Genomic DNA, 57,671 nt, shown 5'->3' on the forward strand with positions numbered 1-57,671 from the left:
GCGCCACGACGACGGCCTGCCTCACGGTGGGGTGCTGCTCCAGCGCGGCTTCAATCTCCCCCAGCTCGATGCGCAGCCCGCGCACCTTCACCTGGAAGTCGGTGCGGCCCAGGTACTCGATGGCGCCGTCGGGCAGCCACCGGGCGAGGTCCCCCGTGCGGTACAGCCGGGCCCCGGGCGTGTCGGCGTACGCGTCCGGGATGAAGCGCTCCGCGGTCAGGTCCGGCCGGCCCAGGTAGCCACGCCCCACCTGCACGCCTCCGATGAACAGCTCCCCGGGCACCCCCTGGGGCACCGGCCGCAGCGATGCATCCAGCAGCCGGATCCACGTATTCGCCACCGGATACCCGATGGGCACCGAACGCCCGAGCGCTCCTCGGACGCACTCGTACGCGGTGACGTCCACGGCGGCCTCGGTGGGGCCATAGAGGTTGTGCAGCCGGACGCCGGGCAGCCGCGCCAGGCACCGTTCAGCCAGCTCCAGCGGCAGCGCTTCTCCGCTGCACACCACCCGCCGCAACGCCGCGCACCGCTCCAGGCCGGAGGCTTCCAGGAACGCCTGGAGCATGGACGGCACGAAGTGCGTGACGGTGATGCGCTCCCGGGCGATGAGGTCCGCCAGATAGTCCGGCTCCTGGTGTCCTCCGGGCCGCGCCACCACCAGCCGCGCGCCCGTCATCAACGGCAGGAAGAACTCCCACACGGACACGTCGAAGCTGAACGGTGTCTTCTGCAACACCGCATCGTCGGGCGACAGCGGCAGCGCCCCCTGCATCCACAGGAGCCGGTTGACGATGCCAGCGTGCGCGTTCATCGCGCCCTTCGGCCGCCCCGTGCTTCCAGAGGTGAAGATGACGTACGCCAGCGCGTCCTCGGAGCCCACCGCGGGAGGCGCGGAGGACGGCTGCCGCGCCACCTCCGCCCACTGGGAGTCCAACCGGAGCACCGGCACTCCGTCACCGGCGGGCAGCCGCGCCACCAGCCGCTCCTGGATGAGCACCACGGCGGGTCGGGCATCCTCGAACATCCACGCGAGCCGCTGCGCGGGCAGGGACGGATCCAGGGGGACGTACGCGCCTCCCGCCTTCAGCGTCGCGAGCAGCGCCACCACCAGCTCCAGCGACCGCTCCAGCATCAACCCGACGCGGACCTCCGGCCCCACGCCCATCGTCCGCAGGTGCCACGCGAGCTGGTTGGCCCGAGCCTCCAGCTGCGCATACGTGAGCGCCGCCTCTCCAGACGTGACGGCCACCGCGTCCGGCGTGCGCGCCACCTGCGCTTCCACGAGCTGATGCAGCAGCACCCCACGCGGGTACGCCTCACGGGGTCCGTTCCACGCCTGGAGCACGCGCTGCCGCTCCGCCGTATCCAGGAGGGACAGCTCCGACAGGCGCGCCTCTGGCCGGGAGACGGCGTCCTCCAGCAGGACCCGCAGGTGGCCCATCAGCCGCGCCATCGTGGCCTCGTCGAAGAGGGCGGCGCGGTACTCGGCGGTGAGGCGCAGGCCGTCCGGCTGTTCGAAGGCGAAGAGGGTCAGGTCGAACTGCGCGAAGCCGCTGTCCACGAGCTGCGCGTCGAGCGACAACCCCGGCAGCCGCACCGCCGGAAGGGGCGTGTTCTGCAGGACGAACATCACCTGGAAGAACGGCGGCACGTCCAGCTGGCGCGGAGGCTGGAGGACCTCCACCAGCTTCTCGAAGGGCACGTCCTGGTGCGCGAAGGCCTCCACCGACGTCGCCTGCACGCGGCCGATGAGCGCGCGGAACGACGGATCCCCCGCGAGAGACGTGCGCAGCGCGAGCGTGTTGACGAACAACCCGACCAGCGGCTCCAGCTCCGCGCGCGAGCGTCCCGCGACAGGCGTGCCGACCGTGAGGTCGTCCTGGCCGGAGTAGCGCAGGAGCAGCAGCTTGAAACCCGCGAGCAACACGGTGAAGAGGGTGGTGCCCTCCTGTCCCGCCAGGACCGCGAGCCGCTGCACCAGCGCGCCGGGCAGCATCGCGGACACCGTCGCGCCCCGGCTGTCCGCCTGTCCGGTGCGGGGCCGGTCCGTGGGCAGCGACAGCACGGCCCGCGCATCCAGCCGAGCACGCCACACGTCGAGCGCCGCCTCCAGCGCCTCGCCCTTCAACGCCTCGCGCTGCCACACGGAGAAGTCCGCGTACTGCAACGCCAGCACGGGCAGCACCGGCGTTCTTCCTGACGCCAGGGCCTCGTAGAGGACGCCCAGCTCGTGCACCAGCAGGCCCATGGACCAGCCGTCGGACACGGTGTGGTGCAGCGCGAGCAGCAACAGGTGTTCGTCCGGAGAGACGGCGAACAGCACGGCGCGCAGCAGCGGCCCCTGCTCCAGGTCGAACGGCGCGCGGGCCGCCTCGTGCAGCCGGCGCCAGGCCTCCTCGGCGTCCGCCACCGGCATGACGGGCAGGGGCACGTCCAACTCCGGCGCGATGCGCTGCCATGGCCGTCCGTCCTGCTCCACGAAGGTGGTGCGCAGCACCGCGTGACGGCGGACCACCTCGTTCAGGCTGCCCGCCAGTGAGGGCACGTCGAGCCGTCCCTCCAGGCGCACCGAAAAGAGCAGGTTCAGTCCGGCCTGCCCTGGCGCCAGCCGCTCCTGGAACCACATGCGCTCCTGGCCGAAAGAGGCCGGGACACGCGACGTGGGGCGGCGCTTCTCGCGCAGCAGTTCCGCCAGCCGCGCGCGCTTCTGCTCAGGGGTGGAAGCCATGGACCTGCGACTCCTTGGAGGGGGGCCTCGCGAACGCACGGGAAGGCGGTGTGACGGCTTCCCGGACTCGCGAGCGCGCGGGATAGTAGACAGTCCCTCCGACACGGCCGCAGCGATTTGCTCTCAGGGGCCTGGCTGTCAGCCCGCTCGGGCGCGCGGACGTGCGACCGGAGGGAACGGCGCGGGAATTCCGCTCCACGCCCGGTGTCTGGTGACGTGTATCAGCGGTGTTTCACCGTGGTGGCGGAACGCCCGCGCATGACGTTTCCGCTAGACTTCGGGAATGCGTGAGTCCTCCCTGATCCGCGAAGCCGTGCCCACCGATGCCGCGCGGCTCACGCAGGTGCTGCGCGACGCCTTCGAGGAATACCGGGGCCGCCTGGATCCGCCCTCCAGCGCGCACGACAAGACGGAGGCCGTGGTGAGGCGCGAGCTTTCGGACGGCGGCGCCTTCGTCGCGGAGGCGGAAGGTGTCCTCTTCGGCTGCGTGTTCTTCCACCCGAAGGCAGATCACCTGTACCTGGACCGGCTCGCGGTGCTGCCGTCGTACCGGGGCCGGGGCGTATCGCTGCGTCTCATGCAGGCGGTGGAGTCCCGCGCGCGCGAGCTGGGCCAGACGCGGGTGCGCCTGTCGGTCCGGCTCGCGCTCACGTCGCACCATGCGTGGTACGCGCGCCAGGGCTACGTCTTCCATTCCCACGGCACGCACGCGGGCTACACGTCGCCCACGTTCCTGGTGCTGGAGAAGGCGCTCTGACTCAGCCCCGAGGGGGCAGGGGGATGCGGCGGCCCTCCCGGTCGCTCTGGAGCGCGGCCTGGATGACCCGCACCGTCTCGCTCGCGCTCAGGGCCGTCACGGGCACCGGCGCCCCGTGGAGGATGGCGGCGCCGAGCTGCCGGTAGAACTGGCCGTAGTCCCCGGGCACGGTGGCGACCGTCTCTCCCGAGGCCAGCAACCGGCCATGGCGCTCCGCGGGCTCGCGGCCGAAGTCCGGATGGCCGGGACGCAGGCCCGCTTCAAGCTGTCCCTCCTGCGGATCCAGCGCGGACTTCACGTACGCATCCCGGTCCCCCTGCAACACGAAGCGGGGCCACGGGTCGTGCACCACGGAGCCGGAGTGCAGTACCACGCGCAGCGTGCCGTAGCGCAGCACCAGGTGGAACCAGTCCGTGCCCTGCGCGCCCGGACGCTGCCGGCCCAGGTCCGCGGCCACGGACTCCGGCAGGCCGAAGAGCTGCACGGCCTGGTCGACGAGGTGCGAGCCCAGGTCCCACAGCGTGCCGCCGCCGGGCACGTCCTGTTCCTTCCAGCGCGCCTTCACCTGGGGCCGGAATCGGTCGAAGTGGCTCTCCACGCTGTAGAGCGTCCCCAGCCGTCCCTGCTCCAGCAGCTGGCGCACGGTGAGGAAGTCGCCATCCCAGCGCCGGTTGTGGAACACCGTGAGGCACAGGCCCCGCTCCTTCGCGAGCGCGTCCAGCCGCAGCGCTTCGTCCGCGTCCAGCGCGAAGGGCTTCTCCACCACCACGTGCTTGCCCGCGCGCAGCGCCTGCTCCGCGAGCGACGCGTGCACGTCGTTGGGCGTGCACACCACGAGCACCTCCAGGTCCGGATCCGCGAGCAGCGACTCCACGGTGCCGGTGCGCACGCCCGGCCAGTCGCGAGCCACGGCCTCCGCGCGGCTCGAAGCCACGGCGGCCAGGGTGAACGCGGGCTCCGCGGCGATGAGGGGCCCATGGAAGCGCGAGCCGGACAGGCCATAGCCGAGGAGGCCCACCCGCAACGGGGAGCCAGGGACGCGAGCGGAGGTCATGGGCCGGGAGGCTAGCGGGAAGTGGCCCCGGTGCGGACAAACGTGAGTGCCTGTCCCTGCCGCCTTCTCGACACCGGCGCGCCAGGCAGGCCGCCAGAAGTTCGTGATCAAGTGCTGCGACCCGAAGTTCCGCGCGAGGACGCACGTCTTCCCTCTTCTGGAGCGCCGCGGTGGGCTGCGACGTGGCGCTGGAGCGGACGCCAAGGTGGATCCGGGGTCATGGGCAGAGGCGCTCAGCCGGGAGCGCCTTCGCCAAACCTGTCCGACAGTCGGACAGGTTCGTGCCGCCTGGGGCCCAGGCCGCCCCGTCCCGGCAACCAACGAGGACGGTGGACCCGCGCGTCCATGTCAGACCCCTCTGGTTGGATGGGCGAAGGTAGGGCGAGGAGGAGGACGGTGATGGTGAGGGTGGGACTCGTGGCGTACGTGGAGGAGCAACTCGAGCGAGAGATTTCTCTCGGGAGGCTGCCGAGGAACGGCCAGATTGGCTCGGAGCAGGTGCTGGCGCGTCGCTATGGGGTGAGCCGGAGCACCGTGCGAGAGGCGCTGCGGCGGCTGGCGGCGCGGGGACTGGTGGTGCAGCACCCCGGGCGTGTGACGCGTGCGGTGGCGCTGGATGAGTCACTGACGCTGGAGAACCTGGGCCTGGCGCTGCATGACGAGCGCTCCGAGGAGTGCCGGCGGCTCCTGGAGGGCTTCTTCAGCCTCAAGCGGCAGGTGCTGGTGGAACTCCTGGCGGACTGCTGTGCGAGTGCCTCCGAGCGGGACGTGAGCCTGCTGGAGGACGCCTGCTACAGGCTCTCGGACGCGGCGCACTGGAACCCCGGGGCGCGGTGCGCGCAGTTGGAATTCGAGTTGCTGCGACTGGCGGCCCAGGCGGCGTCACGTCCAGGGCACCTGCTCCTCATTCAGTCATTGCAACGGGCCCTGAGAGGCAACGCGGCCCGGCTGCTGTCCTTCATGGGCGGCGAATCCCTGCGCCAGTGGGCCCTGTGCGCGATGCATGCCCTGAGCGAGCGCGACGCGCAGGCACTTCAGCACCAGCTGCCTACGCTGATGAAGGCGTGCGATGAGCGCGTGCTGGACGCCTTCGCCCCCGTCCCCCAGGAGCATGCGTCTCCTGCGGAGCACCGCGCCCAGGAGGGCCTCCTCGGTGCCCCCACGCCAGCCCTCCAGCAGGACGAGGCGCTGGAGTCTCACTCTTGCACCGAGGAGCGTGGCCTCGGCCTCCTCGCGCGCACCGCTGAAGAAACCCAGGCACTTGGGGTTGCTCCTTGGCCCCATGCGCAGGCCCTCCCCGTGGAGCCGGACCGCGAGGTACCGCGTCTTCCAACCACCATGGGAGTCACCTCCAACGAGCCCGGGGGAGCGTGCGCTGGAGAAGGTGGGTCAGGCGCGTCCTTGGGCAACCCATCCGACTGTCGGACAGGTTGGGACGGTTCGTCGATGGAGGATGGCTTCCAGTCCGAGGCTTCATCCACGGGCCTCCGTGGACAAAACAACGGAGTGGAGTTCAAGGAGCGCGGACCGCTGCACGGCCCCCAGGGCCCCGTGGGCCGGTGGGCTGCGCGCCTCTGGCGCTTCATTGCCCATTTCCTGGGGCCCCCTGCTTCGTGAGCGGCGACAGCCCTTCGCGTCCACGGGTGTCCATGAAGCCGTCGTACGTCCTCCGTGAGGGAGAGCGCCCGTGGCGATTGCCTCGGACGCATCCGCCCGAGCCAGGCTGCCGCGCCGGATTTGGCAACGAACTTCTGGCCACCTCTTTAAAGTCCACGCCATGGACACCGTGCCCCTCATCGACGTCCGAGCCCTTGTCGACGCCTCGTCGAGCCCCCAGGCCCGCAGGGAGGTCGCCGCCCGCATGGGCGCGGCATGCCGCCACACCGGCTTCTTCTATGTCGTGGGCCATGGCGTGGACGCTGGGCTCCAGTCCCGGCTGGAAGCGCTGGCGCGGGACTTCTTCGCGCGGCCGGAGGAGGAGAAGCAGCGGGTGCGCATGGCGCTCGGGGGCAGGGCGTGGCGGGGCTTCTTCCCGGTGGGCGGGGAGCTCACGTCAGGCCGGCCGGACCGCAAGGAGGGGCTGTACTTCGGCACGGAGCTGCCGCTCACGGATCCGCGCGTGCGCGCCGGCACGCCGCTGCACGGACCGAACCTGTTCCCCCATGCGCCGGAGGCACTGGGCGGCGCGGTGCTGGAGTACATGGCGGCGCTGACGTCGCTGGGGCACGCGCTGATGTCCGGCATCGCGCTCAGCCTGGACCTGGAGGCGGACTTCTTCGCCACGCGGTACATGGCGGATCCGACGGTGCTGTTCCGCATCTTCAACTACCCGCCGGGCCCGGAGGTGGACGCGGACGGGCTGCCGGTGTGGGGCGTTGGAGAGCACACCGACTACGGCGTGCTCACCATCCTCAAGCAGGACGACGCGGGCGGGCTCCAGGTGAAGACGCGCCAGGACGGACTCACGCGCTGGGTGGACGCGCCGCCGGTGGAGGACGCGTTCGTGTGCAACATCGGCGACATGCTCGACCGGATGACGCGCGGCGTGTACCGCTCCACGCCGCACCGGGTGCTCAACCGCGCGGGCCGCGACCGGCTGTCGCTGCCGTTCTTCTTCGACCCGGACTGGACGGCGGAGGTGCGCGCCATCGACTCGCCCGCGCTGAAGGACGCGGGGGCGGACGACCACGCGGAGCGCTGGGACCGCCAGAGCGTGCACGCCTTCCGGGGCACGTACGGGGAGTATCTGCTCGGCAAGGTGGGGAAGGTGTTCCCCGACCTGCGCGCGGAAGTGCTGTAGCGCCCGCTCAGGAGTGCCGCGGCCGCCGGTCCTCGGCGGCGCCCTGCAGGGACCGCGGCGCGGTCTCCGTGGCGGCCAGGTGCGGCGGCCCCGGGTTCTGCATGGCCAGCACCAGGCACTCCCGCAGGCGCTGGCGCGCGCGGAACAGCAGGATGCGGACGTTCTCCGGCGACACCTCCAGCAGCGTGGAGACCTCCTCGCCCGGACACTCGTCCAGCAGCCGGAGGCGGATGACCGCCTGCTGCATCTGCGACAGCTGCTCGACACAGCGCACCAGGCTCACCCGCGCCTCCGCCTCCGCCACCAGCGTGTCCGCGGAAGGCAGGTCGGCGGCCACTTCGGGCAGGTCGAACTCGGTCGGCAGCGCCCGGCGCGCCAGCTTGCGCCGCTGGTTCAGCGCGGCGTGGGTCACCAGCGTGGACAGCAGGCGCTCCACCTCGCTGGAGCGGACGGACAGCGTCGCGGCCTCCGGCATCCGCAGGAACGTGACGAAGGCGTCCTGGACGCAGTCGAGCGCGTCCTCGGGCGGCAGTCCCCGGCGCCTCGCGATCGTCACCAGGCGCGCGCGGTGCTGGTGGACGAGCAGGGTGATCCAGGAGAGGAACGCGGCGCGCTCGGTGTCGGAGTCCGGGGGGATGTCATCAGGCATGGCTGCGCCATCCTAACCCCCTTCGGCGAAGGCCGCCGAAGGGGGAAGGTGGATGACGCAGGATGCCACGCGTCGCCGGCTAATCCGGGCGATGCGCCCCACGCGCGAGCGCGGTCATCAGCTCCTTCTCATTGAAGCCCAGCGGCGGGAGGGCGGACTGCCTCCCGTAGACGACCTCCCGGGAGGGGGCCAGCAGCACGGTGCCGCTCGGCTGAAGCTTGCCCCAGAGCCGAGGCTCCAGGCCCGCTTCCGCGTGCGACCCCGTGGCGCTGGTGAGCACCGGCACCGGCAGCCCCAGCCACGTCGCCAGCTCCCGCGCCTCTTCAGGCCCATCCGGGACGACCGAGATGATCTTCGCCCGGTTCGCCGTGATGTCGCCCTGGCGCTTCGCCAGCGTCTTCAAGTGGTTGCGGCACACCGGACAGGCGGCGTTGCGGAGGAAGAACACCACCGCCGCCTCGCCGCCCATGGCCTCGCCCAGCCGCGTGGGCCTGCCCGTGCCGTCCCGCAGCTCCAGGTCTGGAAAGCGGGCCCCGGGCTCGAAGGTCGCTGTCACGCGTGGATTCCGTCAATGACCGCGGAAGGCACCAGGTCCACGGGCGGGATGTCGATCTCCGTCTGGGCCAGGTGGTTGAGGTAGTTGCCGAAGGTGGTGGCGACGACCTGCGCCAGGATCTCCACCACGTCGCCGTCGCTCCAGCCCGCGGCACGCACCGCCGCCAGCTCCGCGTCCGTCACCGCGCCGCGACGCGCGGCGATCTGCCGGGAGAACTGGAGCGCCGCCTCCACCTTGGCATCCGGCGCCTTGCCGGAGCGCGCCTGGTCCAGCTCCTGGTCGGACAGGCCCGTCTTGCGGCCCAGCTGCGTGTGGTGCGACACGCAGTAGCGGCAGCCCTGCGCGTTGCCCACGGCGAGTGCGATCTGCTCCCGGATGCGCGGCGTCAGCTGCCCCTGGCCCAGCGTCCCGTGCAGCGCGAAGAACGCGCTCATCGCCGCGGGCGAATTGGCCAGCACCCGGACCGGCGGAGGCAGGTTGGCGCCCAGCTTCTCCTTGATGGGTTTGAGCGTGGCGTGTGAAGCGTCGACAAGGTTCAGACGGGACATTGAGAACTCCTGAGGCCGCATGATTGCGGCTTGCCAGTCATTAAGGTCGCGACCCCTGGCCGGCGTTACGCCGGACCTGCAGAATCTTCCTGATGATTCACAAGCTGCCGGATTTGTTGGGGATTTAAATGGCATTAATCATACAGAAAATCCCAATAAATGCCGCCCGGCGTCCGCAAGGGAAAATTGAGAGGGATGTGATTCTTTGTTGAAACGCATTTCTCGCGGTGGCATTGTCAATTGAATCCAACATTCCATTTGGGGAGGGTGAATCTTGGGGCGATTGAGGATTCATACGATTGAGAGCGCTCCGGAGCAGTCCCGTCCGGTGCTGGCCGCGGTGGAGAAGGCCGCGGGTTTCCGTTCGAACCTGCTGGGGCTCATCGCGGAGTCGCCCAGCGCGACGCAGGGCTTCGCGCAGATGGGGCCGCTGCTGGCCCAGTCCTCCCTGGGCGCCGTGGAGCGCGAGGTGGTCATCATGACCATCGGCTGGGAGAACGACTGTTCCTACTGCATGGCCTTCCACAGCTACTTGTGTCGCAAGCTCCAGGTCCCGGATGCGCTCGTGGCCGCGCTCCGGGCGGGGACGCCGCTGCCGGATCCGCGGCTGGCGGTGCTCGCGGAGTTCACCCGCACGGTGGTCCGTGAGAAGGGGTACGTGGGAGACGACCTCTGGAGCCGGTTCACGGCCCAGGGCTTCACGAGCGCCAACGCGCTCGACGTCCTCCTGGCCCTCTCCCAGCAGGTGCTGGTGAACTACGCGAACCACCTGGGCGGCGTGGAGCTGGAGCCGGCGCTGAAGGAATTCGCGTGGACCCGCCCGTCCGGGGCGGCGGCGCGCCAGGCGTAGTGCTCGGGGGCCCTGGGGCTGGCCCCCAGGGCTTCCTCCCAGACATCCGATGTTTCGCTCCCAGGCCCTTCCGCGCTGGCGCGCGAGTCCGCGTTCGCGGTGACGGTCGTGTCGTGTCTTGAGTCACTTCAGGCGCAGGCAGGGTCTGCCCTGCGCTGATGTGGAAACCAGGCCCTTGGGGAAGGGCTGTCAGGGGGAACTGCCTTGGGTGCGCCGACGAACTCTGCTCCTGTGACGGAAGCGTCCGTGCTGTCCGCGATCAGGCTCCACCTGCTGGAGGCGTTGGCGCGCCGCAACGGCCTGTCGCCGGAGCAGATCGACGCGCGCCGGCCCTTCAGCCACTACGGGCTCGACTCGCTGGGAGCGGTGGCGCTCGGCCGGGCCTTGTCGGAGCTGGCGGGACGGGAAGTCTCTCCCACGGTCTTCTGGCGTCACTCCAGCGTGGACGCGCTCCTGCGGCACCTGGCCACGGGGGACGCGGACGCCACGGCCGCCGTGGGGGCCGCCGGGCCTTCCGTGGCCCGCGACGAGCCCATCGCGGTGGTGGGCATGGCCTGCCGCCTTCCCGGCGCGCCGGACCTCACCGCGTTCTGGGAACTGCTGCGCACCGGGCGCGACGCGGTGTCGGAGGTCCCCGCCGGGCGCTGGACGGATGGGCGCCTGCAGCAGGCGGATGCCGGCGGAGGCAGCGCGCCGGTGCCGCGCCGCGCCGGGTTCCTGCAGGACATCGCGGGGTTTGATCCGCTGTTCTTCGGCATCTCCCCGCGCGAGGCGGCGGAGATGGATCCGCAGCAGCGCCTGTTCCTGGAGCTGGCGTGGGAGGCGCTCGAGGACGCGGGCATCGTCCCCCGGGAGCTGCACGCGACGGCGACGGGCGTGTTCGTCGGCGCCATCTGGCGGGACTACGCGGAGCTGGGCGGCGCGGAGCCGGGGCGCATCACGCCGCACACGGCCACCGGACAGGCGCTCAACATGATCGCCAACCGGCTGTCGTACGTGCTGGGCCTCCAGGGGCCCAGCCTCGTCATCGACACGGCGTGCTCGTCGTCGCTGGTGGCGGTCCACCTGGCCTGCCAGAGCCTGTGGGCGGGGGAGAGCACCACCGCCATCGTCGGCGGCGTCAGCGTGATGGCCTCGCCGCACACGATGGTGGCGCTGTCCCGCTTCGGCGGCCTGTCGCCGGACGGCGTGTGCAAGGCGTTCGACGCGAGCGCGGACGGCTTCGGCCGCGGGGAGGGCGGGGGCGTGGTGGTCCTCAAGCCGCTCTCCGCCGCGCTCGCCGCGGGCGACACCATCCGCTGCGTCATCCGCGCGACGGGCAGCAACAACGACGGGCCGAGCAACGGCCTCACGGCGCCCAACCCGGAGGCCCAGGAGAAGCTGCTGCGGCAGGTCCACGCGCGCTCGGGCGTGGCGCCGGGCGCGGTGGGCTACGTGGAGACGCACGGCACGGGGACGGCGCTGGGAGACCCCATCGAAGCGGGGGCGCTCGGGGCCGTGTTCGCGAAGGCGCGCGGAGAGGGCCCGCCGCTGGTCATCGGCTCGGTGAAGACCAACATCGGCCACCTGGAGGGGGCCGCGGGCATCGCCGGCTTCCTCAAGGCCTGCCTGTGCGTCGAGCAGCGCACGGTGGTGCCCAGCCTCCACTTCACGCGGCCCAACCCGCTCATCCCCTTCGAGGCGCTGCGCCTGGAGGTCTCGCGGGAGACACGCGCATGGCCGGTGCCGGACGGCCCGGCGGTGGCGGGCGTCAGCGCGTTCGGCTGGGGAGGCACCAACGCCCACGTCGTGCTCCAGGAGGCCCCTCCGTCGCGGCTCTCCTGGGTGGGGCTGGCGGCGTCCGGAGCCGAGGGCCTGAAGGCCGAGGCCCGCCGCGCGCTCGACGCCCTGCGGACCGGGATGCCGCTCGACGCGCTCCACGCGGCGCTGGCGCCGGAGGCCTCCGGCCCGGAGCGGCTCACCGTGTGCGTGCGCACCCGGGGGGAGCTGGAGGCGCGCCTGCGCGATTTCCTGGACGGCGCGGCGGGGACGGTGACGCTGGGGACGGCGTCCGGCCGGCCTCCGAAGGTGGCCTTCGTCTGCGCGCCGCAGGGCGGCCAGTGGGTGGGCATGGGCCGGCGCATGCTGCTCACGGAGGACGCCTTCCGCGCGGCCTTCGAGCGCGTGGACGCGGCCCTGGCGGTCCACTCCGGCCAGTCGCTCCGGGAGGAGCTGTTCAAGGCGGAGGGCGTCGCCCGCTACGACGACGTGGACGTGGTGCAGCCGCTGCTCTTCGCGTTCCAGGTGGCCCTGGCGGAGCAGTGGCGCGCCTGGGGCATCACCCCGGACGTCGTCGTGGGGCACAGCCTGGGGGAGATCGCCGCCGCGCACATCGCGGGCATCCTCGACCTGGAGGAGGCGGCGCTCGTCATCCACCACTACAGCCGCCTGCAGAAGCTGCTGGCGGACCGCGGCGGCATGGCGGTGGTCAACCTGCCGCCCGAGGCGCTGACGGGGCTGCTGGAGGCCACGGGTGGGGCGGTGGTGCTGGCCGGCCACAACGGCCCCCGGTCCACCGTGCTGTCGGGCGACCCGGCCGCGCTGGACGCGCTGCTCGCGGAGCTCAAGCGCCGCAAGGAGCTGTGCGCGCGGATCCGCGTGAACGTCGCCGCGCACAGCCCGCAGATCGACGAGATCCTCCCGGAGCTGGAGACGGTGCTCGCCGGGCTCCGTCCGAAGCCCGCGCGCCTGCCGATGATCTCCACCGCCCTGCGGCGGCGGATGGAGGGGCCGGAGGTGGACGGGCGCTACTTCGGCCAGAACCTGCGCACGCCGGTCTGGCTTGCCCCGGTGCTCGCGTCGCTGGTGGCGGACGGCGTGGACGCGCTGGTGGAGCTCAGCCCGCACCCCGTGCTGGTGGGCGCCCTGCAGCAGGCCGCCGAGGGCCGGCAGCCGCCCCCTGTCGTCCTGCCGTCCACCACGCGGGACGAGGACGAGCGGCTGGCCCTCTACGAGGCGCGCGCCACGCTGTTCCGCCTGGGATGCGCGGGGGCGGCGCCCCTCGCCGCCCGCGACGCGCTGGTGCCGCTGTCCGCCCACACCCCGCAGGCGCTCCGGGAGCTGGCGGCGCGCGTGGCCGGGACGCTTCGCCAGGCGCCGTGGACGCAGGCGGAGGACGTCGCCGCCACGGCCGCGCTGCGCCGCACGCACCACGCGGAGCGGCTGGCGGTGGTCGCGCGGAGTGGGGAAGACCTGGTCCAGGCGCTGGACGCGTACGCCCGGGGCGAGCCCCATGAGCGGCTGGTGACCCCGGCGCTCGCGAAGGCGCCCTCGGTGGTGTTCGTCTTCCCGGGGCAGGGCTCGCAGTGGCACGGGATGGCGCGGCAACTGCTGCGCGAGGAGCCGGCCTTCCGCGCGGAGCTGGGGCGGTGCGACGCCGCCATCCACGCGCTCACCGGCTGGTCCGTGCTGGAGGAGCTGGAGGCGTCCGAGTCCGCGTCCCGGATGGCCCGGGTGGACGTGGTGCAGCCGGTGCTCTTCGCCGTGGAGGCGGCGCTGGCCGCGCTCTGGCGCTCCTGGGGCGTGCAGCCGAAGGCGGTCATCGGCCACAGCATGGGCGAGGTCGCGGCGGCGTATGTCGCGGGCGCGCTGAACCTGGCGGACGCCGCGCGGATCATCTGCCGCCGCAGCCAGCTGCTGCGCCGGGTGAGCGGGCAGGGCGCCATGCTCGCCGCGGAGCTCACGCTGGACGAGGCCCGCGAGGTCCTGCGCGGCCACGAGGCGCAGGTCGCCGTGGCCGTGAGCAACAGCTCCCGCTCCACCGTGCTGTCGGGCCAGCCGCAGGCGCTGGAGGTCATCTCCCAGGCGCTCCAGGCCCGCGGCGTCTTCTGGCGCTGGGTCAAGGTGGATGTCGCCTCCCACAGCCCGCAGATGGACGCGCTGAAGGGCGAGCTGCTGGAGGTGCTGTCGGGCGTCCAGCCGGCGCCCGCGGCGGTGCCCATCCACTCCACGGTCCTGGACGCGGTGACGGACGGCCGCGACTTCGACGCGGGCTACTGGGTGCGCAACCTGCGCGACCCCGTCCTCTTCGCCTCGGCGGTCCGGCGCGCGCGCGAGGCGGGACACGACGTCTTCATCGAGATGAGCCCGCATCCCATCCTGCTGCCCGCCGTCGAGCAGGAGCTGGCCGACGTGGGCCAGCCGGGCGAGGTGCTGCCGTCGCTGCGGCGCAACGAGTCCGAGCGCGAGACGCTGCTGCGCTCCGTGGCGGCGCTCTACACGCGGGGGCTGGAGCCCGGCTGGAGCGCCCTCACCCGCGCGGGCCGCCCCGGCGTCCCCCTGCCCACCTACCCGTGGCAGCGCGAGCGCTTCTGGCTGGAGCCGGCGTCCGGGGTCCGTGCGCCCGTCGCTGTCAGCCGTCCGAGCGGCGAGGGGCTCCTGGGCAGCCACTTCCCGTCCGCCGTGGAGCCGCGGCTGCACCACTGGCAGGCCGAGTGGGGCGCGGACGTGTCCGGCTTCCTCGCCGACCACCGCGTTGCCGGCGACGCCGTGGTCCCCGGCGCCGTCTTCCTGTCCATGGCCCTGCGCGCCGCGAAGGAGGCGCTGGGGACCGCGCCCGTGGCGCTGAGGGACATCGCCTTCCCGCAGCCGCTGGTGCTGGGCTCCGGGCCCGCGCCGCGCGTGCAGACCGTGCTCTCCGTGCGCGACGCGCAGCGCGAGCTCCAGGTGTTCTCCCAGGGCGAGGGCCGCACGTGGGTGCCCCACGCGCGGGCCCTGGTGGACGCGGGGCCGGCGGCGGCGGCGGGCCGGGAGCGGGCGCAGGAGGCGCTGGCGCTCCGGGACTCGCTGCGCGGCTCCGCGGCGATGCTCCTGGACTCCGTGCGGTACTACGAGCTGCTGGCGGGCTGCGGGCTGGAGTACCGCGCCGCCTTCCGTGGCGTGGACTGCGTCTGGTCCCGCGAGGCGCAGGCGCTGGGGCGCGTCCTTGCGCCCGCGGCGTCCGTGGACCCGGAGCTGGCCCAGGTGGCCTGCGTCGACTCCGCGCTCCAGCTCTCCATCGCCACGCTGCCGCCCAGCCTCGTGTTCCGGGGACGGCAGCTCATCAGCGTCGGGGTGGACGGGTTCGCGCTCCACCGCCTCCCGGAGGGGGCCTTCCATGTCCACGCGCGGCGCCGTCCGGGCGGCGAGGGCCCGGTGTTCCTGGTGGACGTGGTGGCCTTCACCGACGCGGGCGAGCCCCTGTTCCACGTCGACGGGCTGAAGGTCCGCGTGCTCGACGTGGCGCGCCCCGCGGTCCCCCGGAGCGACGAGACCCGCCCGGCCGCGCCTGCGTCCCGGACGCTGTTCGACGAGCTGGGCGCGCTGGAGCCCTCGCGGCGGCGGCAGCGTGCCGAGGACGAGCTGCGGCAGGTGGTGGCCACGGTGCTCAAGCTGGCCCCGGCGCGGGTCCCCGTGGATCAGCCGCTGCGCACGCTGGGCATGGACTCCGTCATGTCGCTGGAGCTGCGCAACCGCATCGAGGCGCGCACCGGCATCCGGCTGTCCGCCACCGCGCTCTGGAACCACCCCACGGTGGAGGCGCTGACGGGGTTCGTCCTCAGCCAGGCCCCGTCCGCGCCGGCGCCGGCGCCGGTGCCCGCGGCCCGACCCGCACCGGCGCGCGCCGTCCCGCCCGCGCCCGTGTCCGTCGCACCCGCCGTGCCCGCCGACGTGTCACTGCCTTCCGACCTGGAGCTCGAGCGGCTGTTGGAGGCCGAGATCGCCCAGGTCCACCAGCTCATCAAGGAGTCCTGACCATGACGGCCCCGCTGCCCACCGCGAATGATCCCACGCTGCTCAAGCGCAGCCTCGACGCGCTGAAGGACCTCCGGGCCCGGTTCGAGGCCCTGGAGTCCCGGGGCCGGGAGCCCATCGCCATCATCGGCCTGGGATGCCGCATCCCGGGGGGAGGGGAGACCCCGGAGTCCCTCTGGAAGATGCTGCGCGGCAAGGTGGACGCCGTCAGCGAGGTGCCCGCGGACCGCTGGGACCTGTCGCGCTACTACGACCCGGACGTGGCCGCGCCGGGGCGGATGCACATGCGCTACGGCGCGTTCCTGGACGCGCCCGACCGCTTCGACCCGTACTTCTTCGGCATCTCGCCCCGTGAAGCGGAGCAGATGGATCCGCAGCAGCGCCTCTTCCTGGAGGTGGCGTGGCACGCGCTGGAGGACGCGGGCCTGAGCGCGAAGGCGCTCGCGGGCACGGACACCGGCGTCTTCGTGGGCGCCAACGGGAACGACTACCTCCAGCTCCAGCTCTCCGAGCCGCAGGTGCTGGGCACGTACTCGCTGGTGGGCGGCACGAACTGCATCATCCCCAACCGGCTCTCGTACCTGCTGGACCTGCGCGGGCCGAGCATGGCCTTCGACACGGCCTGCTCGTCGTCGCTCGTGGCGGTCCACCAGGCCTGCCAGAGCCTGCGCCACGGGGAGAGCTCCACCGCCATCGTGGGCGGGCTCAACCTGCTCCTGTCGCCCGTGGTGTCGGTGGCGCACTCCAAGGGCCTGCCACTGGCGCCGGATGGGCGCTGCAAGACGTTCGACGCGCGCGCGGATGGCTACGTCCGCGGCGAGGGCTGCGGCGTCGTGGTGCTCAAGCGCCTGTCGGACGCGCTCGCGGCCGGGGACCCGGTGTGGGCCGTCATCCATGGCTCGGCCGTCAACCAGGACGGGCTCAGCAACGGCCTCACGGCCCCCAACGGCGGGGCCCAGCGCGCCGTCATCCGCAAGGCGCTGGAGCGCGCGCGGCTCACCGGCGCGGAGGTGGGGCTCATCGAGGCGCACGGGACGGGCACCTCGCTGGGCGACCCCATCGAGGTGGAGGCCCTCTCCGAAATCTACGGCGCCGCGGAGGGCGAGCGGCGGCCCTGCGCGCTCGGCTCCATCAAGACGAACATCGGGCACCTGGAGGCGGGCGCCGGCATCGTCGGCATCCTCAAGGTCGCGCTGTCGCTCAAGCACGGCGTCATCCCGGCGAACCTGCACTTCCAGGCGCTCAACCCGCACATCTCGCTGGACGGCACGCGCCTCTACGTGCCCACGGAGTCCACGCCGTGGACGGACCCCGCGGAGCGCCGGTACGGCGCGGTCAGCTCGTTCGGCGCGGGTGGCACCAACGCGCACGTCGTGCTGGGCACCCTGGAGTCCGCGCGGCCCGAGGCCGCCGCGCTGCCTTCCGTGTCTGGCTCGGAGCGCGCGCACCTGCTGGTGCTGTCCGCCCGTAGCCGCAAGGCGCTCTCGAACGTGGCCCGGCGGCTGACGGACCACCTGACGAGCGGCCCCGGTCAGCATGAGTCGCTGGAGGATGTCTGCGCCACGGCCGCGCTGCGCAGGACGCACCACGACCACCGGGTGGGGCTCGTGGTCCGCTCCCGCGAGGAGGCCGTGCAGCAGCTGCGCGCGCTCCAGCAGGGCGTCCTGCCCCCGGGGGCGTATCCGGGCACGGCCGGAAGGCCGGGGCGTCCGGTGTTCCTCTTCCCCTCGGAGCCCCGGTTGTCCGGGGCAAGGCTCGCGGCGCTGGGCCGCGACTGTCCGGTGTTCGCCCAGGCCCTGGAGCGCTGTCGCGGCGCGCTCCAGCCGGGGCAGGGCGCGGATGGGGTGGGGGAGCACTTCGCCGTGCAGGTGGCGCTCGCCGAGCTGTGGCGCTCGTGGGGCGTGGAGCCGGGCGCGGTGCTCGGGCAGGGGGTGGGGGAGATCGCCGCGGCCCACGTCGCGGGCGCGCTGTCGCTGGAGGACGCCGCGCGCGTCGCCCGCGAGTGCGCGGCCCTGCTGGCGAAGGGGGACGCGGCCGCCGGAGCGCTGAGCGCGGCGCTGGCGGGGCTCACGCCGCGGCCCACGGTGGTGCCCCTCTACTCGGCGGAGGGGACGGTGCTGGACGGAGAGTCGCTGGGCGCCGGGGCCTGGGCGCGGTGCCTGCGCCGGCCCGCGCCGGTGGGGCCGGGCATCGAGGAAGCGCTGCACGCGGGCCACCTGCTCTTCGTGGAGCTGGGCGTGGAGCCGGTGCTCGCCGCGCCGGTGGCGGAAGCCGCCGCGCGCCAGGAGCTGACGGACGTGCTGGCGGTGTCCAGCCTCAGCGGGAGCCAGGACGCGCTGGGCGCCCTGCTGACGTCCGCGGCGGCGCTCCACGCGGCGGGGCTGGGCCTGCGGCTGGAGCGGCTGCTGGCGCCCCACGGGCACTTCCTCCGCCTGCCCACCTATCCCTTCGAGCGCGAGTCCTTCTGGTTCAAGGAGCGGCCCGTCACGATGCTCGCGTCGGTGCGCTCCACCAGTATGGAGCTGCCCCGCGCGGCGGTGCGTGACACGCCGCCCGAACCCGCCCGGCACCCCGCTGAAGTCCGCGCCCCGGCTTCGGCGCAGCTGGTCGGCTGGGTGGCGCTGCCGGAGCGCGAGCGGGCCGCGAAGCTGCGGAGCCTGGTGCACGCGGAGGTGGCGCGCATCCTGAAGTTCGACGCCGCCCGGCTCGACCCCAAGGGTGGCTTCTTCCAGATGGGCATGGACTCCGTGATGGCCGGACAGCTGCGCAACCGGCTGGAGCAGCAGCTGGGACGCAAGTTCGCCGTCACCGTCATCTTCGAGAACCCCACCGTGGAGCGGCTGTCCCGGCAGCTGGGGACGTTCCTCACGCCGCCGCCGGCGCCTTCCACTTCGCAGCGCGAGGCACCTCCCCCCCCCAGAGGCCAGAGCCAGGAGACCGGAGGCGGCACCGACAGCATCGCCGACCTCCTGGCCCGCGAGCTCGAAGAGACCTCCTCCATCTCCAGCAAGGACCACCTGTCATGAGCAACCCGCCGGTTTCCACCGAAGCGTCCAACCGCGACGAACTGCTCCAGCGTGCCCTGGAGCGCATCCGTGAGTTCCGCGGGAAGCTCGACGCCGTCGAGTCCCAGCGCTCCGAGCCCATCGCCGTGGTGGGCATGTCCTGCCGCCTGCCGGGCGGCAACGACGACCCCGCCTCGCTGTGGCGCTTCCTGCGCTCCGGGGGGGACGGCATCCGCGCGTTCCCGGCCGAGCGCGGCGCCGCGGCGACCCCGGAGGGACAGCCCTTCAAGGGCGGGTTCCTGGCGCAGGTCGACCGGTTCGACGCGGGCGTGTTCGGCATCTCCCCGCGCGAGGCCGCGACGTTGGATCCCCAGCAGCGCCTGTTCCTGGAGGTGAGCTGGGAGGCCCTGGAGAACGCCGCGCAGCCCTTCGACAGGCTCGAGGGGAGCCTGGCCGGCGTGTTCGTGGGCATCACCAACTACGACTACTGCCAGAAGCTGATGCAGGAGACGCCCATCGATCAGCTGGACGCCTACTGCCTCACCAGCAACGCGTCCACGTTCGCGGCCGGGCGGCTGTCGTACTGGCTGGGCCTGCGCGGTCCCAGCCTGTCCGTGGACACGGCCTGTTCATCTTCCGCCGTCGCCCTGCACCAGGCATGTCAAAGCTTGCGCGCGGGAGAGTGTTCGCTAGCACTGGCGGGCGGCGTCAACGTGCTGCTGTCGCCGGAGTGGTTCGTGGTGCTGTCGCGCGCGGGCATGCTGTCGCCGGACGGCTACTGCAAGACGTTCGACCGGAACGCCAACGGCTACACCCGGGGCGAGGGCTGTGTCGTCTTCGTGCTCAAGCGCCTGTCGGACGCGGTGGCGGCGAAGGACCACATCCACGCGCTCATCCGCGGCTCGTGCGTCAACCAGGACGGCCGCAGCGGCGGCCTCACGGTGCCCAACCCCGCCGCCCAGCAGGACGTCATCCGCGGCGCGCTCAAGGCCGCGCGCGTGGGGGCGGACCGCGTCAGCTACGTGGAGACGCACGGCACGGGGACGCCGCTCGGCGACCCGATAGAGGTCCGCGCGCTGGGCGCGGCGCTGGGCGAGGGACGGGCCGAGGGGGACCGCATCCACATCGGGTCCATCAAGGCCAACATCGGGCACCTGGAGCCGGCGGCGGGCGCCGCGGGCCTCATGAAGGTCATCCTCGCGCTGCAGAACGAGGAGCTGCCGCCCCAGGTGCAGTTCCGGGAGCTGAACCCCGAAATCGACCTGGAGGCGCTGCCGGTGGCCATCTCCACCCGGCCGGAGGCGTGGCCGCGCGCCGAGCGTCCGCGCATCGCGGGGGTGAGCTCCTTCGGCGCGAGCGGGACCAACGCCCACCTGGTGGTGGAGGAGGCCCCGGCCGTGGTGCGCCCGGCGCGGGCCTTCGAGCCCGGCACGCAGCTCTTCACCCTGTCCGCGCGCAGCCCCGCGGTGCTGGCGCGGCTGGCGGGGCGGCACGCGTCGCACCTGGCGACCCATCGCGACCTGCTGCTGGAGGACGTGTGCTTCAGCGTGAACACCGGCCGGGCCCGGTTCCAGGAGCGCGTGGCGCTGCCCGCGGACGACCTGGAGTCGCTCCAGCACGCGCTGTCCGCCATCGCGGCGGGGGAGCTGCCCGCGGGGGCGTCCCTGGGACGCGCGCAGGTGGGGCAGATGCCGAAGGTGGCCTTCCTCTTCACCGGCCAGGGCAGCCAGTTCCCGGGCATGGCGGTGGAACTGCACGCCTCGCAGCCGGTGTTCCGGCAGGCGCTGGACCGCTGCGCGGAGGCGCTGAAGTCCCACTGGGACGTGCCGCTGCTCACGCTCTTGCGCGGCGAGGGCTTCACGGCGGGCCTGCTGGATCAGACCCGCTACACCCAGGCCGCGCTCTTCTCCGTGGAGTACGCGCTCGCCATGCTCTGGCGCAGCTGGGGCGTCGTCCCCGCCGCGGTGCTGGGGCACAGCGTGGGTGAGTACGTCGCGGCCTGCGTCGCGGGCGTCTTCGAGCCCGAGGCGGCCGTGGCGCTGCTCGCCGTGCGCGGCGCGCTCATGCAGGCGCTGCCGGAGGCGGGCGCGATGGCGTCCGTCTTCGCCAGCGAGGCCCAGGTGCGCTCCGCGCTGGAGGGCAGGGCCGACCGCGTGTCCGTGGCCGCGGTGAACGCGCCGGACAACACCGTCATCTCCGGCCAGGCGGACGCCGTGGAGCAGGTGCTCCAGGTGCTGACGGCGCAGGGCCACAAGCACAAGCGCATGAACGTCTCGCAGGCGTTCCACTCGCCGCTGTTGGATCCGATGCTGGACGCGCTGGAGCAGGCCGCGTCCGGGCTCACGTTCCAGGAGCCGTCCATCCCGCTCATCTCCAACCTGACCGGCCGGCCCGTGGACGCCGGCACGCTGGGGCCGCGCTACCTGCGCGAGCACGCCCGCGAGGCCGTGCGCTTCCAGGCCAGCATGGAGTGGCTGTTCGAGAACGGCTTCGACACCTTCGTGGAGGTCGGCCCCGCGCCCCACCTCATCGGCATGGTGAAGCGCTACGCGCCCGCGGGGGACCGCGCCTTCCTGCCCTCGATGCGCAAGGGGCTGGCCCCCCAGCGCTCCATGCTGGAGAGCGCGGGCGCCCTGTATACGCGCGGCGCCGACCTGGACTGGGACGGCCTGCACGCGGGCCTGGAGCCGCGCCGGGTCCCGCTGCCGACGTACACCTTCGACCGGAAGCGGTACTGGTACGCCGCTCCCGCGCCCGGTGCGGCGGTCCGCTCGCAGGTCTCCGTGCAGGAGGAGGCCGCTTCAACGACGCTGCTGGGCCACCGGCTGCCGTCGCCGCTGCCCGCGGCCCAGTTCCGCGTGCGGTACGACGCGGCCCAGCACCCGTGTCTGGCGGACTGCCGGATGGGCGGGATGCGGGTGGTGAACGTGGGCGTCTTCCTGGAGGCGGCGCTCCAGTCCTGGCACGCGCTGACGCCAGGGGGCGGAGCCTGCCGCGTGGAGGGCCTGTCGGTCCGGCGCGGGCTCCTCATGGACGACGACGAGACGCGCGTCGCGCACCTGGTGGTGGAGCCGCCGGACGCGAAGGGGGAGCGGAGCTTCGCGCTCCACAGCCTGCCGCCGGGCGCTTCGGAGGACTCCAGCGCTTGGTCGGTGCACGTGGAGGGGCGGCTCGCGGAGGCCCAGGAGGAGAAGGGCCTGGAGTCCGCGGACGCCATCCTCGCGAGATGCGGGCAGACGCTGGACGGCGCGGAGTTCTACGCGCGCATGGAGAAGCGCCAGCTGGTGCTCGGGCACTCGGCGCGCTGGATTGAACAGGTCCGCTTCCGCGAGGGCGAGGCGCTCGCGACGATGCGGGCGCCCGACGCGAAGGAGGCGGAGGGCTACCGCGTCCACCCGGGCCTGGTGGACGCGCTCTTCCAGGCGGTCTTCGCGTGCCTGCCGGGCGACGTGCCCGAGGACGCCATCTACATGATCGTCGAGGTCGCGCGCTTCGTCGTCGGTCCCGCCACGCCGGCGGCCGCGACCCGGGCGCACGTGCGGCTGCGGCCCTGGAAGGACGGGGACACGACGATTGTCGCGGACGTGGACGTGGCGGACGCGCAGGGCCGCGTCTTCCTGCGCGCGGAAGGGGCGCTGCTCAAGCGCACGACGGTCCAGGCGCTCCAGAAGGTGACGCGCGCGGAGGCCACGCCGTCGGTGGGCGCCGCCCGTCCCGCGGCGTCGGGCCTGCGGGACGTGCTCGCGCGCCTGCAGGTGGCGGAGCGCACGCCCCGGCTGGTCGAGTGGCTGCGCGGACAGGTCGCCGTCATCCTCCGCGCCTCCGCTTCGGACGTGGACGTGGACGCGCCGCTGGCGCACGCGGGCTTCGACTCGCTGATGGCGCTGGAGCTCAAGAGCGCGGTCGCCAACGAGCTGAACGTGGCGCTGTCGCTCGGCGGGCTCCTGGCGGGCGCGAGCCTCAAGGCCCTGTGCACGGAGATCCTCGGACAGCTCTCGCTGGAGGCCCCTCCCGCGAGCGGCGCGGTGGAGCTGGCGCGGGCCGCGAGCGCGGAGCCGGCCCCGGTGGAGGTGCTCACCCATGACGGGGAAGGGCGCCACGAGCCCTTCGGCATGACGGACCTCCAGCAGGCGTACCTGCTGGGCCGCACCCGCTCCTTCGAGCTGGGCGGCGTGTCCACGTACTTCTTCCTGGAGGTGGACCTGCTGGGCGTGGACCTGGAGCGGCTGGGCTCGAGCCTGGACGTCATCATCCAGCGCCACGACATGCTGCGCGCGGTGGTGACGCCGGACGGCCAGCAGCGCGTGCTGCCCACGGTGCCCCCGTTCGTCATCCGCACGGTGGACCTGCGGGGCCAGGACGCCTCCCAGGTCGAGCGCGCGCTCGCGGCCCTGCGTCAGGAGATGGCCACCCAGGTCTTCCAGACGGACCGCTTCCCGCTGTTCGACGTCCGGGCCACGCGGCTGGACGGCGAGCGCACGCGGCTGCACCTGGGCTTCGACGCCCTGGTGGTGGACGCGTGGAGCACGTCGCTGCTCTTCAAGGAATGGTCCGCCGTGTACCGCGAGGGTGCCGGGGCGCTGCGTCCCATCGACATCACCTTCCGCGACTACGTCCTGGGCGTGCAGGCGCTGGAGTCAGGCCCCGCGTACGCCGCCGCGGAGAAGTACTGGCTGGAGCGCGTCCCCAAGCTGCCGCCCGCGCCGGAGCTGCCCCTGGCCCGCCACCCGGGCACGCTGGAGCTGCCGCGCTTCACGCACCGCTCGTTCCGGCTGCCCAAGGCGCAGTGGGCGCGCTTCAAGGAGCTGGCGCGCGAGGCGGGCGTCACGCCCTCCATGGTGATGTGCTCGGCCTACGCGGAGGTGCTGGCCACCTGGGGCCGCAGCCGCGCCTTCACGCTCAACGTGCTGTTCTTCAACCGCGTGCCGCTGCACCCGCACGTGGACCGGGTGCTCGGCAACTTCAGCGCCACCACGCTGCTGGAGGTGCGGGTGGAGCGCGCGGAGTCCATCGCCGCGCGGGCGCAGCGGCTCCAGCAGCAGCTGTGGAACGACCTGGACCAGGCGTCGTTCAGCGGCGTGCGCGTCCTGCGCGAGCTCAACCGGCGCGACGGCGACATGCGGCGCGCCCGCATGCCCGTCGTCTACGCGAGCACCATCAACTTCCACTCGCGCGAAGGTGACGCCGCTCCGGCCGGCCTGGCCCAGCACCTGCTCACCATGGGCACGGGCGGCGAGGAGATCCACAGCAGCATCCGCACGCCCCAGGTGTTCCTGGACCACCAGGTGGTGGAGGACGGCGGTGGACTCGTCCTCAACTGGGACGTGGTGGAGGAGCTGTTCCCGGCGGGGATGATCGACGCCATGTTCGAGGCCTACTCGGGCCTGGTGACGCGGCTGGCCGCGGAGCCGTCCGCCTGGAGTGAGCGCACGCGCTTGCTGGTGCCTCCGGAGCAGCTGGAAGCCCGCCGGCTGGCCAACGCGACGGCCGCGCCCGTGGCGCAGGGCCTGATGCACGAGCCGTTCGTGCGGGCCGCGGCGCTCCAGCCGGACCGGCTCGCGGTCATCACCTCGCGCCGCACGCTCACCTACGGCGAACTGGACGCAGCCTCCAACCGCGTCGCGCGGTGGCTGCGCGACCAGGGGGCGAAGCCCAACGCGCTCGTGGCCCTGGTGATGGAGAAGGGCTGGGAGCAGGTCGTCGCCGCGCTGGGCGTCCTCAAGTCCGGCGCCGCGTACGTGCCCATCGACGCGCACCTGCCTCCGGCGCGCCTGCGCTACCTCCTGGAGAACACGGGGGCGAAGCAGGTGCTCACCCAGTCCTGGCTCAAGCTGGACCTGGCGGGCGTGGACTCTGACGCGGTGCTGGCCATCGACGGACCGGAGGCGCAGCGCCCCGCCGCGGACGCGCTGCCGAGCGTGCAGCGTCCGGAGGACCTGGCCTACGTCATCTACACGTCCGGCTCCACGGGCCACCCCAAGGGCGTGATGATTGAGCACCGGTCCGCGCTCAACACGCTGCTGGACGTCAACACGCGCTACGGCGTCGACGCGGACAGCCGGGGCTTCGCGCTGTCGGCGATGAACTTCGACCTCTCCGTGTGGGACGTCTTCGGCCTCCTGGCCGCGGGCGGCGCGCTGGTCATCCCGGAGCCCGGTGAGCTGCGCGAGCCCGGCCGCTGGCTCCAGCTGGTGCGCGAGCACCGCGTGACGGTGTGGAACAGCGTGCCCGCGCTGATGGAGATGATGACCGACCACCTGGCGGGCCTGGGCGAGACGTGGCCCCAGCTCAAGACGGTGATGATGAGCGGCGACTGGATTCCGGTGTCGCTGCCGGAGCGCATCCGCGCCGTGGCGCCGAACGCCGCCGTCTACAGCATGGGCGGCGCCACCGAGGCGGCCATCTGGTCCATCGTCTACCCCATTGGCGACGTGGACCCGGCCTGGCCCAGCATCCCCTACGGCAAGGCGATGCTGAACCAGCAGATGCTGGTGCTCGACGACGCGCTGATGCCTTGTCCCACCTGGGTGCCGGGGCAGATCTTCATCGGCGGCGTGGGCGTCGCGCGCGGCTACTGGAAGGACGAGGAGAAGACCCGCGCCAGCTTCATCCGCCACCCGCTGACGGGCGAGCGGCTGTACCGCACGGGCGACCTGGGCCGCTGCCTGCCCTCCGGCGACATCGAGTTCCTGGGCCGCGAGGACTTCCAGGTCAAGGTGCAGGGCTTCCGCATCGAGCTGGGGGAGATTGAGAACGCGCTGCTCCAGCACCCGGGCGTGCGCGCCGCCGTCGCGTCCGCGGTGGGTGAGAAGCGGGGCAACAAGCGGCTCGTCGCCTACGTGGTGCTGGACGCGGAGGCGCCCCCGGCGCTGGACGCCCTGCGCGAGGCGCTGCGCACGAAGCTGCCGGAGTACATGGTGCCGCAGACCTTCGTGACGCTGGACTCGCTGCCGCTCAGCGCGAACGGGAAGGTGGACCGCGGCGCGCTGCCGGCCCTGGAGGGCACGCAGCCGCAGAAGCAGACCGGCGTCCGGGTGCCGCCGCGCACCGGGCTGGAGAAGACGCTGGCCGGCCTCTGGGAAGGCCTGCTGCCGGGCCCGGTGGGCGTCCACGACAACTTCTTCGAGGTGGGCGGCAACTCGCTGCTCGCGGTGCGGCTGATGGCGCGGCTGCGCCAGGAGCTGGGCCGGGAGCTGCCGCTGGCGACCCTCTTCGAGATGCCCACCATCGCGCTGCTCGCCGCGTCCCTGGAGGGACCGGAAGCGCCCCGGCGCGAGGGGCGGGGCGCACTGGTGCCCATCCAGCCGTCGGGCACGCGGCCGCCGCTCTTCCTCGTGCACCCCGTGGGAGGCAGCGTCCTCTGCTACGCGGAGCTGGCGCGGAAGCTGGGGCCGGATCAGCCCGTCTTCGGGCTCCAGGTGCCGCCCGGCGCGCCGCCCCGGTCCATCGAGGCCATGGCCGCGGCGTACCTGGAGGCGCTGCGCGACGTGCAGCCTCGCGGCCCGTACCACCTGGGCGGCTGGTCCATGGGCGGCGTCGTCGCCTACGAGATGGCACGCCAGCTCCAGGCGGCGGGAGACACCGTCTCCACGCTCGCGCTCATCGACGTGCTCGTCCCGCCGGCGGGGCAGGGTGGGGACGCCATGGACGAGGCGGCGCTGATGGCGCGCTTCGCCGAGGACCTGGGCGCCCTGTCGGCCCGGCGCGTCTCGGTGGATGCCGGCGCGCTGCGGGACCTGCCCGCGGAGGCCGTGCTGGAGCGCGTGGTGGAGGACCTGCGGGCGCAGGAGGCCATCGCCCCGGAGCTCGACCGCGCGACGCTGGGGGCGCACGCGGAGGTGTTCAAGGCGAACATGCGCGCCCTCACCGCGTACCAGGCCCGGCCCTACGCCGGCCGCGTGTGGTTCTGCCGGGGCGCGCAGCCTGGAGGCGCCTCGCGGCAGAACGCGGAGGCGTGGCTGCGGCTCACCTCGGGCGGCCAGCTCGTGGAGCTGGAAGGCAACCACTACACCCTGTTCAGCCACGGGCTCGACGCGCTCGTGGGCTCGCTGTCGTCCGCCCTGCGCGCTTGAGCCGGGGCTGCTGCTTCGTTCATCCCGTTTCGTTCACAAGGAGTGCACCGTGTTTCATCGTCTGAGTCCGTGGATTTTGGGTGTGGCCCTGCTGGGCATGGCTGGCTGTTCCGATGAGGGCGAGACCGTGGATGCCTGTGTCGACGGCAAGGCCAAGAAGGTCTCCGAGAAGGAGCTGTCCAAGCTGGTGAAGGACGGCGCGTACCGTGGCCTGTGCGACCTGATGGAGAACCGCGTGTCGTTTGGCGACGGCTACGTGCAGTCCATCGTCCAGAAGAACCCGGACGGCTCCGTGAAGGCCATTGGCGTCACCGTGGACCAGGCCGCCATGGACACGCTGCCCATGCTGCCCCATCAGCCGACGAACGACGGGCAGACGTGCTGGGACATGAACAACGACGGAGTGACGGACCCGGAGAAGGAGTGCAACGGCGGCCACGAGCGCGTGCTCTGGTTCCCCAAGATGAAGGACGTCCCCTTCCAGTGGATCATGTTCAACTGGCAGGGCCGGGGCCACGGCCCCATCGGCGCGTTCGACAAGGGGCACTTCGACCTGCACTTCTTCATGCAGGACTTCGTGACGCGCAACTTCATCCGCACCGGCCCGTGCGGCGTCTACACGGACTGCAACGACTACGCGAAGGCCATCAAGGACCCGCCGGCGCCCTTCTACCCGACGGGCTTCGAGAACCAGAAGGGCGTGTCCGCGCGCATGGGCAACCACCTGGCGGACATCGCCGAGTCGCCCTTCAACGGCGAGCCCTTCACGCAGGCGTTCGTCTACGGCGCCTATGACGGCCACATCACGTACTTCGAGACCGTGGTCGAGGGCAGCTTCGCCAAGAGCAAGCCCGTCGAGGACTGCCGCGTCATCAAGGCGCCCCCGGCGATGGAGGTCTCCGGCCTCTACCCGACGCGCTACTGCATCCGGTACCGCGAGGACAAGAAGGACTACCTGATGACGCTCGAGGACTTCGAGTACCGCAACTCGCCCAACTAGGCAGTCCCCCCAGTAGAGCGGCCGCGCCCCGGAGGGAGTTCCGGGGCGCGGCCGCTCGTTGTTTCCTTGCCGCGCCGGAGCCACACCGTGATGAAGACATCCGTCCTCCTGTCCTGGAGGCTGCCGCTGCTCCTGTCCCTGTGGGCGGCTCCGGCCAGTGCGCACTGGGGCATGCCCGACGAGGCGAGCAGCCTCAGCGTGCGCCGCGGGCACGAGGACGATTGGATCATGGGCGACGCCTCGGGCGCGCTCATCTCCCGCGACCAGGGCACGACGTGGCGGTGGATCTGCCCGGAGGGCATGGGCATCGCCATCTGGCGTCCGGAGCGCTACTTCTGGCTGTCTGGTGGGGCCATCCTGGCCGCCACGGGCAGCGCGCTGGTGCGCTCCGACGACAGCGGCTGCACCTGGACGGCGCACGGATATTTCAAGGACACGTGGGTCACGAGCCTCGCGGTGCACCCGGTGGACGAGCGGCTGCTGTACGTCAGCACGGGGCGGCCGTCCCTGAGCAACGGGCTGTACCGCTCCGAGGACGGCGGCGAGTCGTGGGTGCAGGCGCTGGCGCCGACGCCGGGCTCCCAGTACTCCGCCATCCGCGTGGCCGCGTCGGAGCCGCTGCGCATCTACGCGTCGGGCCAGGACGCGGAAGGACAGTTCCTCGCGCGCAGCGACGACGGTGGGCGCGCCTGGACGCGGCTGCCCCAGCCGCTCCCCGGGCTCAAGCTTCCGTATGACCTGGTGCTGCTGCGTGTGAGCGACGCCTCGCCGGACGTGCTGTGGGCGAAGGTCTCCGCGCAGGGGCGCGACGCGCTGCTCAAGAGCACGGACGGCGGCGTCACGCTGACGCCGGTGATGGACACCTACGAGCGCATCGCCAGCGTGGAGGCGTCCCCGGACGGGCGCACGGTCTGGGTCTCCACGACGACCCGCATGTTCCGGGGCCAGGATGACGGACCCTTCACGGAGCTGGCGGAGCCCAACGGGAACGCCTGCGCGCTGAAGCGGAACGGGACGCTCTATGGCTGCGGCCCGGGCTGGACGGGCGGCTGGGCGCTGGCGAAGAGCGCGGACGAGGGCACGACCTGGGAGCCCATGTTCAAGCTGGGCGACGTGCAGGGCGCGCACCTGTGTCCCGCCTCGACGCCCGTGCAGCAGCGGTGTCCGGCCCTGTGGCCTCAGCTGGCGCAGCTCTACGGCGCGGGTCCGGACGGCGGAGTGGGGCCCACGCAGGACGCCGGCCCCTCCGAGCCGCCCGTGGCGCCTCCGGCCTCGGATGGCTGCACGGCGGCGCCGGGGCTGGTGCCGGGCGCGCTCCTGGTGCTCGCGACGGCGTGGACGCGCCGGTCCCGGCGGGGGGCGCCGGCGCGGAGCCAGAGGTCATGACGACCGTCCTGCTTCGCACGCAGCGGGCCCTCAGGGCGTGGGCCTGGCTGCTGACAGTGGGGGTGCTCGGAGCCTGTGGGGAGACGGACACGGGGCCGCTCGAGGTGCCGGAGCTGGAGTACGGCGTCGAAGCGCCGTGGCCGGTGTCCGCGCCGCTGCCGCCCGTGGGGCCTGCGGGGCGGCTGATCATCACCAACAACCTGGAGGACACCCTCAGCCTGCTGGACCTGGACGGGATGGAGTCGCCCACCTGGGGAGAGCTGGCGCGCGTCCCGGTGGGGCTCAACCCGGTGGAGCTGGAGGGACCGCACCACACGGCCGTCTCGCCGGACAACGACTTCTATTACGTGGGCATCTCCAACTACGTGCCGGGCTCTGGCTCTGGACCGCACGGGACGCATGGCTCGGGGAAGGCGGACGGCTACTGCCTCAAGCTGGACGCGGCCACCCACGCCGTCGTGGGGTCGGTGCGCGTGGATCCCAACCCGGGTGACGTCTTCCTCAGCGCGGATGGGCAGACGCTCTACCAGACGCACTTCGACCTCTTGAAGATCGCGGAGGTGGCGAGGCGCGGAGGCACGGAAGCGGAGATGGATTCAAGGATGGCCATCCTCGACGCGCGGACGATGACGCGCACGGCGATGGTCCCCGTCTGTCCCGCGCCTCACGCCGTACGCCTTTCGCTGGACGGACGCCGCGCCTACGTCGCCTGTTGGTCCGACGAGGTGGCCATCGTTGACCTGGAGGGGGCGGACCACCCGGTGCGCCGCGTGAAGGTGGCGGACACCGCCGGCACGGCCGTGCGGCCCCTCCACCAGCCCTATGCGCTCACGGTGTCGCCCACGACGGGCGCGGTGTGGGTCAGCTCGCTCGCGAGCCGCGCGGTGCAGTACCTGGACCCCGTGACGCTCACCATGGACCCCCAGCGCACGGTGTGGCTGCCGGGCGCGCCGATGTTCGGCGTCTTCACGTCCGACGGGCGCACGCTCTACATGCCATATCAGTCGGTGGACTCCATCGCCGTCATCGATCCGGACCATCCGGAAGCGGTGCCTGGAGAGATTGAGCTGGCGCCCAGCGGCTGCCTCAACGTGCACCAGCTGATGCTGACGCCGGACGAGCGTTACGCGCTCGCGGTCTGTGAGGGAGACCATGTGGCGCCGGGCACGCTCCACGTCGTGTCGCTGGAGGAGCGGCGGGTGGTGAAGACGGTCCAGGTGGGGCTCTTCCCGGACTCGGTGGCGCTGCTGCGGAGCCGGCCATGAGGTGGCTCTGTTTGCTGGGCGCGCTGCTGGCGGGCTGTGGCGGCGCGACGCCCGCGGCGGAGTTCGGTGAGGAGCTGTTCCACGATGCCCGGCTGTCGGACAGCCAGTTCAACAGCTTCTCCTGCGCGACCTGCCACGCGACGAGCGCGACGCCTGACGCGGACCGCATGCTCGCGGGCTACCCGCTGGCGGACGTGGCGTTCCGCGAGTCGTGGTGGGGCGGCTACGAGACGGACCTGCTGAGCGCGGTGAACTTCTGCTACCTGAACTTCATGCGCGGCGTGTCCCCCCTCACGCGGGAGGACCCCAAGGCGCGGGCCCTGTACGAGTACCTGGTGCGGATCAGCCCGGACACGGACGCGCCAGCGCTGCCCTTCACGGTGGTGAAGGACATCCAGGACGTGCCGCCCGGTGACGCCGGACGGGGAGGCGCCGTGTACCGCGCCGCCTGCCAGACGTGCCATGGGGCCACGCACACCGGGGAGGGACGGCTGACGTCGTTCGCGTCGGTGTTGCCGGAGGTGACGGACGACTACGACGCGCTCTTCCCCGGCATTCCCCGGCGGCTGGTGGTCATCGAGAAGCTGCGCCACGGCAGCTTCTTCGCCGTCGGCGGCACCATGCCGCTCTACAGCCGCGAGGCCCTGTCGGACGAGGACCTGGCGGCGGTGCTCACCTTCCTGGGGTTGTGACTCAGGCCCAGATCGCCTGCTCGAGCGAGTCGAGCAGGGCCGCCGCGACCTCCGGAGAGGGCAGTCCGGCGTCGGCGGTCAGCTCCGCGTCGAGCGGCACGGCCACCTCCGCGCGCAGCACCGCGATGGCCTGCCGCCGGGCCTCTTGAAGGGAGGCGCGCTGTTCGGCGGACAGGTGGGGTGTGGCCCACGCGTCGATGTCCCACGACAGGCCCGCGTGCCGGGTCTCGTCCTCCGCGATGCGCACCATGGCCTCGCGGATCTCCGGGTCCTTCGCATGCAGTGCCTGATGGTGCGCCACGAGCGCGCCATAGGTTTCCCGCACGCAGCCCTCCACGGTGTTGTCGAGCAGCACCTCGTCCAGCGGACGCAGCGGCAGGTCCGTGACGGCGGGAGGCAAGGGCGTGGCGCCGAAGCGAAGGGCGAGGCGGGCGGTGACGCCGGTGTGCCGCACCTCTTCCGCCGCGCTGGTGAGCGCCGCGTCCTGCAGCTCAGGGCTCGCGCCGTGCAGGGCCAGCTCCTCGCGCAGGCGCAGGAAGGCGTGGATGGACGCGGCCTCCAGCCGGGCCGAGTCCGCGAAGTAACGGCCCCGTGCGTCCTCGCAGCCACCCGCGCGCGCATCCTGGAGCCCTACAGGCCTCCGGCCGATGGCGCAGAGGGGTGAGCCCTCCTCGAGGACGACGCGCTGCTGCTCGGTGAGCTCACCCGTGGCCGTGATGCCCAGCACGTGCTGCGTCAGCTGTGTGCCCTCGCCACAGGCATACCCCTGGGTGCCGACGACGCTGAACGTCCCATCCGGGAAGGCCCGTACCTTGCCGTGCCTGTCGCCGGTCCACTCGCACAGCGAATAGCCCGCGGCGAAGGCCAGGAGCGCCGCCTCCTGCGGGGTGTCGATGCGGCCGAGGAGCGCCCTGACGGACTCCGCGTTCGTGAAGGCCGCCACCTCGTCCCCTCGGGTCATGGCCACGAAGTCTTCAGCGCAGCCCTCGGCGATGGCGCAGGTCCGCGGAAAGCCCTGCTGGATCTCCAGCGTGTCGAGCCGCGCCTGACAGTCCTGCGGGTCGGTGGCCGTCGCGCAGGCTTCTCCCTCCGAGGTCCGGACGCGCAGTGCGGGAAGACCGAACGGCGGAGTCCTCAGGTAGATGGCACGGAGCTGGACCGAGTCAGGCGGCGGCTCGATGGACAGGTCGCTGATGGCGGGGGCGCCGTTCACGCACTCGACGTCCGAGTGCTGGCTCAGGTCGACAGGCTCCGGCTTCGTCGGTGGGGGCTCCACGACGACGGGCTCCCTTCCACATCCCGCGATGAGCAGCGGTGTGGCCAGGGAGGTGCGCAGCGCGCGGGAGAAGAGAAACCGCAGCCGGTCCACGTTCATTGATTCCCTCGAAGGCAAGGCGCGGGCCCCAGGCCCGCCCCTCCCTTGGACACGCGACCCCGGACGCGTGGGACATCAGGCCCAGAGTTCCTGCTCCAGCGAGTCCAGCAGTGCCAGTCCCACCGCAGGTGAAGGCAGGCCTGCATCGGACGTGAGCTGTGCATCGAGCGGCACGGCCACCTCCGCGCGCAGCACGGCCAGCGCTTGACGCCGGGCCTCCCGGAGGGAGTCCCGCTCCGCAGGGGACAGCTTCGACGCGGCCCACGCGTCGATGTCCCAGGACAGGCCCGCGTGCCGGGTCTCATCCTCGGCGATGCGCGCCATGGCCTCGCGGATCTCTGGGTCCTTCGCGTGCAGCGCCTGATGGTGGGCCACCAAAGCGCCGAACGTCTCCCGCACGCAGCCCTCCACGGCGTTGTCGAGCAGCACCTCGAGCAAGGCCCGCGGCGGCACGTCGGCGACAGAGGGCAGGGGAGGGACCGCGCCAAAGCGGCGGGCGAGCCGACCGGTGACGTCGGCATGCAGCACCTCATCCACCGCGCTGGCGAGCGCCGCGTCCTGCAACGCCTCGTCCGCGCCATGCAGGGCCAGCTCCTCGCGCAGCCGCAAGAAGGCCTGGATGGAGGCGGCCTCCAGGCGGGCGACGTCCGCGAAGTAGCGGCCACGGGCGTCATCGCCAGCGCCGCTCTCCACTACGAGGAGTCCCGCGGGCCGCCTTCCGACGACGGGACAATCCTGGGTTGCCTTCTGCGCGACCTCGCGACTCACCTCGGCCACTTCACCGCTGACCGAAACCCGCAGCGTGTGCCGCAGAACGTCCTCGCGGCAGCCACTGCCCGAGAATGCGCTGAGGGTGAAGCCGCCCTCGGGCCTGGCTGTCGCGCCATCCGAGAGCTGCCGCGGTTCCCGGGCGCACGGGTTGAGGCCGGAGGCGAAGGCCATGAGCGCGGCCTCCTGCGCGGTGTCGATGGAGCCCAGCAGCGCGCGGAGGGACTGCAACGAGTCGATGGCGGCGACCTCGTCTCCGCGTGTCACCGCGAGGTAGTACGCGCCGCACCACTGGATGCATTGCTCATGGAAGCCGCTTCGCACGGCCAGGTGCTCCAGGGCGTTCAGACAGGCGTCCTTGTTCGTGGCGCTTTGACAGGCAATCCCGGCCGCGGCCTGCCGCTTCCCCACGATGGGGCCCTCCGGTCCACCGAAGGGATACGAGATGCGTCGCACCTCGACGAGGTCCGGCGCGGGAGAGGTCGTCAACTTGCCGGGCGCGGGAACCCCTTGCGTGCACTCGATCGCCACCGGCTCCGGGGCCATCACGGTCTGCCTTGAATCAGGCGCGGTGGGCTTCGAGGCGGATTCGCTCTGACATCCCGAGAGCAGCAAGGGGGTGGCCAGCGAGGCCGTCAGGGCCCGCGAGAACAAGCGACGAAGCCGGTGCGCACTCATGCATGACTCCCGGAAGAAGGGCTTGAGCCACCGACGCTACCAGCCGCGACACACGAAACGCGAACGGGCGATGCACGCCTTCCAGCGCGCATCGCCCGTGGGTACGACCGTGGAAGGGACGCGGTCCTACGCGCCCGCGTACTTGCGGCGGAACTCGTGGATCTCCGCCAGCCGGAACGTGCCCGGCTCCGGGGCAATCGCCTCCGGCGCGTCGTAGGGCAGGTTCATCAGCCGCTCGTACTCCTCCACCGACACGCGCTCGCGCTTCGCCAGCACCGTGTCCAGGTCCGCGCGGGCCATGCGCTCCGCCGCCTTCTCACCCACGATGCCGGAGAAGAACTCCGCGCAGGAACCGCTGCCGTAGGACAAGAGGCCCATCCGCTGGCCCGCCAGCGCCGCGCCCTCCGCATGCAGTTGGCCCGCGAGCGCCAGGTACAGCGACGCCGTGTAGACGTTGCCCACCCGCGCGTTCAGCCCCAGCGACTTCGCCACCTGCGCGTCGTAGCTGGCCTGCGACTTCGCCGCCTCGTCGCGCGCTTCCGGCGTGGCCGGCCCGCTGCCGGAGTCCTCCAGGTCGCACAGCCGCACCTGCGCGTGCGCCTTGCGCGCCATCTTGCAGAAGGGCACGTGGTACAGGATGCGCGAGAGCTGCTCGCTGGGCAGCTTCGAGTCCCACCGCACCAGCCCCTGCTCCATGGCGCGCTCGCGCCAGCCCCGGTACGCGCCCGCCATGGCGTCCAGGTAGCAGGTGATGGAGTAGTGCCCGTCCACCAGCGCCTCGCGCCGGCCCACCGGCCGCCAGAAGTCGTACACGTCCGCGGTGCTCACGCCATTGAGCCCCACGTCCAGCGCCAGCAGGTCCGGCGTCTCCGACACCAGCAGCGCCACCGCGCCGCCGCCCTGGGTGGGCTCGCCCGCCGTCTTCAGGCCGTAGCGCGCGATGTCCGTGCACACCACCAGCGCGGAGCGGCCCGCCCCGGCGCCGGAGGCGATCCACTCCGCCGCCGCCATCAGGCCCGCCGTGCCGCCGTAGCACGCGTGCTGCGAGTCGAACGTGCGCATGGCGCGCGGCAGCTTCAAGAGGCCGTGCACGTGTGACGCGATGGGCTTCGAGTGGTCCACGCCCGTCTCGGTGCCCACCACCAGCATGCCCAGCTTGGAGGTGTCCACGCCCTGCTGCTGGATGAGCCGCGCGGCCGCCGTGGCCGCCAGCGACACGGAGTCCTCGCCCGGGTCGTTGACCGCCATCTCCTTCGCGCCCAGGCCCGCGGTGAACTTCGCCGGGTCCACGCCGCGCGCCCGCGCCAGGTCCTCGATGTCCACGTACCGCCGGGGGACCGCCACCGCCAGCGCTTCGATTCCAACCCGCTTCTTCATGGGGAGCTCCTCAAGTCAAAAGGTCGCGAATCCAAAAGGCCTCACGCCGCCGGCGGCACCAGCACCAGCCGGCCCGCCACTTCCCGGTTCTCCAGCCGGAAGTGCGCACGGCCCGCGTCCGCGAGCGCCACCTCTTCCGACACGAAGGGGCGGATGAGGCCCTTGGCCGTCAACCGCAGCGACTCGTCCAGCTCCTCGCGCGTCGTCGCGTACGCGCCCAGAATCTCCAGCTCCTTCACGATGACCAGGCCCGGGTTGAGGTTCACCACCCCCGACTCCAGGTTGCCCACCACCACCACGCGCCCACCGGGCGCCATGGCCTTGAGCGTCTGGTCGAAGGTGGCGCTGCCGACGATCTCCACCGCCACGTCCACGCCCTGGCCCTGCGTGCGCTTGCGCGCCTCCGAGCCGAAGTCCAGGCCGCGCGAGACAATCACCTCGTCCGCTCCCGCCTCCTTCAGCGCCGCCACCTTCGCCTCGCCGGAGGTGATGGCGATGACGCGCGCGCCGTCCGCCTTGGCCAGCTGCACGGCGGCCAGGCCCACGCCGCCGCTGGCGCCGGTAATGAGCACCGTCTCACCGGGCTTCACCTTCGCCCGCGTGCGCAGCGTGTGGACCGCGGTGCCCAGCGTGCAGCACACCGTCGCGGCCACCGCCCAGGGCAGGTCGGACGGCACGCGGCCCAGGCCGCGCACCGGGGCCACCATGAACTGCGCGTAGCCGCCCTGGAGCTCCTCGCCGAAGAAGCGGTTGTCCGTCTTGCACAGGCTGTTGCGGCCGGAGAGGCACAGCGCGCACTCGCCGCAGGACATGCGCTGGAGCGTCGCGGCGCGGTCGCCCACCTTCCAGCCCACCGTGTCCGGACCGACTTCCACCACCTCGCCCGCGGCCTCGTGGCCCAGGATGGCGGGCACGTGCGTGCGGGGCAGGTTGCCGCGGCGGTTGATGACGTCGTGGTAGCAGACGCCGCACGCGTGGACCTTCAGCAGCACCTCGCCCTTGCCCGGCCGGGGAACCGGCACGGTCTCCAGACGCAGGTTCTCTGCACTCCCGAACTGGCGAAGAACGACAGCTTCCATGCGGTGCCTCATTTCCGTGCTGCGAAAAAGTGGGGGAGAAGGGCTTCAGCCGCCGACGAGCGCGTCGCGCAGGTTGCGGGGGTCCAGCGCGCGGATGGCCGCCACCGTGCGCGCGTCCGGCAGAGAGGTGACGGGCAGGGTGTCCGGCACCGCGAACGCGAAGCCGGTGCGCTCGGCGATGCCGTCCACCGTCGCCCAGGGGTGCCGCGACAGGAGCCGCGCGCCACGGGGGCCGCCCAGCTCATACGTACCCAGGTCGGAGATGAGCCGCACCGGACGGCTGGGGTCGCGCGTCGTCGCCACCTGCACCTGCGGGACGAGGTTGCGGCGCGACTGCCGGGGCACCAGCAGCACGGGGTTCTTCACCCACTGGCGCAGCGTGGCCGCGCCCGCGACGCCGGGGAACTTGGCGCGAGGCTTCTCCAGGCTGCCGGACGCCGTCATGTTGGTGCGGCCCGCGGGGTCGACCTCCGCCGCGCCGAAGAACACCGTGTCCACCCGGCCGCGCCGCGCGTGGTCGAAGAGGTCCGCGATGCTCACCTCCGCGGAGCGGCCGTCCAGGTAGCGCAGGTCCTCCGACGACGGGTACAGCTCCGGCAGCGCGGGGTCCAAGGAGCCCACGCACGCCAGGTACGTCAGCCCCGGCGCATGCGTGGCCCTGGCCACCGCGATGGCCAGGATGACCAGCGGCGACGCTACACCCGTGGCCACCACCGAGCCGTCCTCAATCTCCCGCGCCAGCAGCGACACCACCGTCTCCGCGGGCGTCGCGTCCACCGTCGTCGCCGTCATGCCGCGCTCCTCTCCCGCCAGCCGCGGCAGCACCGTCTCCGCGGGCGTCGCGTTCATCGTCGCCGCCGTCATGCCGCGCTCCGCGTCTCGCGCAGCGACATGAGGAAGCCCTTCGCGTCACCCGCTTCCGCCGCGGCCAGGTAGGCGGACAACATCGCGTCGTCATGCGGGTACTTGCCCAGGCACCCCGTGGGCAGCGCGCCGCCGGGGGCGAGCACCACGCGCTCCACCTGGAAGGCCGGGATGGTCACGCGAGACAGCTTCGGCACGCGCTCCTCCACGGTGGCGATGATGCGCTTCGCCGCGCCCGCGACGAGCAGGTCCGTGGTGGGGTCCTCGATGAAGAGGTTGCCCTTGTCGTCCGCCGCCCGCGCGTGAATGAGCGCCACGTCCGGGTAGTAGGCGGGCTCCACTGGCACGCGGCGGCCCGTGAAGGGATCCTCCACCGTGCGCGGCGCGTCCACCTCCGCCAGCTCCGACACGTCCGCGTCCGGCGCGGGGATGAAGGGCAGCCCCATGGACGCCGCGCGCAGCCGCTGCACCACGCGGTAGCCGTCGTGCTCACGCCATTCAATCCCGCCCGCCTCGATGGCCCGCTTGAGGCAGGGCAGGGGACGCACGCGGTTCTCCAGCACCAGCGCGCCGAAGGGCAGCTCCACGCGCTTGAGGCACCCGCCCGCCACGAGGAACTCCGCGGGCAGCGGGTTGGGCAGGGAGATGAGCTGCAGGTCGCGCTTCTCCTGCGCCACCAGCTCCAGCACCAGCGCCATGGGCGCGCGGCCCAGCATGAACCCGCCGGCCGCGAGCGACGCGCCGTCCGGGATGGAGGCCACCGCCTCCGACAGGGAACTCCACCGGGCGCGGTTCACTGGGGCTCTCCTCCAGAACCGGAGCTGGAACCGGAAGCGGCGCGCGGCACCATGCGGAGCGCGGGCGCGTCCTTGTCGTCCGTGGAAGGCACCGGGGCGGAGGCACCCACCCCCGCGCCAGGGAAGAGCAGCTCCACCATGCCGTCGGCGATCTGCTCCTCGGAGAGGCGCCCGTCCGGCTTGAACCACTTGTAGACCCAGAGGATCATCCCCAGGAACGAGAAGGCCGCGACGGTGGGGTCCACCACGCCGCGCAGGCGGCCCAGGCGGTTGGCCTCCGCGAACGCGTCCTCCAGGAAGCGCACGTAGCGCTTCTTGCGCCGGTCGATGTACTCGCGCGCCTCACCGGTGAGCGTGGCGTGCTCGTGGAGGATGATGATGACCTCCTTGCTGCGGCCGCTCGTCACCAGGTGGATGTTGTGCCGCATGCACTGGCGCAGCCGCTCCACCGGATCCGCCACGTCCTGCACGGGCGCGAGGACCTGCTCCTCGAACACGTCCATGCCGTAGTTCATGATGGCGAAGAGCAGCTGCTCCTTGTTCTGGATGTGGTGGTAGAGCCCCGCCTTGGTCATCCGGCACGCGGCGGCGATCTCCTGCATCGACGTGCCCTCGTAGCCGCGCTCGCAGATGAGCCGCGCCGCCGTCTCCAGGATGGTCCGGTACCGCTCGCCCTCGTCCGGTTTGCGCCCCGTGGGTGTCATGCGTGCCTTCCCTCTCCGGCCTGCCTGCTCCTGCCGGGCTCGAAACCACCTACCGACCGGTAGGTCACTTCGCCTACCGACCGGTAGGTAGCACTGCCCGACGCGGTCCGTCAATGGGCAAGCACCGGGGGACGGGTGGGACAAAAGCTTTTGGAAACAAGGACTTGGGCCCACCCAACGGGTTAGGTTGCGGGTCACCCATGCGGTCCACGCTCCTGCCCATCCTCCTGCTGTGCGCCGCGCTGGCGAGCGTCGGGGTGGGGGTCTGGACGCTCGTGAAGCGCAGCCGGACCGCCCTGGTGGAGCAGTTCGCGGGGGACCGGCAGAAGCAGCTGGACGAGGCCGTGGGCGGCGTCACGGACTCGCTGGAGGAGGTGGGCAGGAACCTGCGCTTCGCCGGGGAGCTGATGTCCCAGCCGGGGAGCCTGCCGGAGCACCGGCGGGAGCTGCGCGCGCTCCTGGAGGCGGTGGGCCAGTACAAGGCCATCGCGGCGTACGACGGCGAGGGCGCGGAGCGGCTGCTGCTGTTGGACCGCAAGCCGGACGCGCAGGTGTCGCGCGAGGGGCTGGTGGCGGAGATGGCGGGCACGGCGCGCCGCGCGTTGCTGCGTCCGCCGGGGGACCTCACCACGTCGCCCATCCTGGACGCGGCCAACGGCGGCTGGCTGCGCATCCTGGCCACGGCGCTGCCCGCGACGGACGGCAAGCCCCAGGGCGCGGTGGCGGTGCTGGTGGACACGGAGTCCTTCTTCGCGCCGCTGCGCATCGTCACGTCGGACCTGGAGGCGCGGCTGTTGCTCGTGGGCACGCACGGCCAGCCCACGCCCGCGAGCGACCCGGGCCTGGCGGAGTGGTTCCGCCGCGCGAGCCAGAAGGACTCCGGCGTGCCGGGCTTCGCGTTCCTCGTGTCGCGGCTGAAGGCCGGCGCGCGCGGCATGCTGCCCCTGTCCGAACAGGAGGCGGAGCGGCTGGGGCTGGGGCGCGCGGAGGTGGTGGCCGTCTACACGCCCATCCGCATGCGCGGCGGCAGCCACTGGGCGGTGGCGACGCTGGTGTCCACCGCGGCGCTGCGTTCACACGAGCAGTCGCTGGTGGTGCGGCTCTTGGGCGCGGGCGCGCTGGTGGCGTTCTTCCTGGTGGCCTTCGCGGTGTACGTGGTGCTGGCGCGCCGTCGCGCGGTGGCGCTCCGGGAGAGCCGCCGGCACGCGGCCCAGCTCGCCGCGCTGCATGACCGGACGCGGAAGATCCTGGACCACATCCCCACGGGTGTCCTCGCGCTCACGGCGGACGGGCGGATCAGCGCCGTCAACCAGGCGCTGCGCTCGCGCGTGCCCGGCAACGTGACGGGAGCCCCGCTGACGGCGGCGTTCCCCGGGGCGCCGGCGCCGGTGGTGGAGCGGCTGTCGGCGCTGGTGGCGTCCGCGCAGCAGGAGGACCGGCCGCTGAGCCTGCTGGGGGAGCCGCTGGCGCTCTTTGGCGAGGAGGGCACGTACAACCTGCACGCGGTGCCGCTCACGGCGGAGGACCCGAAGGAGGAGGCGCGCGCGTTGCTGGTGGTGGAGGACCTGAGCGACGTGCGCGCGCTGGAGACGCAGCTCTTGCGCGCGGAGAAGCTGGCCACGGTGGGCGTGCTGGCGGCGGGCATCGCGCATGAAATCGGCACGCCGCTGGGCGTGGTGCGCGGCCGGGCGGAGTACGTGCAGGGGAAGCTGGGACCCTCGCACCCGCAGGGGCCGGGGCTGGGCGTCATCGTCGAGCAGATCGACCGGGTGAGCCGCACGCTGCGCCAGCTGCTGGACTTCTCGCGCCTGCAGCCCGCGATGGTGCGGCCGGTGGCGCTGGGGCCGCTCGTGAAGAGCGTGCATGAGCTGCTCCAGGTGGAGGCGGAGCGGCGGCGGGTGGGCCTGAGCGTGGACGTGCCGGAGTCGGTGCCCGCGCTGGCGGCGGACGCGGATCAGCTCCAGCAGGTGCTGATCAACCTCACGCTCAACGCGTGCGACGCGTGCAGCGAGGGCGGGAAGGTGGAGGTCTCGGCTTCCGCGCTGGTGGGGCCGGAGGAGGGGACCTGGGGCCTGGTCGCGCTCACCGTGCGCGACGACGGGTGCGGGATTCCGAAGGAGCGCCTCAACCAGGTGTTCGACCCGTTCTTCACGACGAAGAAGCGCGGCCAGGGCACGGGGCTGGGGCTGACGATGGTGGCCCACGTCGTGCGCAACCACGGCGGCCGGGTGGAGCTGGAGAGCACGCCGGGACAGGGCACCCGCGTCACCGTGCTGTGGCCGGTGGCCCGCCCTGTCCCAGAGGAACGCCATGCCGAGCGACTTGCCGTCTGACGCACGCATCCTCGTGGTGGACGACCACGTGGAGATGGGGCGCATGCTCCAGGAGCCGCTGGCCGACGCGGGCTGGACGGTGGACCTGGCCACGGGCGGCCAGGAGGCGCTGAGCCTCATCCGCTCGCGCGTGTACGACGCGGTACTGACGGACCTGCGCATGGAGAAGGTGGACGGGCTGGACGTGCTGGACGCCGCCCGCCAGGTGGACCCGGAGCTGCCCGTGCTGCTGATGACGGCCTTCGGCGGCGTGGAGAGCGCGGTGGAGGCGATGCGCCGAGGCGCCTACCACTACTTCACCAAGCCCTTCCGCCTGGACGAGGTGCGGCTGTACCTGGGCCGCGCGCTGGAGGACCGCCGGCTGCGCGCGGAGCACCGGGCGCTGAAGTCGCAGGAGCGCTCGGGGCTGGGCGCGCTGGTGGGCCGGAGCGCGACCATGCGCGGCCTGTACGAGCTCATCGACCGGGTGGCGCACGCGGCGGCCCCGGTGCTGCTGCGGGGCGAGAGCGGCAGCGGCAAGGAGCTGGTGGCCCGCGCGCTGCACTTCGAGGGCCCGCGCGCGGCAGGCCCGTTCGTGGCCGTCAACTGCACCGCGCTGCCGGGGCCGCTGCTGGAGAGCGAGCTGTTCGGCCACGTGAAGGGCGCCTTCACCGGAGCGACGTCCGTGCGGCGCGGCCTGTTCGTGGAGGCGCACGGCGGCACGCTGTTCCTGGATGAGATTGGCGACATGCCCACGGAGCTCCAGGCGCGGCTGTTGCGCGTGCTGGAGGACGGCGAGGTGCGCGCGGTGGGCTCGGACGCGAGCCGCACCGTGGACGTGCGCGTGGTGGCGGCGACGCACCAGGACCTGGAAGCGCGCGTGCGGGAGGGGAAATTCCGCGCGGACCTCTTCTACCGGCTCAACGTCGTGACGCTGCGGGTGCCTTCGCTGAAGGAGCGCCGCGAGGACATCCCGCAGCTGGTGGAGCACTTCACCGCCCGCTCCCGGGCGCGCAACCCGCGCTCACGCGTGACGTCGTTGTCACCGGAGGTGGTGGCCGCGCTGGGCGCCATGCCCTGGCCGGGCAACGTGCGCGAGCTGGAGAACCTGGTGGAGCGGCTGGTGGTGCTCGTCCCCCGGGAGACGGTGACGCTGGAGGACCTGCGGCCCCACGCGCCGGTGCCCCCGGTGGAGGCGGCGGACCCGCTCGCCCAGGCCCGGGAGGGCGTGTGGACCCTGCGCAAGCTGGAGGGGGAGTACATCCACTGGATGGTCCAGCACTGCGGCGGGAACAAGACCCGCGCCGCGGAGCTCCTGGGCATTGATGTGTCCACCATCCATCGTCGCGAGCGGGAGCGGTGAGCGGGCTTTCTCCTCGCGCGGGGTGACACCCGGGCGGCCGGACGCACGTCCGCGGGGCGGCATTCGCGGGGTTGCCGTGCGGGCAGCGGCGGCCCATGGAATGGACATGCCCACGCCTCGCCCAGCCGGGACCGACGTGTCGTGGAAGCTGCTCTTCCTCGCCTTCGCCGCCGTCGTGGGCAGCTTCTTCGCGACCAGCCTGATCGTCCAGCGGTCGTCCATGGCCATCAGCGACCTCTCCGCGGACATCATCCACAACTCGGCGCCGAGCATCGAACACCTGGCGCTCGTCCGCAGGGCCGTGCTGGAGGCCGAGCTGGTCCTCGCCCGGTTCATCAATGAGCCGGCGCACCGGGCGGAGCTGGACGGTGAGCTGGGGACGGCCCTGTCGGAAGCGAGGGCGGGCATCAGCCAGTACCTGTCCCTGCCGGCTCTCCCGGGCGAGCAGGCAGTGAGGCGGGACGTGCAGGAGTCCTGGCTGCGCTTCGAAGCCGCGGTCAAGCAGGCCCGCACGGACGCGGCATCCGTGCGGGAGGGGGCGGAGGGGGCGCTGTTCGAAAGGGATGTCGAACCGCCGGGACGGCGCCTCCTGGAGGACATCACGCGCTCCATCGAATGGAACGCGGTCCGGGGCCGGGAGCTGGCGGAGCGCATCCGTGAAGCGCGCCGCGAAGCCGTGTGGCTGAGCGCGAGCCTCCACGCGCTGTGCGGCATCCTGGCCGGGGTCGTGGCGTGGTTGCTCTATCGCGAGCTGCAAGGACGCCGCGCGCTCGCGGACGCGCACACGAAGTTCGTCGAAGCGCGAGCGGAGGAGCTGGAGCAGTTCGCGGGCCGCGTCGCGCACGACATCCGGAACCCACTGTCATCGGCCCGGATGGCCGCCGAGCTCGGCTTGCGCAAGGCCCCGGAGGAAGCGGTCCGCGCTCCCTTCCGGCGCGTCATCCGGAGCCTCTCGCGGGCGGATGCCATCACCGGCGCGCTCCTGGACTTCGCCCGCTCCGGAGCCCGGCCGGATCCCGGTGCCCGGGCCGAACCCCGGGCGATCATCGCCGACCTGCTGGGCGGCTTCGCGGCGGAGACGGAGCAGGCCGGCATCCAGCTGCGTCACGAGCCCGTTCCGCCGGTCCTCGTGGCTTGCAACACCGGCGTCTATCTGAGCCTGCTCGGCAACCTGATCCGCAACGCCATCAAGTACATGGGCGATGCGACGACCCGGCGGGTCACCCTCCGCGTGGAGGACGAGGGGGCCGTCATCCGCACCAGCGTCAGCGACACGGGCCCGGGAATCGCGCCGGAGCTCCTGCCCTCCCTGTTCGAGCCGTACTTCCGCGTCCAGGGGAGCAGCGCCATCGCCGAAGGGCTCGGGCTGGGGCTCGCGACCGTCAAGAAGCTGGTGGAAGGGCACGGGGGCCGGGTCGGGGCCACGTCCGAGCGCGGGAAGGGGAGCACGTTCTGGTTCGAGCTGCGCCGGGCGGGCTCCTCCGCCTGGGACGCCCCCCCGCCGCCGCACGACGCTCCGGGCTCGAGCCCCCTGGACCAGGCCCCGCGTGGCAATCCGCCACGGGAGGATGGCGGAATGCCACGGTCCACTGGCGATCACTCCCCGGCCCCGGGGGGCGGTGGTTCCGGCATGTAGCTTGCTGTGACGTGGGGCCGTGGCGTCCCTGCGCACAACCCGGGCCTTGCTGCTCGGTGCGGATGAGTCCCTGGCGTCGCTGCTGGCGGACGTGCTGGGCGACCTGGGCATCGCCCTGTTCCTGGACGCGGGTGACGCGGCCCGGCCGGACCTGGTGCTGGCGCACGTGGAGCGCGGTGAGGCCATCCTCCCGGTGCTGACGCGCGCGCGGGCCTGCGCCGCCGCCGCGCCCGTCGTGGTCCTGCTTCCCTTCGCGGACGAGCGCCTGGTGTCGCGCGCCCTGTGTCAGGGGGCCCGGGCATGTTTCGCGCTGGGCCGTCCGCTCGATGAGCTTCGCGCCCTCTTGCGCTCGCACTTTCCCTCCTTGGAGACCACCACCCATGGGTGAACCGATGGCCGTCGTCACCGTGCTGCGCCCCGTTGTCCCCCTGCGTGAAGTGGAGCGCCGCCCGGTGGCCGCGCCGGAGCCGCTGGTGGCCCCGGTGTCGGACGCGGGGGAGCCCTCGCTCTTCCAGGCCGGCCAGGTCCGCGTCACCCGCGACCGGCTCGTCGTGGGCGGGCAGGCCTGGGCGCTGCGCGACGTGCTCCAGGTGGAGACCGCGCGCCGCACCCCGAAGGTGTGGCCCTACCTGCTCGCGGTGGGCCTGGGCGGGGCGCTGGGGCTGCCGCTGTTGTCCTGGCTGTCCGTCAGCGTCACGGCGCTCCGGGGGGCGTACGAGGCGGGGCTCGTGCTCACCGCCCTGGGCTTCTTCGCGTCCATGGTGGCGCTGCTCGTGGTGGAGGACACCCACTACCTGGTGCTGGGGCTGCCGGGCGGCGCGCGCCGCGTCTTCGGCAGCCACGACGCCCAGCTCATCGCGCGGCTTGCGGGGACGGTGCGGGCCGCGTGTCCCCGGCCGTGAGCTGCTCGCGCACCTGGGCGACGATCTCGAAGGAGCGCAGCCGCGCGGCGTGGTCGTAGATCTGCGCGGTGATCATCAGCTCGTCGACCCCGGTCTGCTCCAGGAGGGACTGGAGCCCGTCGCGCACGCTGTCCGGTGAGCCCACCACGGTGCACGCCAGCATGTGCTCGATCTCCGCCAGCTCCATCTCGTTGAGCTGACCGTCCAGGCTGTCCACCGGCGGCAGCAGCGGGCCCGGCCGGCCCCGGCGCAGGTTGAGGAAGGCCTGGAGCAGCGACGTGAAGAGGCGCTGGGCCTCCTTGTCCGTGTCCGCGGCGAAGACGTTGACGCCAATCATCGCGTACGGCTTCTGGAGCACGTCCGACGGGCGGAACTGCGTGCGGTACAGGTGCAGCGCGCTCATCATCTGCGCGGGCGCGAAGTGCGACGCGAAGGCGAACGGCAGGCCCAGGGCCGCGGCCAGCTGCGCGCTGTAGGTGCTGGAGCCCAAGAGCCACAGCGGCACGTGCAGGCCCGCGCCCGGCACCGCGCGCACGGCCTGTCCCGGCGTGGGGTCCTTGAAGTAGTTCTGCAGCTCCACCACGTCCTGCGGGAAGCTGTCCGCGCCCCCCAGCCCCCGGCGCAGGGCGGCGGAGGTGCGCTGATCCGTCCCCGGCGCGCGGCCCAGGCCCAGGTCGATGCGGCCAGGGTAGAGCGTCTCCAGCGTGCCGAACTGCTCCGCGATGACGAGCGGCGCGTGGTTGGGCAGCATGACGCCGCCCGCGCCCACGCGGATCTTCTTCGTGCCCCCCGCCACGTACCCGATGACCACCGACGTGGCCGCGCTGGCGATGCCCGTCATGTTGTGGTGCTCGGCCAGCCAGAAGCGCTGGTAGCCCAGGCTCTCCGCGTGGCGGGCCAGGTCCAGGCTGTTGCGCAGGGCGAGGCCAGGGTCGCCCCCGGAGATGACGGGGGACAGGTCGAGGACGGAGAAGGGGATCATCGTGGGGGACCCTCGCGCCATGGGGGCGGAAAAGCCCTTCGATAGCCAGGGCCTCCAGGGTTTTCACGGCATTGACGCACCGCCCGGGCGCCCGGGCCCTCCAACCCGCCAGGCAGGGGCCATCCCACCCATCAGCCGGGCTTGTGCCCGGGCGTGCTGGGGGCCGAAGCACGAAACCTGTCCGACTGTCGGACAGGTTTGCCCGGGGCCGTGCCCGGGGCCGGCCTCACTCGAGCGGGGGGGCGGTCTTGCGCTCCGGCTTCGCGCGGGCCAGCGCGGCCTGCGCGCGGACCAGGGTGCCGTGCGGATCCTCCTCGCCCTGCACCGTCACGGCGATGGACACGCAGCCGAGCGGGCCGGGCCCCTCGTGGAGCTGCTGCCGCACGGCCTCCGCGACCACCGCGTCCGCCCCGGGCAGGGCGAGCAGGAAGGTGTCCCCCGTCCAGCGCACCGCGAAGCCCGGCGGGGGGCAGAGCGCCTCCGTGCGCCGGGCCAGCTCCCGCAGCGCCCCGTCGCCCGCGTCGAAGCCGCGCGTGCGGTTGAGGGTGCCCAGCTCCACCAGGTCCACCAGCACCAGGCTGATGGGCAGCCCTTCCCGGCGGCAGCGGCCAATCTCCTTGGCCAGCCGCTCCTCGCCCACCCGCCGGGTGTCCAGCCCGGTGAGCGCGTCCTGGCGCAGCAGCCGCTCGCGACTGCCCATCAGGTCGGAGCCGATGCCCAGGTCCATCAGCGACAGCAGCTGCGCGACGCCGCCGGGCACCAGGAAGGGCCGTGCCACCCAGCGCACCACGCGCGGCCGGGGCCGCTCCAGCGACAGCGTCAGGTGCAGCCCGCGCGAACCCTCCGCCGCCAGGTCCAGCTGCCGCAGCGTGCCGCCCGGATCCGCGGTCAGGTTCGCGACGTGCTGGCACAGCGAATCGAAGGACATGCCCGACAGCCGGTCCTCCGGCAGCCCCAGCAGCTCCGCCAGCGCCGGGTTGGCCGCGAACGGCTTGCGGCCCGGGGCCACCACCAGCACCGGCACGTCCAGGGCGCTCATGGCCTCGCGCACGAGCGCCAGCGCCGCCGCCTCGCTGAGCACCGGCTTCGGCGGCGCACCCTGGAGGCGCGGCGCGACGGGGCGCGGCCGTCCGTGCGCGGTGGTGTGCTCCAGGTTCTCCGCCACGCGGTTCGCCAGCTCACGCAGCGCCGCCAGGTCCTCCGGGCCCAACATCAGCGGACGCGTGTCGATGACGCACAGCGAGCCCAGCACGTCGCCCGTGGAGGTGACGAGCGGCGCGCCCGCGTAGCTGCCGACGATGCCGTCGCGCACCAGCGGGTTGTCCCGGAACACCGGGTGGCGCGTGGCGTCCGGCACCACCATGGCCTCGCGGCCCTGCACCACGTGGTGGCAGAAGGCCCAGTCGCGCGGCGTGCCGCGGTCCCTGGCGAGCGCGGCGGGCAGCCCCACGTGCGCCTTGAACCACTGGCGATCTCCCAGCACCAGCGTCAGCAGCGCGACGGGGACACCGAAGGCCTGCGCGACCTCGGAGACCAGCTCCTGCAGCTCCGTGTCGGGAGGCCCCGCGTCCACCAGCGCCAGCTCTTCGATGCGCTGGAGCCGGCGCTTCTCCTCGTCGCCGTTGGACTCCATCAGCATGCTGCCCGCGAGCTGGCCCGCGAGCGCGCGCCGCACGCCCTCGCGCATCGCCTCCGGCCCCGCGCGCCGGCTGAGCAGCGCGTGGATGCCGAGCGCGTCCTTGAGCTGCCACGCGCGCACGCGCAGCTCGTCGAACGCCGTCACCACCACCACCGCGGTGCCGCTCGCATCCGGGCGGCCGCGCAGCCACGCGAGCAGCGCGAACCCGTCCACCCTCGGCAGCACCAGGTCCATCACCAGCAGCGTGGGGGCACCGCGCAGGCGCACCAGCTCCTGGGCCTCCGCGCCATCCCGCGCGATCGTGCCCTCCAGCCCCTCTTGTTGCGCGAGCGCGAGCAGGGCCGCGGCGCGGTGGCGATCCGGTTCGGCGATGAGCGCGTAGCGAGGCATGGCGGTCCGGTCATGCTGCCACGCTTGTCACGCCCGCGTACCCCGGCCCGGTCCTTTGTCCGAGGGCGGCCGTCCGCCCCAGGGTCGGCGGTGCATGACCCTGGAGGTCTCCACGCGCTGCGCCGCGCCCGGTCAGGGCCGGGGATCGCCCGGCCGGGAGCGTGAAGCCTCGCGGCCTGCCCCCGCCCCTGGCGTGCCGTCCGACGAAGCGGGGGCCTCCCGAGGGAAACGGCCGAACAGGCGCTTGAGGGCGCCGCTCTGCCGCTGCAGGTCCCCGGTGCGCACCACGGCCTCCGCCAGCGTCACGAGGACCCCACCCACCACGGCGGGAAGCAGCGGCACGACCCAGCCCGGGTCCGCCAGCAGCCAGCCCACGAAGGCCGTGTGCGCGACGAGCAGCAGCGCCGCCTGTCCCACCACCGCGCCCAGGCTCCGTGCGCGGCCCCTGCGCCACACCAGCAGGCCCAGTACCAGCGTCGTCTCCACGATGCCCAGGAGCGCCGCGGGGCCCGTGGACCGCAGCACCCGGCCGGCGCGCAGGTTGTCCATCGCGAAGCCGTGGATCTCCACGCCCGGCACCGCGAGCTGGCCGGGCAGGGTGCTCTGGCCGTGCAGCCCCGTGGCGGTGACGCCCACGAACACGGTCTTCCCCCGCAGCGCCAGGTCCAGCCCCACGGAGGACGGGCCCGCGGCCAGCACGTCCGCCAGGCTCACGCGCGGCAGCCAGTCCGCCGTGGGCAGCCGCATCAGGGGCGCCCCGTCGTCGAGGGACGCCACGCGCAGGAGCGGCTCCGAGCGCTCCGGCCACAGGCGCAGCGCCGTCGCCAGCGCGAGCGAGGGCCACGCCTTGCCGTCCACCCGCACCGCGTAGGGATGGCGCCGGATGACGCCGTCCGCGTCCAGCAGCACGTTCAGCGTCCCGCTGCCCCAGGCCGCCAGCCGCAGCGGGGCCAGGCTCGTGGACAGGCCCCTCGCGCCCAGGCGCAGCCGGCCCGCGTCCAGGGGCACCGGCGTCAGCGGGTCTCCCTGCGCGGGCAGGCCCCCATCGTCCTCCGTCAACGCCATGCTGCCCAGGATGACGGTGCCCAGCCTGGAGAAGGCCTCCGTGAGCCGCGCGTCGCCATCCCGCGCGTACAGCCGCGCCTCCAGGTCGCTGGCCAGCGAGGCGCCCGCGGGCGTCCGCGCGAGCCCCGATGTGCGCAGGCGCTCCAGCACGTCCTCGCCCAGGTCCAGCGCGTCGCGGGACTCCGGCGCGTCGAAGAGGACGTCCACCACCACCGCGTTGGGGCGGTACGCCGCCAGCGCCTGGAAGGCCTTCGCCCAGGTGGCGCGCGACAGCGGCCAGCGCTCGCCCAGCGCCGCGAGCGCACGGTCGTCCACCTCCACCAGCACCAGGTCCGCGGTGGGGGGAAGCGGCGGCAGGAGCCGGCTCACCGTGAAGTCATACAAGGCCCGCTCGCCCGGGCCCGGCGCGCCGCCCGTCACCGCCGAGCCCACCGCGAGCAGCAGGCCCACGGCCACGCCCAGCCCCCGCAGCAGGGCGGGGGAGGACAGCGGCGAGGACCTGGGACCGCGAGCAGGCAGCGTCATCTCACCCGGTGACGTCGAAGCTGAAGATCTTCGACGGGTAGCCGACGAAGCCGTCGGCGTCCACCGCCAGCACCCGCCAGAACCACTTGCCCGCGCCCGGCGCCGCCGCGTCCACGGTGGGATGGGCCGACTCCTGGACCCGCACGTCGCCCGTGAAGTCCGCCGTCGCCGCCAGCTCCACCCGGTACAGCTTCGCGCCCGGCACCGCCTTCCAGACGAGCGCCGGCGCCTTCGGGTACGCGCCGCCGCGCGGCCGCTCCAGCACCGGGGCCGTGAGGAGCGCGCGGGGCGCTTCCGGCGCCTGGGCCGGCTTCGCCCGCGAACCGAAGCCCCCGTCCACGTCCACGGAGCCCCGCTCCGCGCCCAGGGCCACCTTGCCCTCCAGCGTCTCCACACGGCTGGTGCCGTCCTCCTGCTGCACCACGCGGAAGCGCGTGCCTCGCACGCCGGCCACCGCGCCGCGCGTGCGCACCTCGAAGGTGGAGCCCGCGCCGCCCGGCGCCGCCTGCGTCTCCACCGTGCCCTTCACCAGGTCCAGCAGCACCTTGCGCTGGCGCTCGGCGGTGAGCTCCAGCGTGCCCAGGCGCACGGCGCTGCGGGGGGACAGGAACAGGAGGCTGCCGTCCGCCAGCGCCAGCTGCGCCCGGCCCGTATCGCCCGTGGCCACGAGCTCGCCCGTGAACAGCGGGTCTCCCGCCACGCGCGGCTTCGGCTCCGCTTCGCCCAGGCTCGCCGTCACCCGGCCGCTGGCCGTGCGCAGCCGCGCCACCGCGAGCTGCCCGGGACGCTCCACGTAGGCGAGCTGCAACAGGCCCGGCGCGTTGGCGTCGGCCGGGGGCGCCACGAAGGACACGCGCGTGCGGGGGATGCCCGCGTTCACCAGCACCTCCGCCGCGGCCTTCGCCACCGCCAGGCCCTGGCCGTCCAGCCGCTCCGCGTCCGGCAGCTTCGCGGCCACGGTGAGGCCCCGGATGGCGGGGCGCGCCTTCACGGCCTCCGCCACCTCGCGCAGGCAGGCCTCCGTCCGGGGCCCCTTCGCCTCCAGGGGACGGCCCGTGGTGAGCCGCCCGTTGTCGAACGTCAGCCCGCCGCAGGCGCTGTCGGCCTCCGCCGCGAACCCAGCGACGGGCGAGGCCGACAGCAGCAGCGACAGCATCAGGCGGGCGCCTGCCTTCCTCACGGCGACACTCCTTCCGCCGGGCCGGCGGTCTTCACGATGTTGAACTCCACGCGGCGGTTGTTCTCCCGGCCCTTCGCCGTGTCGTTGGTGTCCACCGGCTTCGTCTCGCCGGAGCCCACCGCCTCCAGGCGCTGCGCCGCGATGCCGTTCTTCACCAGCCAGTCGCGCACGGTGTTCGCGCGGCGCTGCGACAGGTCCAGGTTCTTCGCGTCGTCGCCCTGGCCGTCCGTGTGGCCCTCCACGCGAACCAACTCCAGCTCCGGGTGGGTGCGCAGGACGGCGGCCACCTGCGACAGCAGCGGGAACGACTTCGGCAGGATGACGTCCTGGCCGGTGGCGAAATACACCTTGTCGAGGATGACGATGCGCGAGCCCTCCAGGCGCACCTTCGACGCGCCCTTGTCCGGGCACCCGTCGTCGTCCTTCACGCCGTTGATGACCTCCGCCTCCAGCGGGCACGCGTCCGCCGCGTCCGCGATGCCGTCCCGGTCGTTGTCCGGATCCGGGCAGCCGTCCTCGTCCTCGAACCCGTCCTTGTCCTCCGCCACCGCCGGGCAGCGGTCCTCGGGGTCGGACAATCCGTCGCCGTCCATGTCCACCGGGGCGGGCGGCAGGGCGAGCGCGGCTGGGGGCTGCGTGTTGTCCGCGGCGGGCTTCGCCTCCGGAGCCGTGTCCGGGCAGCCGTCGTCGTCACGCTCGCCGTTCACCGTCTCCGGCTCGGTGGGGCAGGTGTCGCTCGCGTCGGGGATGCCGTCCTGGTCGTCATCCGGATCCAGGCAGCCGTCGTCGTCCTGGAAGCCGTCGAAGTCCTCGGGGCCTCGCACGCAGGTGGGCGCACGCGCGGCGGCCACCGGGGCCAGGGCTCCCCCCGGCGTGTAGGCCAGTCCCGCGAGGACGCGGAAGGCGGGCGTGCCGTAGCCTCGCGTGAGGCCCGGCCCCGCGCCCACGTGCGCGGCGAAGCCCTGGGCGAAGCGGTACTTCACGGCGCCCAGCAGCTCCAGGGGGATCTCCTCCGTGTCGGACTCCGACAGGCCCACCGCGCACGCGAGCGTGGCCTGCGCGGACAGCGCCTGCGTGAGCGGCACCTCCGCGCCCACGCCGAACGTGAGCTCGTTGCCCACGTGCAGGTTGCGCAGGTCCTGGGCCTTGCGCAGGTTGACGCCCACGTTGGCGAGCAGCCGCAGCGACGGCGTGGCCCACTCTCCGGTCACGCGAGGCTGGAAGGTGGGCCCGTCCGCGCCCAGGAAGTGGTCCCCGCCGCCGGTGGGCAGGGTGAAGGGCGCGAGCACCGCCAGGTTCAGCGCGCCCTTCGACAGCAGCGCCAGCTTGGGCACCACGCGCAGGTCGCCCAGGCCCGCCGCGCCCACGCCGTCCGCGAACTGCTCCGACACGGCGCCCGCGGACTGCGAGCCGGTGACCGTCAGCGGCAGCACCAGGCCCACCTCCAGCCGGTCGAAGAGGGACACCGCGCCCATCAGGTCCAGGGAGATCTGTTGCTGCACGATGCGGTAGACGAACGTCTGCTCGCGCGGGTCGTAGAAGTTGAGCGGCTGGTGCGCGTAGTTGAGCGACGCGCCCACGTTCCACGTCAGGTGCGGCGCGACGCGGGCGCTATGCAGCCCGAGCACGTCGTACGCACCCGGCCCCGGCTTGTACTGCTGCACGTCGATGGCCTGGGACACCGACGCCTGGGCCTCCGCCCGCGACGCGGCGCCTGCCGACAGGCCCACCGCCACCATCAACGCCAGCCCCCGGCCCAGGCCCCGGGCACGGCCCGTCGGCCAGCCGCGGCCCGGCAGGGCGTCGCCGTCCGTGTTGGCCTGGTGGAGGTAGGTCTCGGTGGCCTGGGTGATGCGGTCGTGTCTCACGTCTTCCTCGCCATCCATCCGCCCATCACGAAGCACGAGGGTACGCCGCATGTCCTCGGGGGCGACGGCGGAGGGAGCGCTCATGGACCTCTACTGGACGGCGGCCAGGCGTTTTCTTAGCGCGGAGCTTCCAGCAATTGCGACACGTGCTCCGCCAGCGTCGGCAGCGGCTGGGGCTTGCTCAGCACCAGGTCCACGCCCAGGGCCTGCGCGCGCGACCCCAGGTCCGGCGTCGCGAACGCCGTCAGCAGCACCATGCGTGTGGCCGGCGAGGCCTCGCGCAGCCGCTCCGCGATGATGAGCCCTTCCTCGGACTGCGTGCCGCTCAGGCGCAGGTCGCTGATGACCAGGTCGTACCGGCCGTGCTTCACCCGCTCCAGTGCCTCGCCCAGGTCCGTGGCCGAGTCGACCTCGTACCCCGCGCTGGAGAAGAAGCGGCCCAGGACCCAGCACAGGACCGTCTCGTCATCGATGATCAGCAGGTTCCGGGGCACTCGAGGAGGCATGAGCAAGGCGGGGGCCAGGGACTCGGGAATACGTCGCGGTGACGTCTTTACGGCCACTTGGCCCGGCGCAACCGTGTCCTCCGCGGGCCTTTGTCCAGCTTGCGGATCCATTTTCCGGAATCCGGACGGGAACCGGGCACGACGGGGCCCCGGGTTTCTAGCGCATCGGGATGGGGTGGGGCTGGTCCTCGTTGGCCGCGGCGGGGATGAGCGCGGACAGGTGGAGGATGAGCACCGGCATCAGCTGCGGCTTGGGCAGCAGCTTCGTGATGCCGCTCGCCCACGCCGAGTGTCGCACCTCCTCCAGGGGCAGCGCCGTCATCAGCAGGATGGGGATGCGCGAGTCGTGCAGGCGCAGGTCGCGCGCGAAGCGCAGGCCTTCCTCCATGCCGGGCCGGCCGAAGGGGTGGTCGATGAGGACCGCGTCGAACAGGTTCGTGTCCAGCAGGCTCCGCGCCTGCCCGTCCGTGCGAGCCGTGAGGACGGTGAAGCCCGCGGCCGTCAGGTGCCGCGCCGTCGCCCCACGAACCGGGGGCTTCGAATCGAGGAGGAGGATTTTACCGTGCATGCACAACAACAGTGCAGCGGTTGTGCCACGCGAGGCGTCATGCACCCATCCCAGTCATTGCAAGGGGTTGGCGGACCCAGGGGGAGGGCGGCGGGAGGGCCTTTTCCAGTTCCTGGACCGGTCTCCGGAATCCGGAATCGCCTTCCGGAGGTCACGGCACGAGTCCCCGCCGCCGCGCGGCGTCCTCCAGGTAGGCGCGCACCACGGGCATGAGCGGCAGCCGCAGCGCGGTCTCCACGTCCAGCCACCGGGCCCACACCACCTCGCGCTGGTCGAGGATGAGCCGGGGCTCGGTGTCCAGCTCCAGCTCGACGAAGTGGCACCGGTCCCGCTTGAACTCGTCCGTGTGGTGCAGCTCGCACACGGCGCGCAGCCGCGAGGCCGGCACGTGCAGCCCCACCTCCTCGCGCAGCTCGCGCGCGCCGGTCTCCTCCGGGGACTCGCCGCGGTGCCGGCCGCCTCCGGGCAGGGAGAAGGCCTGCTTGTAGGAGTTCTGCAGCAGCAGCACCTCGCGGCCCCGCCACACCCCCACGAGCGTGCCCTCGGTGCTCGGACGGCGCACGAACCACCAGGCGAGCGCCAGGTGGTAGGCGCCGCGGTAGGCCACGCGCACGAAGGGATCGATGGGGGTGCTCATGGAGGTGAGGCTACCCCGGTGCGGGCGCTCAGATGTTGATGCTCTGGGGGATGAGCGAGGGGAGGAGGTAGGGGTAGGGCTCGAAGCGCGCGGTGTTGCGCTGCTCGATGACGCCGCCGATGCGCTCGAGCTCCGCCTGGAACGCCTTCAGGGGGCCGTGGACGGCCGGGTCCTTGAAGTGCAGGAGCGGGTAGTCGCCGAGCTTCGAGTGGTGCAGCGAGCCGAGCAGGGTGAGGAAGTCGAGCTGCTCGGCGGCCATGTCCAGCGGCGGGTACGGGTCCAGGCCCGGGTTGAGCGCGGCGTCGGCGCGCGTGGGGGGCGCGGCGCGGTAGGCGGCGCCCGGGGCGAGCGGCACGAAGGTCATCACCCCGGCCTGGGCGAAGTTCACCGCCGCGTGCTGCGCGCTGCCGGTGAACAGCAGCATGGTGAGCGCCTGCACCAGGTACTCCACGGTGGTGAGCTTGCCGGCGACGCCGTCCTCGCCAAAGCCCTTCACGCGCCCTCCGTCCTGGGCCACCAGCTCGGCGGCCCACGCCTGGAGCGCGGCGTCCCCGGCCACGGCGGCGTCGTTGGAGTAGTGGAGGCCCACGTAGGCGCGCACCCACTGCTCGATGGCGCCCCAGACGAGCCGCGCGTCCTCGCGGTAGGGGTAGTCCAGGTCCGGATCCATCACCCCGCGCTGCTCCAGCGCGTGCGGCAGCATGCCCTGGGTGAAGTCGTAGTCCGGGTCCTCCAGCAGCGACGCCACGGTGACGGCGCGGTTGGACTGGATGGTGCCGCCCAGCAGCATGTCCACGTCGCCGCCGGGGGCGATGAGCTTCGCCTGTGCGGCGTTGTTGATGTACAGCGTGCCCTCGAAGTGGGGCCGCAGCAGCACGCTCACCGGGTGATCGTCCGGCAGCCGCCGGTGGGTGGCCACCACGAAGGGCTCCACCAGCAGGTGGGTGTGGCCCAGGTGGGAGATCATCTCGTGGTAGGTGACGTCCGCCACGGAGACGACCGTCTTGGCCTGCTGCCACGCCTCGCCGTCCGCGGGGGTGTAGAGCGGATAGCCGGCGGGATCCTGGCCGCAGCGGATGCCCAGGGGCCTGAGCTGGCGCACGCCCGAGCCGCGCGGCAGGCCGAACAGGGCGCGGGGCGCGAACATGTACTTGGGCCCATCCGGGAAGTTGCCGTTCACCACGCGGGCGAGCGCCTTGTAGTCGGCGAGATACAGCCGCCCGTCCTGCAGGGCCTGGCGCACCGAGTCCCCCGCGCCCAGCACGGCGCAAAGGGCCGCGTCGCTCAGGCCGAGCGTGTCCTCGTCCGAGCGCGCCTGCTTGATGACGAGCGGGTTGAAGCCCGCCACGCGCATCCAGGCGAAGGTGGCGTCGTCTTCAAAGCGGTGGGCGGCCGTGGGGAGGGGCAGGGTGGTGAAGAGGTTGAAGTAGTCCTGCATGGAACCCGGGCGGCCCTTGGGCTTGACGACGAGCGCCTCGAGCAACGTCTTGAAGACGTCGAAGATGCTGCCCAGCTCTCCCCGGAAGGCCTTCTCGGCGAGGCCCGCCACCTGCTCGGCGAGCCGCGCGGCCTCGCCCAACGCGGACAGCCCGTCGCGCAGCTTCTGGGTGAGGCTCGAAGGCGCGGGCACCTTGTCCAGGTGCGTGAGATCCAACGAGCCCACCCCCAGGTGCGACAGGTCCACGTTGAGCACCGGGGCCGCCGGGACGTTCTTGCCGTCGCGCTGGGCCTGCTCATGCACCCACAGCAGCCGGTTGTGGGCGATGCGCAGCACCTGCGCGATGGCCTGGCCCCACCACTCGAGGGTGGGCTTCTGGTCGGAGGGGACTCCCTGCGCCATCGCCAGCGGGGGCACGTAACTGTAGTTGTACTGGTACTCAGGCGAGGCGCTGCTCGCGGATGGCAGGTTTGCGGCGGACATGAAAGGAACCCCCAGGGAAGGGACAGCGTGCCTTTGCACGCGCCGCCATGATTGTCCTTGAGTGAGCGCTCCCGGCGCAATCCCTCCCCCGGGAGGCGCTGGCCTGCTCGCTGATGCGGCAATGACCCAGGGATTGGCCTCTGTTCGCCAGCCACCAATCGAAGACAAGTCCCTCAGGGATTGGGCGCGTCGCCGTTGGACTCATGTCGTGTGGGATTGCCAGTTGGGGGGAATCGCATGCACCAGATGCCGCTTGAGCGGATGTGGCAGGGGAGCCGTTTCGTGAGGGCACTGGCCGTGCTCCTGATCCTGGGCATTTCAGGCTCAGGAGGCGCGGCGCGGGCCCAGGGGGCGCCTGTGGGCCTGACGGCGCCCGACACCACCCTCAGCTCCGCTCCGAGCAGTCCCAGCGGCCAATCCACGGCCCGCTTCACCTTCACCAGCGCGAAAGGCACTCGTTTTGAGTGCAGCCTGGATGGGGCGGACTTCAGCCCCTGCGTCTCGCCCGCGAGCTACGCCGACCTGCCCAAGGGGCCCCATGCCTTCCAGGTGCGAGCGATTGACGGCGCCGGCAACGTGGATGCGACCCCCGCGAGCCACGACTGGCTCGAGCTCTCGCCCGGGCCCGACACCCGCATCCACTCCGCGCCGCTCCCCGTTTCCTTCTGGCGCGACGCGACCTTCAAGTTCACCGCGGAGTACAGGGGAGCGCGCTTCGAGTGCAGCCTGAATGACGAGCCCTTCAGGGCGTGCACTTCGCCCGTCACCTATACCGACCTGCCCGACAACGCCTACACGTTCCGGGTGCATGCATACGACCCGCGCGGCATTTGGGATGCGATCCCGGCCACCTACTCCTGGCTCGTGGACCTGACGACGCTGAGGGCCCCGGTCATCACCACGCCCTACCTCGACGCCATCCTGGACGGTCCTACCCCCGTCTTCTCCGGCATCGCTCGTCCCGGCCTCACCATCTCCGTCATCGTGGACAAGAATAGAGTCGGGATCACCACTGTCGATGCGGCTGGCTACTGGGCCGTCACCTCCGAGTTGCCTCTCTCAGGGGAGGGGCCCCACGTCGTGACGGCCCATGCCCACGAGCTGGGGAACACCAGCCCGGTCAGCCTCGCGATGAGCTTCAAGGTCAAGCTCCCCCCGGAACAGTCCGTGGCACAGGAGGAGGCCGTCGGATGCTCGGCGGGTCCGGGAAGCTCCTCGTCGCTATTGGCGAGCCTTGCCCTGCTGGCGAGCCTGTCCCGGGGCTGGACGCGCCAGCGGGCCAGGACTCAGTAGAACGTACGTCCGAGCAGGGAGGCCTCGACGACAGCCGTTTCGCCATACACGGAGATGTACCAGGTCCCCATGCTCGGGTAGGAGAGGGAGCAATACTCCAGGTTG

Annotated in this window: 39 protein-coding genes (2 of these 39 cut by a window edge); 17 read left to right on the forward strand and 22 right to left on the reverse strand. The window is 72.6% G+C overall.

All coding sequences use genetic code 11. The features are described 5' to 3' along the window. Positions 1-2,731, reverse strand: the 5' end (the start) of a protein-coding gene (locus NR792_RS05040; RefSeq protein WP_375758924.1) for a non-ribosomal peptide synthase/polyketide synthase. The gene continues 29,798 nt to the left of window position 1, outside the view; 2,731 of the gene's 32,529 nt are visible here — the first part of the coding sequence; its start codon is at positions 2,729-2,731; its stop codon lies off the left edge, out of view. Between the two features lie 283 nt (positions 2,732-3,014). Between NR792_RS05040 and NR792_RS05045 the strand changes: the two genes are divergently transcribed. Continuing rightward, the gene (locus NR792_RS05045; RefSeq protein ID WP_375758925.1) at positions 3,015-3,488 is read left to right on the forward strand and encodes a GNAT family N-acetyltransferase; all 474 of its coding nucleotides are present in this window, start codon (positions 3,015-3,017) and stop codon (positions 3,486-3,488) included. Between the two features lies 1 nt (position 3,489). Here the strand turns inward: NR792_RS05045 and NR792_RS05050 are convergent, their stop codons facing one another. Next, the gene (locus NR792_RS05050) at positions 3,490-4,542 is read right to left on the reverse strand and encodes an oxidoreductase (protein WP_375758926.1); all 1,053 of its coding nucleotides are present in this window, start codon (positions 4,540-4,542) and stop codon (positions 3,490-3,492) included. Between the two features lie 399 nt (positions 4,543-4,941). Here NR792_RS05050 and NR792_RS05055 point away from each other — a divergent pair, with 399 nt between their 5' ends. Next, complete coding sequence (locus tag NR792_RS05055) at positions 4,942-6,159, forward strand: FadR/GntR family transcriptional regulator (RefSeq protein ID WP_375758927.1); 1,218 nt, start codon at positions 4,942-4,944, stop codon at positions 6,157-6,159. A 160-nt stretch (positions 6,160-6,319) separates the two neighbouring features. Beyond that, the gene (locus NR792_RS05060; protein WP_375758928.1) at positions 6,320-7,342 is read left to right on the forward strand and encodes an isopenicillin N synthase family dioxygenase; all 1,023 of its coding nucleotides are present in this window, start codon (positions 6,320-6,322) and stop codon (positions 7,340-7,342) included. Positions 7,343-7,349: 7 nt separating this feature from the next. Here NR792_RS05060 and NR792_RS05065 read toward each other — a convergent pair whose 3' ends face one another. From NR792_RS05065 to NR792_RS05075, 3 genes are all read right to left on the reverse strand, one after another. Beyond that, positions 7,350-7,991 (reverse strand): RNA polymerase sigma factor, encoded by a 642-nt coding sequence (locus NR792_RS05065; RefSeq protein ID WP_375758929.1) that lies wholly within the window; start codon positions 7,989-7,991, stop codon positions 7,350-7,352. A 79-nt stretch (positions 7,992-8,070) separates the two neighbouring features. Then, a complete protein-coding gene (locus NR792_RS05070; protein ID WP_375758930.1) occupies positions 8,071-8,547 on the reverse strand; it encodes a redoxin domain-containing protein in 477 nt (158 codons plus the stop codon). Further along, entirely contained in the window at positions 8,544-9,095 is a 552-nt protein-coding gene (locus NR792_RS05075; protein WP_171420429.1) for a carboxymuconolactone decarboxylase family protein, read from the reverse strand. Before NR792_RS05075 ends, NR792_RS05070 begins: the two co-directional genes overlap by 4 nt. Positions 9,096-9,378: 283 nt before the next feature. Between NR792_RS05075 and NR792_RS05080 the strand changes: the two genes are divergently transcribed. From NR792_RS05080 to NR792_RS05115, 8 genes are all read left to right on the forward strand, one after another. Further along, positions 9,379-9,945, forward strand: a complete 567-nt coding sequence (locus tag NR792_RS05080; RefSeq protein ID WP_375758931.1) for a carboxymuconolactone decarboxylase family protein — start codon at positions 9,379-9,381, stop codon at positions 9,943-9,945. 246 nt (positions 9,946-10,191) lie between these two features. Next, on the forward strand, positions 10,192-15,717 hold the full coding sequence (locus NR792_RS05085; protein WP_375758932.1) for an acyltransferase domain-containing protein: 5,526 nt from the start codon (positions 10,192-10,194) through the stop codon (positions 15,715-15,717). A 2-nt stretch (positions 15,718-15,719) separates the two neighbouring features. Next, complete coding sequence (locus NR792_RS05090; RefSeq protein WP_375758933.1) at positions 15,720-18,743, forward strand: type I polyketide synthase; 3,024 nt, start codon at positions 15,720-15,722, stop codon at positions 18,741-18,743. Next, complete coding sequence (locus tag NR792_RS05095) at positions 18,740-26,794, forward strand: amino acid adenylation domain-containing protein (protein WP_375758934.1); 8,055 nt, start codon at positions 18,740-18,742, stop codon at positions 26,792-26,794. Before NR792_RS05090 ends, NR792_RS05095 begins: the two co-directional genes overlap by 4 nt. 49 nt (positions 26,795-26,843) lie before the next feature. Further along, positions 26,844-27,794, forward strand: a complete 951-nt coding sequence (locus NR792_RS05100; protein ID WP_375758935.1) for a hypothetical protein — start codon at positions 26,844-26,846, stop codon at positions 27,792-27,794. 90 nt (positions 27,795-27,884) lie between these two features. Next, positions 27,885-29,180 (forward strand): WD40/YVTN/BNR-like repeat-containing protein, encoded by a 1,296-nt coding sequence (locus NR792_RS05105; RefSeq protein ID WP_375758936.1) that lies wholly within the window; start codon positions 27,885-27,887, stop codon positions 29,178-29,180. Beyond that, positions 29,177-30,445 carry a YncE family protein gene (locus NR792_RS05110; protein WP_375758937.1) on the forward strand — a complete coding sequence of 423 codons (1,269 nt, stop codon included), beginning with the start codon at positions 29,177-29,179 and terminating at the stop codon, positions 30,443-30,445. Before NR792_RS05105 ends, NR792_RS05110 begins: the two co-directional genes overlap by 4 nt. Beyond that, positions 30,442-31,137, forward strand: coding sequence for a c-type cytochrome (locus tag NR792_RS05115; protein ID WP_375758938.1), 696 nt, complete (start codon positions 30,442-30,444; stop codon positions 31,135-31,137). Before NR792_RS05110 ends, NR792_RS05115 begins: the two co-directional genes overlap by 4 nt. A gap of 1 nt (position 31,138) precedes the next feature. Here the strand turns inward: NR792_RS05115 and NR792_RS05120 are convergent, their stop codons facing one another. The 7 genes from NR792_RS05120 to NR792_RS05150 all read right to left on the reverse strand — a co-directional run bounded on the left by NR792_RS05120 (position 31,139) and on the right by NR792_RS05150 (position 38,779). Continuing rightward, a complete protein-coding gene (locus NR792_RS05120; RefSeq protein WP_375758939.1) occupies positions 31,139-32,512 on the reverse strand; it encodes a ferritin-like domain-containing protein in 1,374 nt (457 codons plus the stop codon). 75 nt (positions 32,513-32,587) lie between these two features. Next, positions 32,588-33,826 (reverse strand): ferritin-like domain-containing protein, encoded by a 1,239-nt coding sequence (locus NR792_RS05125; protein ID WP_375758940.1) that lies wholly within the window; start codon positions 33,824-33,826, stop codon positions 32,588-32,590. A 258-nt stretch (positions 33,827-34,084) separates the two neighbouring features. Continuing rightward, positions 34,085-35,335, reverse strand: coding sequence for a hydroxymethylglutaryl-CoA synthase family protein (locus NR792_RS05130; RefSeq protein WP_171433544.1), 1,251 nt, complete (start codon positions 35,333-35,335; stop codon positions 34,085-34,087). 41 nt (positions 35,336-35,376) lie between these two features. Then, positions 35,377-36,414 (reverse strand): zinc-binding dehydrogenase, encoded by a 1,038-nt coding sequence (locus NR792_RS05135; RefSeq protein ID WP_375758941.1) that lies wholly within the window; start codon positions 36,412-36,414, stop codon positions 35,377-35,379. A gap of 45 nt (positions 36,415-36,459) precedes the next feature. Beyond that, positions 36,460-37,206, reverse strand: coding sequence for a CoA-transferase subunit beta (locus NR792_RS05140; protein ID WP_375761570.1), 747 nt, complete (start codon positions 37,204-37,206; stop codon positions 36,460-36,462). 68 nt (positions 37,207-37,274) lie between these two features. Continuing rightward, positions 37,275-38,075 carry a CoA transferase subunit A gene (locus NR792_RS05145; RefSeq protein WP_375758942.1) on the reverse strand — a complete coding sequence of 267 codons (801 nt, stop codon included), beginning with the start codon at positions 38,073-38,075 and terminating at the stop codon, positions 37,275-37,277. Then, on the reverse strand, positions 38,072-38,779 hold the full coding sequence (locus tag NR792_RS05150; RefSeq protein ID WP_375758943.1) for a TetR/AcrR family transcriptional regulator: 708 nt from the start codon (positions 38,777-38,779) through the stop codon (positions 38,072-38,074). The genes NR792_RS05145 and NR792_RS05150 overlap by 4 nt, the downstream gene beginning before the upstream one ends. A gap of 200 nt (positions 38,780-38,979) precedes the next feature. Between NR792_RS05150 and NR792_RS05155 the strand changes: the two genes are divergently transcribed. From NR792_RS05155 to NR792_RS05175, 5 genes are all read left to right on the forward strand, one after another. Next, positions 38,980-41,112, forward strand: coding sequence for a nitrogen regulation protein NR(II) (locus NR792_RS05155; protein ID WP_375758944.1), 2,133 nt, complete (start codon positions 38,980-38,982; stop codon positions 41,110-41,112). Next, complete coding sequence (locus tag NR792_RS05160; RefSeq protein ID WP_375758945.1) at positions 41,090-42,454, forward strand: sigma-54-dependent transcriptional regulator; 1,365 nt, start codon at positions 41,090-41,092, stop codon at positions 42,452-42,454. The genes NR792_RS05155 and NR792_RS05160 overlap by 23 nt, the downstream gene beginning before the upstream one ends. A 106-nt stretch (positions 42,455-42,560) precedes the next feature. Continuing rightward, entirely contained in the window at positions 42,561-44,090 is a 1,530-nt protein-coding gene (locus NR792_RS05165) for a sensor histidine kinase (RefSeq protein ID WP_375758946.1), read from the forward strand. Positions 44,091-44,109: 19 nt separating this feature from the next. Next, a complete protein-coding gene (locus tag NR792_RS05170) occupies positions 44,110-44,478 on the forward strand; it encodes a DNA-binding response regulator (protein WP_375758947.1) in 369 nt (122 codons plus the stop codon). After that, a complete protein-coding gene (locus tag NR792_RS05175; protein ID WP_375758948.1) occupies positions 44,471-44,992 on the forward strand; it encodes a DUF6232 family protein in 522 nt (173 codons plus the stop codon). Before NR792_RS05170 ends, NR792_RS05175 begins: the two co-directional genes overlap by 8 nt. Here NR792_RS05175 and NR792_RS05180 read toward each other — a convergent pair. The 9 genes from NR792_RS05180 to NR792_RS05220 form a co-directional block, all read right to left on the reverse strand. Continuing rightward, entirely contained in the window at positions 44,943-45,974 is a 1,032-nt protein-coding gene (locus tag NR792_RS05180; protein ID WP_375761571.1) for an LLM class flavin-dependent oxidoreductase, read from the reverse strand. The genes NR792_RS05175 and NR792_RS05180 overlap by 50 nt on opposite strands. Before the next feature lie 226 nt (positions 45,975-46,200). Next, the gene (locus tag NR792_RS05185; protein ID WP_375758949.1) at positions 46,201-48,003 is read right to left on the reverse strand and encodes a diguanylate cyclase domain-containing protein; all 1,803 of its coding nucleotides are present in this window, start codon (positions 48,001-48,003) and stop codon (positions 46,201-46,203) included. Between the two features lie 132 nt (positions 48,004-48,135). After that, entirely contained in the window at positions 48,136-49,593 is a 1,458-nt protein-coding gene (locus tag NR792_RS05190) for a CHASE2 domain-containing protein (RefSeq protein WP_375758950.1), read from the reverse strand. 1 nt (position 49,594) lies between these two features. After that, a complete protein-coding gene (locus NR792_RS05195) occupies positions 49,595-50,773 on the reverse strand; it encodes a FecR domain-containing protein (protein WP_375758951.1) in 1,179 nt (392 codons plus the stop codon). Then, entirely contained in the window at positions 50,770-52,725 is a 1,956-nt protein-coding gene (locus tag NR792_RS05200; protein WP_375758952.1) for an OmpA family protein, read from the reverse strand. The genes NR792_RS05195 and NR792_RS05200 overlap by 4 nt, the downstream gene beginning before the upstream one ends. 32 nt (positions 52,726-52,757) lie before the next feature. Further along, positions 52,758-53,147, reverse strand: a complete 390-nt coding sequence (locus NR792_RS05205) for a response regulator (protein ID WP_375758953.1) — start codon at positions 53,145-53,147, stop codon at positions 52,758-52,760. Between the two features lie 157 nt (positions 53,148-53,304). Further along, the gene (locus NR792_RS05210; RefSeq protein ID WP_375758954.1) at positions 53,305-53,715 is read right to left on the reverse strand and encodes a response regulator transcription factor; all 411 of its coding nucleotides are present in this window, start codon (positions 53,713-53,715) and stop codon (positions 53,305-53,307) included. 151 nt (positions 53,716-53,866) lie between these two features. Continuing rightward, positions 53,867-54,352 (reverse strand): NUDIX hydrolase, encoded by a 486-nt coding sequence (locus NR792_RS05215; protein WP_375758955.1) that lies wholly within the window; start codon positions 54,350-54,352, stop codon positions 53,867-53,869. A gap of 28 nt (positions 54,353-54,380) precedes the next feature. Continuing rightward, positions 54,381-56,273 carry a lipoxygenase family protein gene (locus NR792_RS05220; protein WP_375758956.1) on the reverse strand — a complete coding sequence of 631 codons (1,893 nt, stop codon included), beginning with the start codon at positions 56,271-56,273 and terminating at the stop codon, positions 54,381-54,383. A gap of 237 nt (positions 56,274-56,510) precedes the next feature. Here NR792_RS05220 and NR792_RS05225 point away from each other — a divergent pair, with 237 nt between their 5' ends. Next, positions 56,511-57,566 carry a hypothetical protein gene (locus tag NR792_RS05225; RefSeq protein WP_375758957.1) on the forward strand — a complete coding sequence of 352 codons (1,056 nt, stop codon included), beginning with the start codon at positions 56,511-56,513 and terminating at the stop codon, positions 57,564-57,566. Here the strand turns inward: NR792_RS05225 and NR792_RS05230 are convergent. Continuing rightward, positions 57,560-57,671: the 3' end of a trypsin-like serine protease gene (locus NR792_RS05230; protein WP_375758958.1), read on the reverse strand. Its footprint extends 1,064 nt past the window's final position; 112 of the gene's 1,176 nt are visible here — the last part of the coding sequence; its start codon lies off the right edge, out of view — the gene reads right to left on this strand; the stop codon is at positions 57,560-57,562. The genes NR792_RS05225 and NR792_RS05230 overlap by 7 nt on opposite strands.

The organism is Corallococcus exercitus, from assembly GCF_042231735.1.
GTDB classification, from domain to species: domain Bacteria; phylum Myxococcota; class Myxococcia; order Myxococcales; family Myxococcaceae; genus Corallococcus; species Corallococcus exercitus_B.

Bases quoted from the DNA above. Each gene is read 5' to 3' on its own strand.
- NR792_RS05225 (WP_375758957.1), top strand. From the start codon at position 56,511: ATGCACCAGATGCCGCTTGAGCGGATGTGGCAGGGGAGCCGTTTCGTG.
- NR792_RS05090 (WP_375758933.1), top strand. From the start codon at position 15,720: ATGACGGCCCCGCTGCCCACCGCGAATGATCCCACGCTGCTCAAGCGC.
- NR792_RS05110 (WP_375758937.1), top strand. From the start codon at position 29,177: ATGACGACCGTCCTGCTTCGCACGCAGCGGGCCCTCAGGGCGTGGGCC.
- NR792_RS05215 (WP_375758955.1), bottom strand. From the start codon at position 54,352: ATGAGCACCCCCATCGATCCCTTCGTGCGCGTGGCCTACCGCGGCGCC.
- NR792_RS05105 (WP_375758936.1), top strand. From the start codon at position 27,885: ATGAAGACATCCGTCCTCCTGTCCTGGAGGCTGCCGCTGCTCCTGTCC.
- NR792_RS05130 (WP_171433544.1), bottom strand. From the start codon at position 35,335: ATGAAGAAGCGGGTTGGAATCGAAGCGCTGGCGGTGGCGGTCCCCCGG.
- NR792_RS05155 (WP_375758944.1), top strand. From the start codon at position 38,980: ATGCGGTCCACGCTCCTGCCCATCCTCCTGCTGTGCGCCGCGCTGGCG.
- NR792_RS05165 (WP_375758946.1), top strand. From the start codon at position 42,561: ATGCCCACGCCTCGCCCAGCCGGGACCGACGTGTCGTGGAAGCTGCTC.
- NR792_RS05060 (WP_375758928.1), top strand. From the start codon at position 6,320: ATGGACACCGTGCCCCTCATCGACGTCCGAGCCCTTGTCGACGCCTCG.
- NR792_RS05065 (WP_375758929.1), bottom strand. From the start codon at position 7,991: ATGCCTGATGACATCCCCCCGGACTCCGACACCGAGCGCGCCGCGTTC.
- NR792_RS05135 (WP_375758941.1), bottom strand. From the start codon at position 36,414: ATGGAAGCTGTCGTTCTTCGCCAGTTCGGGAGTGCAGAGAACCTGCGT.
- NR792_RS05125 (WP_375758940.1), bottom strand. From the start codon at position 33,826: ATGGCCCCGGAGCCGGTGGCGATCGAGTGCACGCAAGGGGTTCCCGCG.
- NR792_RS05055 (WP_375758927.1), top strand. From the start codon at position 4,942: ATGGTGAGGGTGGGACTCGTGGCGTACGTGGAGGAGCAACTCGAGCGA.
- NR792_RS05185 (WP_375758949.1), bottom strand. From the start codon at position 48,003: ATGCCTCGCTACGCGCTCATCGCCGAACCGGATCGCCACCGCGCCGCG.
- NR792_RS05160 (WP_375758945.1), top strand. From the start codon at position 41,090: ATGCCGAGCGACTTGCCGTCTGACGCACGCATCCTCGTGGTGGACGAC.
- NR792_RS05115 (WP_375758938.1), top strand. From the start codon at position 30,442: ATGAGGTGGCTCTGTTTGCTGGGCGCGCTGCTGGCGGGCTGTGGCGGC.
- NR792_RS05095 (WP_375758934.1), top strand. From the start codon at position 18,740: ATGAGCAACCCGCCGGTTTCCACCGAAGCGTCCAACCGCGACGAACTG.
- NR792_RS05220 (WP_375758956.1), bottom strand. From the start codon at position 56,273: ATGTCCGCCGCAAACCTGCCATCCGCGAGCAGCGCCTCGCCTGAGTAC.
- NR792_RS05140 (WP_375761570.1), bottom strand. From the start codon at position 37,206: ATGACGGCGACGACGGTGGACGCGACGCCCGCGGAGACGGTGGTGTCG.
- NR792_RS05210 (WP_375758954.1), bottom strand. From the start codon at position 53,715: ATGCACGGTAAAATCCTCCTCCTCGATTCGAAGCCCCCGGTTCGTGGG.
- NR792_RS05150 (WP_375758943.1), bottom strand. From the start codon at position 38,779: ATGACACCCACGGGGCGCAAACCGGACGAGGGCGAGCGGTACCGGACC.
- NR792_RS05180 (WP_375761571.1), bottom strand. From the start codon at position 45,974: ATGATCCCCTTCTCCGTCCTCGACCTGTCCCCCGTCATCTCCGGGGGC.
- NR792_RS05190 (WP_375758950.1), bottom strand. From the start codon at position 49,593: ATGACGCTGCCTGCTCGCGGTCCCAGGTCCTCGCCGCTGTCCTCCCCC.
- NR792_RS05050 (WP_375758926.1), bottom strand. From the start codon at position 4,542: ATGACCTCCGCTCGCGTCCCTGGCTCCCCGTTGCGGGTGGGCCTCCTC.
- NR792_RS05175 (WP_375758948.1), top strand. From the start codon at position 44,471: ATGGGTGAACCGATGGCCGTCGTCACCGTGCTGCGCCCCGTTGTCCCC.
- NR792_RS05205 (WP_375758953.1), bottom strand. From the start codon at position 53,147: ATGCCTCCTCGAGTGCCCCGGAACCTGCTGATCATCGATGACGAGACG.
- NR792_RS05120 (WP_375758939.1), bottom strand. From the start codon at position 32,512: ATGAACGTGGACCGGCTGCGGTTTCTCTTCTCCCGCGCGCTGCGCACC.
- NR792_RS05200 (WP_375758952.1), bottom strand. From the start codon at position 52,725: ATGAGCGCTCCCTCCGCCGTCGCCCCCGAGGACATGCGGCGTACCCTC.
- NR792_RS05045 (WP_375758925.1), top strand. From the start codon at position 3,015: ATGCGTGAGTCCTCCCTGATCCGCGAAGCCGTGCCCACCGATGCCGCG.
- NR792_RS05075 (WP_171420429.1), bottom strand. From the start codon at position 9,095: ATGTCCCGTCTGAACCTTGTCGACGCTTCACACGCCACGCTCAAACCC.